Here is a 54817-nt window from a genome sequence, read left to right as displayed (position 1 = left end):
TTCGCCTGGCGGGCGCAGCGTGCCATCGCCGTCGAGCCGGAAGGCCACGGCGTTGAGGTCCGGGCTCTCGAGTTCCAGCACGCTGATGCCGCCCTGCCAGGTTTCGCCCGCCGCGGCATCATAGCTGAAGGTCAGATCGGCGCTCTCGATACGCGTCTCGCCGCCCGCGACCGGCAGGGTGACGGGGGTGCCGTCAGGTGCGGCGATCCGGCCGGAGAGCAGCGCGCTGCGCGGCCAGCCGTCGCTGCCCAGACTGAGCTGCCCGTCCAGCAGGATCGAGCGTGCGTCGAGCGCGAGGTTGTCCAGGTCCAGCGCCCCGTCCGGGTGGCGGCGGGCCAGGGCCTGAAGCTGGATATCGTCGCCGAAGAAGCCGCGCAATTCGGGGGCGAAGAGCGCCGTCAGATCGCCCGACAGGTCGAGCGCGGCCCGCCAGACGCCGGGGTCCGTCGCGCCGGTCTCCGGGCCGCGGAGCGAGACCCCGCCGGCGAGACGCTCCTGCCCGTCGCTGGACAGGCTGATGTCGATGTCGAGCGTGGCCACGGCGCCCGCGCCCTGCGCCTCCAGCTGCAACGGCGGCGCGCCGGGAATGCCAAGCCGGGTCGCCACGATGCCCTCCGGCCCCTCGTCGAAGCGCAGGTCGAAATCGGCCGTCCTTGCCTCGGCGTCATAGTCGGCCGAGAGCGCGAAGACGCCGCGCGCGCCGTCGATCCGCTCGGCCCGCAGCGCGGCGGAGGCCGTCCCGCCCCCACGTTCTAGGCTCGCCTGCCCCTCCAGGGTCAGAACCACCGCCTCGCCCAGCACCGGCGCGCCGAGCGACACCTCCTCGGCCTCGATGGTCCCGATGTTCACCGAGACCGGCAGTTGCGGCAGGCTGAAAGGCCTGGCCTCGGGCTGCGGCAGGGCCGCTTCCTCCTCGGTCTGCGGCAGGCGCGGAAGATCGATCCGCGCGGCCGAGAAGGTGTTGACGCTGAGGCGTCGGCGCAGAAGCGCCGCGCGGTTCCAGTCCAGCACGATGTCCTCGGCGGTGAACCAGACGCCCTCGGCATCCGCGATCGTCATCCGCTCGATCGTGGCGCGGCTCGACAGCGCGCCCTCGAAACCGGTGATCTGCACGTCCCGGCCCGCCCCGGACAGCGAGTCCTGCAGGAGCCGCGTGAGACGGCCGGGATCGTCGTCCTGAGCCGCGGCGCGTTGCGGCAGGGCCAGCGCGAGGGCGATCAGCACGAGGCCGGCGGCTATGCGCAGCGACCGCATCAGAACGCCTGCCCGATGCCGATGTAGAAGAACAGATCCTGGCCGGCGTCGCCGCCCGTCACCGGCGTCGCCACGTCGAGGCGGATCGGCCCCAGCCCCGTGTCGTAGCGAACGCCGAGGCCCGCGCCGGCGTGACTGGGGCTGTCGGCGTCGGGGAAGGCATCGCGCCCGATGTAGCCGCGGTCGTAGAAGCCGACGACGCTGAAGTTCTCCGAGACCCGGGTCCGCAGTTCGGCCGAGAGCCCGACGAAGGAGCGACCGCCGGAGATGTCGCGCAGGCTCGGCACGAAGATGCCGAGCGACTGGTAGTCCTGTCCGCGCACCGTGCCCCCGCCGCCGGAAAAGAACAGGTCGTCGGGCACCGCCTCGCGCAGATCCGGGCCGACGAGCGTGCCCAGCTGGAGCCGCCCGGCCAGCACGACGCGGTCGTTCGGCCCGAAGCCGCGATAGGCGCGCGCATCGGCGGTCAGCCGAAGGCCCGAGGCGCCGCCGTCGAGCGCCGCGAACGGCATCGCGGTGCCCGACAGATAGTAGCCCGAGGCCGGGTTCAGCTCGCTGTCGCGCCGGTCGTATTCCGCCCGCAGCGGCAGGATCAGATGCGTATAGCTTCGCGTGCCGAAGAGCGTTTCGCTCTCCGCGTAACGAAGGCCCGCGCCGCCGAAGACCTCCAGCCGGTCGGTCAGGATGCGGTCGAGGCCCACGACGAACTCGGCGGTGTCGCTGCCGAACTGCGGCTCATCGAGGCTTTCGAGCTCGAAATGGATCAGCAGGTCGCTGTCGGGGCTGAGGGTCGCGGGCCTGCGGAACTCGGTGCGCAGGCGGTAGTCGATGCCCTCCGCGCCGCCGTCGATCCCGGCGACCTCGCCCTCGATGCGGAAGCGCTCCGCGCCGCCAAGCAGGTTGCGGTGCAGCCAGTAGGCCGAGAGCGTCGCGCCCTCGACCGAGCTCAGCTCGGCGCCGAAACCGATGCGCCGCGGCGGCGCCTCGCTGACGGTGGCCTCGATGTCGAGCGTGTCGTCCGGGCGCGCGCTATCGGCCTCGCGCAGCGCGACGGCGGAGAAGGCCTCGGTGCGGCGCAGCCTGCGGGTCGATCGGTCGATCTCTTCGGGGTGAAAGACCTCTCCGGTCGGCAGCCCGGCGATGGCGCGGATGCGCTCGGTGCGCACATCCTCGTTGCCGGAGATGCGAAGCTGCCCGAAGCGGAGCCGCGGTCCGGGATCGACACCGATCGCCACATCCAGACGGTTCGCCGGGTGGCGCGCCGCGATGTCGCTGCGCGCGATGCGCGCCTTCGCGTGGCCCACCTCGCGCCAGTCCGCGATCGCACCGTCGATGGCGGACTGCACGATCGCGGTGCGGGCGCCGTCGCCCGGCGTGAACCCCTCGGGCGGTGTGGTGCCGGGGGCGAGCGGACCGATCTGCGCGCGGCCGAAGGCGAAGCGGCGGTTCTGCCGGATCCGGTAGAGCACCTCGTCCACCCGCGCGGGCGCAGTAAAGGGCGAAAGCTCTGCCGCCTCGCGCCCGTCGACCAGGATCGACACTGTGCCGCCGAAATAGCCTTCGTCATAGAGCACGGTCAGAACGCGCTGATAATCCGCCTGCGCGGCGGCCACGATGTCCTGCGCGGTCGGATCGTCGGTGCGGATGAGTTCTTTCGTCAGCAGCGCGCCCTCGAGCTTCTCGCGGAGCTGCTTGTCAGAGCGCGGAATATCGATGCGCACGTCCTGCGCAAGCGCCGCCGGCGCGGCGAGCGCGGCGAGGGCGAGCGCGACCCTCGTGATGTTTCGGAATATGGGGCGAGGCAGGCGCAAGCTCACTCCGGACGGACGCGACGGGCTGGAGAGGACGATGGGGCATTCCGCGTGGGCGGGCAACAGCGATCGCCCCTGACCCGCAGTCATGCGCCCGGGTTCTCCCCGGCTGTCAGGAAATTCGCATGACGACATAGTGCGCGAGCGCGTCGAGCACATGCCGGAGTTCGTGATCGGGCAGCAGCGCGAGGGATGCGCGCGCCCGATCGGCCCAGCCCATCGCCTCGGCGCGCGTCGCGGCGAGCGCGTCATGACGCTCCAACAGCCTGCGCGCCGTCTCCAGATCGCCGTCGCGCTGGTCGCCGCGCTCGATGGTGCGCACCCAGAAGGCGCGCTCGTCGGCGTCCGCGGCAGCGACCGCCTTGATCAGTGGCATGGTCAGCTTCCGCTCGCGGAAATCGTCGCCGACGTTCTTCCCCGTGGCTCCCGCGTCGCCCTGCCAGTCGAGCAGATCGTCGGCGATCTGGAACGCGATTCCGAGCGCGTCGCCATACTCGGACATGGCACGCTGGGCGGCCGCGTCCGCGCCGGCGATCACCGCCCCCGACTCCGTGGCCGCCGCGAAGAGCGCGGCTGTCTTGCCCCGGACCACCTGCAGGTAGATCTCCTCGGTGGTGGCAAGGTTCTGCGCCGCCTGGAGTTGCAGAACCTCGCCCTCGGCGATGGTGGCGGCGGCGTCCGACAGGATGTCGAGCACGCGCAGCGACTCGGTCTCGACCATGAGCTGGAAGGCGCGCGCGAAGAGATAGTCGCCCACCAGCACGCTGGACTTGTTGTCCCAGAGCAGGTTCGCGGTGGGGCGCCCGCGGCGCTGGCGGCTTTCGTCCACCACGTCGTCATGCAGCAGCGTCGCCGTGTGGATGAACTCCACTGTCGCGGCGAGGCGGATGTGATGGCTGCCTTGGTAGCCGAAGAGCCGCGCGGCGGCCAGCGTGAGCATCGGGCGAAGGCGCTTGCCGCCGGCCTCGACGAGATGGGCGGTGACCTCGGGGATGCGTGGCGCGTGGCGCGAAGCCATGCGTTCGCGGATCAGGTCGTTGACCCGCTCCATCTCTTCGGCGAGCAGCGCCGAGAGGCGGTCCTGCGGCTTGCGCGCGGCGTGGTCCAGGCTCATCACTCCTCCGTGGCAGGACTCGACAGCGCGGGCCCCCTCGGCCTAACTGCCCCCCATGAAAGAGCTGCTGCGGACCAACGACATCGCGCTGATCGCCTATGTGCAGGCGCTCCTCCGGGCCGAGGATATAGAGGTGTTCGAGTTCGACGTAAACATGAGCGTCCTCGAGGGCTCCATCGGCATTTTGCCGCGGCGGCTGATGGTGCGCCAGAGCGACCATTTCCGCGCCGCGGCAATCCTGCGCGAGCACGAGATCCAGTTGCCCGGCGAGGGGTGATGCAGACCACCGAGGATGCGTTTCTCGGGGGCCGTCTCGTCGTTGAGCAACCCGCGCGCGGCTATCGTGCCGGCATCGACCCGGTCCTGATGGCGGCGGCCGTGCCTGCCCGTGCCGGCGACAGCGTGCTGGAGCTGGGCTGCGGCGTTGGCGTGGCCTCGCTGGCGCTGGGGATCAGGGTGCCTGGGCTCGCGCTGGCTGCGCTCGAGCTTCAGCCGGAGCTGGCCGCGCTGGCGCGGGCGAACGCGGCGCGCAACGAGGTCGCGCTCGAGGTCGTCGAGGGCGATGTCGCCCAGATGCCCGCGGCGCTGAAGGCCCGCCGCTTCGCGCATGTGATGCTCAATCCGCCCTGGTTCCCGCGCACGGCCTCGGTTCGGGCTGCCGACCCTGCCCGAGAGGCGGGGCTGGGCGAGACGGCCCCGCTCGAGGTCTGGCTGGCGGCGGCGGCGAAGCGGCTCGTGCCGCGCGGCACGCTGACGCTGGTTCACCGCGCCGAGCGGCTGCCGGAGATCCTCGCGGCGGCGCCGCGCGCGCTGGGCAGCGTGGAGCTGCTGCCGCTTCTGCCGCGCGAGGGCCGTGCGCCGCGGCTGATCCTGCTGCGCGCAAGGGCCGGCGGGCGGGCGCCGTTTCGCCTGCACGCTGGCCTCGTTCTGCACGAGGGCGCGGCGCACCCGGGTGATCGCGAACATTTCAGCGAGCGCGTTCGCGCCGTGCTGCGAGAGGGCGCGCCGCTCGACTTTTCGGCATGAGGTTGCGGACGCTGCCGATGCTGCTGCTGCGGCGTGACAGAGCGGCCGCTTTGTGGTGGACTGAAGGCGAACCGCGAGAGGAGGACGCCATGAGCCTGGACGCCCATGTCGAGGAACTGAAGAAACGGCACAAGGCCCTGTCGGACGAGGTGGAGGCCGCTCAGCGGTCGCCCGGGACGAGCGACCGGAAGATCGCGGATCTGAAGAAACGGAAACTCAGGCTGAAGGAAGAGATTCAGCGCCTCAGCGACCGGATCGGCTGAGGCGCGCAGTACGGCAGAACAGGCGACGCGTCTCGCCCGTCTGCTGGCCGGCCCCTGTGCAGGGCCGGCCAAAACGTCGCGCGTCGCGGGTCAGACGAAATACTGCCCGCCGTTGGCGCTGATCGTCGAGCCGGTGATGAAGCTCGCCTCGTCGGAAGCCAGGAAGGCCACGCAGCGCGCGATCTCTTCGGGCTCGCCGAGCCGGCCGACCGGGATCTGCCCGATGATCGCCTCGCGCACCTTTTCCGGCACCGCCATCACCATCTCGGTCGCGATGTAGCCGGGGCAGACCGCGTTCGCCGTGATGCCATAGCGCGCCCCCTCCTGCGCGAGGCTCTTGACGATACCCAGATCGCCGGCCTTGGTCGCGGCGTAGTTGGTTTGCCCGAACTGTCCCTTCTGCCCGTTGATCGAGGAGATCACGATCACCCGGCCGAACTTGCGCTCGCGCATCCCAGGCCAGACCGGATGGATGGTGTTGAAGACGCCGGTCAGGTTGGTGTCCACGACCTCTTTCCACTGCTCGGGCGTCATCTTGTGGAACGGCGCATCGCGCGTGATGCCGGCGTTGGCCACCACCACGTCGATGGGGCCGAGCTCTTCCTCGACCTTCGCGAGACCGTTCTTGGAGGCGTCGTAGTCCGCAACGTTCCACTTGTAGGTCTTGATGCCGGTCGCATCGGTGAAGGCCTTCGCCTTTTCGTCGTTGCCGGCATAGGTGGCGGCGACCTCGTATCCGTCGGCTTTCAGCCGTTTCGAGATCGCCTCTCCGATCCCGCGGCTGCCTCCGGTGACGAGTGCAACTCTGGCCATGTCGTTCCTCCAGTCTGAAAATGAATGTTGAAAGATTGCGTAGCTGGTGCGGCCCTTGCGCGCAACATTGTTGCGCGGTACTTTCCACCGGGTCGGCGGGTCAAGAAAAAGGGGCGCCGGAGCGCCCCTGCCGTGCTTTGGCCCGTCGTCTCAGCCGCGCTCCACGCACATGGCGACGCCCATGCCGCCGCCGATGCAGAGCGTGGCGAGGCCGCGCTTGGCGCCGCGGCGCTTCAGCTCGTAGAGCAGCGTGTTGAGGATGCGTGCGCCGGAGGCGCCGATCGGGTGGCCGATGGCGATGGCGCCGCCGTTCACGTTCACGATCTCCGGATCCCAGCCCATGTCCTTGTTGACGGCGCAGGCCTGCGCGGCGAAGGCCTCGTTCGCTTCGACGAGATCGAGATCCTCGGGCTTCCAGCCCGCCTTCTCCAGCGCCTTGCGGCTGGCGTTCACCGGCCCCATGCCCATGATCGAGGGGTCGAGCCCCGCCGTCGCGTAGGAGACGATGCGCGCCAGCGGCTCGATGCCGCGGCGCTCGGCCTCCTCGGCGGTCATGAGCAGCACGCCGGCGGCGCCGTCGTTGATCCCGCTCGCGTTCGCCGCCGTCACGCTGCCGTCCTTGGTGAAGGCGGGCCGCAATTTCTGCATGTTCTCTATGGTGGCACCGTGGCGGATGTATTCATCCTGCTCCACGACCGTGTCGCCCTTGCGGCCCTTGACCGTGACCGGCACGATCTCATCCTCGAAGCGGCCGCCCTTCTGTGCGGCTTCGGCCTTGTTCTGGCTCGCCAGCGCGAATTCGTCCTGCTGCTCGCGGCTGATCTGCCATTTCTCGGCGACGTTCTCGGCGGTCTGGCCCATGTGGTAGCCGTTGAAGGCGTCCCAGAGGCCGTCGCGGATCATCGTGTCGATGTAACTCACGTCGCCCATCTTGTGCCCGGTGCGCAGATGCGCGGCGTGCGGCGCGAGGCTCATGTTCTCCTGCCCGCCGGCGCAGACGATGTCGGCGTCGCCGAGCTGGATGTGCTGGGCGCCGAGGGCGACGGCGCGCAGCCCCGAGCCGCAGACCTGATTGATGCCCCAGGCGGCGGATTCGATCGGCAGACCCGCGTTCACATGCGCCTGGCGGGCGGGGTTCATGCCCTGCGCCGCGGTCAGCACCTGGCCCAGGATGGTCTCGCTGACCTCGCCCTTCTCGATGCCGGCGCGCTCCACCAGCGCCTCGAGCACGGTCTTGCCGAGATCGTGCGCGGGCACGCTGGCGAAGGATCCGTTGAAGCTGCCCACCGGGGTCCGGGCGGCAGAGGCGATTACGACGTTGGTCATGCTGTTCCTCCAGGCTGGGAGAGCGGCGGCGCCCGCGCCGGGGCCGCCTGTCGCCTGCGTGCATAAAGCATCTGCCGCGCCGCGGCAACGCGCGCGGGGCGCGCGCGGCGCAGTTGTCTGGCGGTTCCGCGCGTCCGGCGACGGCGGTCGGTTTCAGCCCGCTGCCCTGGTGTCCTCCGCCCAGGGCGGACGCGTCGTGGCGGCCGCGAAGTGATGCCCCTGCAGGCAGTTCACGCCCAGCCCGCGCAGCATCTCGGCCTCGGCCGCGCGCTCCACCTTCTGCGCGACGGTGAGCATGTCGAACTGCCGGGCGATCTCGACGATGGCGCGGGTGAGCACCTGATTGTCGGCATCGGCGTCGATGCCGCGCACGAACTGCGCGTCGATCTTGAGCACGTCGAAGGTGAAGCGCTTGAGGTGGCGCAGCGCGGTGTAGCCGGCGCCGAAGTTGTCAAGCGCGAAGGCGATGCCCCGGCTCTGCAGATCCGCCATGAAGCTCGCCACCACCTCCGGCATCAGCATTGTCGAAGTCTCCGTGATCTCGAGCACCAGGCGCTCGCCCAGCGAGGCGTCGCGCGCCAGCGCGCGATCGAGCGTCGCCCGCCAGCGCCGGTAGCCGATCGAGCGCGCCGACATGTTCACGGCCAGGCGCAGCCCGGGCGTGCGCGCGAGCGCCGCGAGCCCCTTCTCGAGCGCGATGCAGTCGATCAGCCGCCCGGTCTCCGTCTCCTCGACGGCGTGGATGAAATCGCGCGCCGGGATGATTCGCCCGGTTTCGTCCAGCACGCGCGCGAGCCCCTCCCAGAAGGCGGTGCGCGTCGGGTCCGCCGCCAAGACCACGGGCTGAAAGGCCATCAGCACCCGCCGGTGGCGCACCGCCTCCTCGACCATCTGCAGCGTCGCGCTGTCGCGCATGGCCACCGCCTGCGCGAGCGGGCTCGTTGCCTCGTGGGTGTGGTCCTGGAACGGCATCGCAACCTCCGTCGGAGACTCGCCCGAGGCTGTCCCATTCCGCATGAACGGCGGGTTAAGTGCCGCGCGGTTGACAGCCGCGACAGGGGGTGTATACGCGCCGCTTCATTGGTGTTGGCGGCCCCCGCAAGGGGATGCCTGTCGGCCGCGGGTCCGGGCACCGGACGCAAGGCAAAGGACAACGCCCTTCCATGCCGCTCCCGTGTCTGCGCGGTCGCGGCGAATCCGGCGGCCCGACGACCCGCGAGAGCGCGGGGAGGGCGCCGTGCAAAGTGAAGGAGATCAGGGGTGACGAAACGCACCACTGCCAAGTACAAGATCGACCGCCGCATGGGCGAGAACATCTGGGGCCGCCCGAAGAGCCCCGTGAACCGCCGCGAATACGGCCCCGGCCAGCATGGCCAGCGCCGCAAGGGCAAGATGTCCGACTTCGGCCTCCAGCTGCGCGCAAAGCAGAAGCTCAAGGGCTATTACGGCGATATCACCGAAAAGCAGTTCCGCCGCATCTATCGCGAGGCCGAGCGCCAGCGCGGCGACACCGGCGAGCTTCTGATCGGCCTGCTGGAGCGGCGCCTCGACGCCGTCGTCTACCGCGCGAAGTTCGTGCCCACCATCTTCGCGGCCCGGCAGTTCGTGAACCACGGGCATGTGCTGGTGAACGGGCGCCGGGTGAACATCCCGTCCTACACCGTCAAGGAAGGCGACGTTATCGAGGTGCGCGAGAAATCGAAGCAGATGGCCGCGCTGCTCGAGGCCGTGCAGTCGCCCGAGCGCGACGTGCCCGACTACCTCGAGGTGGATCACTCCAAGATGACCGCGCGCTTTGTGCGCACGCCGGGGCTGTCGGACGTGCCCTATCCGGTGATCATGGAGCCGAACCTCGTCATCGAATTCTACGCCCAGAACTGATCGGGTTCCGGGCGGTGCACGCAGGGGGCCGCGCGGCGCGCGGCCCCTTTCTCGTTCTGCCGGGGCCCGAACGTGCCGGCGACGGCACGCCGCCGCAGCCTGGGGGCCATCTTGCGTCTGGCCCCGCGCGCCGCGCGCCGTTATGAGGGGGCGAAGCGCGGAGAGGCAGATGACAGAGATCATCCAACCGAGAGCCGGGATTCTCGACATCGAGCCCTACAAGGGCGGGGCCTCGACCGCCGAGGGCGTGGCGAACCCGGTCAAGCTCAGCTCGAACGAGAACCCCTACGGTCCGCCGGCGGCCGCGGTGGAGGCCGTCCGGCGGGCCGCCGCGCGGCTCCATCGCTATCCGCCCACCGATCACGCCGCCCTGCGCGCGGCGATCGGGGCGGCGCATGGCGTGGATCCGGAGCGCGTGGTCTGCGGCGTGGGCAGCGACGAGATCATCGCGCTGCTCTGTCAGGCCTACGCCGGGCCGGGCGCGGAGGTGATCCACACCGAGCACGGCTTCTCCATGTACCGCATCAGCGCGCTGGCCTCCGGGGCCACCCCGGTGGAAGTGCCCGAGCGCGAGCGCACGACGGACGTGGACGCGATCCTCGGCGCCGTGACGCAGGCCACGCGCCTCGTCTTCATCGCCAACCCGAACAATCCCACGGGCACGATGATCGGCGAGGCGGAGGTGGCGCGGCTCGCCGACGGGCTCCCGCCCCACGTCCTTCTCGTGCTCGACGGGGCCTATGCCGAATACGCCGAGGGTTTCGACGGCGGCGCGGCGCTGGTCGACGCGCGCGAGAACGTCGTGATGACGCGCACCTTCTCCAAGATCTACGGGCTGGGCGGGCTGCGCGTCGGCTGGGGCTACGGGCCGGCGCATGTGGCCGACGTGCTCGGGCGCATTCGCGGTCCCTTCAACCTGTCGCTGCCCGCGCTCGTCGCGGCGGAGGCCGCGCTGGGCGACACCGCCTTCATCGAGCGCTGCCGCTCCGAGAACGCGCGCCTGCGCGCCTTTCTCGCCGAGGCGCTGGCCGCGCATGGCGTGCCGTCCGATCCCAGCCACGCAAATTTCGTCCTCGCCCGCTTTGCCGACGAGGCCGAGGCGCGCGCCTGCGATACCTTCCTCAAGGCCGAAGGGCTGATCGTGCGGCCGGTCGCGGGCTACAAGCTGCCCAATTGCCTGCGCATCACCGTGGGCGACGAGAGCGCCTGCCGCCGCGTCGCGCACACCATAGGCCGCTTCAAGGCGGAGGCTGCATGAGCGGTCCGGTCTACGACCGCGTCGCGCTGATCGGCCTCGGCCTCATCGCCTCGTCGATGTTCTGGGCGATACGAAAGGCCGGCCTCGCCCGCGAGGTGGTGGGCACCGCGCGCTCGGCGGAGACCCGCGAGACTGCCCGCGAGATCGGGCTTTGCGACCGTGTGACCGATACCGTGGCGGAGGCGGTCGAGGGCGCGGATCTGGTGGTTCTCGCGGTGCCCGTCGGCGCGATGGGCGCGGTGGCCGAGGCGATGGCGCCGCGTCTTGCGCCCGGCGCGACCGTGACCGACGTGGGCTCGGTCAAGCGCGCCGTGGTCGAGGCGGTGGGGCCGCACATCCCGGAGGGCGTGCATTTCATCCCCGGCCACCCCCTCGCCGGCACCGAACACTCCGGACCGCGCTCGGGCTTCGCCACGCTTTTCGACAACCGCTGGTGCCTGCTGGTGCCCGAGCCGGGAACCGAACCGGAAGCCGTCGCGCGGCTGCGCGCGCTCTGGGAGGGGATGGGCGCGCATGTCGAGGAGATGGACGCCGATCACCACGACCTCGTGCTCGCCGTGACGAGCCATGCGCCGCATCTGATCGCCTATACGATGGTCGGCGTCGCCGACGACCTGCGCCGCGTCACCGACAGCGAAGTGATCAAGTATTCCGCCGCGGGCTTTCGCGACTTCACCCGCATCGCGGCGTCCGACCCGACCATGTGGCGCGACGTGTTCCTGACGAACAAGGACGCCACGCTCGAGATTCTCGGCCGCTTCACCGAGGAGCTCTTCGCGCTGCAGCGCGCCATCCGCACCGGAGACGGCGAGATGCTGCACGCCTATTTCACCCGCACCCGCGCGATCCGGCGCGGCATCATCGAGGCCGGTCAGGACACCGACGCGCCGGACTTCGGCCGGGTGAAGACCGGGGCATGACCGGCGCGGCGCGGATGCTGGCGTTGCTGGCGGCCCTGGCCGCAGGCGCGCCGCTCGCCGCCGCGCCGGAAAGCTCGCTGCGCCCGCTTGCGCGTGAGGCGAGCTCTGGCCCACCCGGCCTGCGCCCCCTGGCGCGCGCCATGCCGGATCGCTCCGCACCGTCGGAAACGCGAACGGCCGCCATGGCCTCGCCGGGGCGAGACGCAGAGGCGCGCCCGCGGCCAGCGCCCGCCGCCCGCGCAGTGCCGCACCCCGACGGTCGCCCGGTGATCGCGGCGCGCGGCACCGTGCTGGGCGCTGCCATCCTCGCGCCGGAGGTGCCGGGCGTCGCGCGCTCGCTCCGCCCGCTGATCCGCGGACCGGACGTGGTCGAACGGGTCATCGCCCGCCGCCGGGCGCTCGACCGCGGCGCGGTCTGCGGCGACCGCGACCTGCAGGGCGAGCCCGCAGGCCGCGTCACCGGCCATATCTCCGCCTGCGGCATCCGCCAGGCCGTCCGCCTGCGCTCTGTCATGGGGATCGGCCTCACGCAGCCTGCGCTGCTCGACTGCGAGACCGCTCAGGCGCTGAAGAAATGGGTGCGCCAGGGGCTCAAGCCGGCGGTAGGATCCCGGGGCGGCGGGGTCGACCGCATCCGGGTGGCGGCGCATTATTCCTGCCGGACGCGCAACAACCAGCGCGGCGCGCCGCTCTCCGAGCATTCCTTCGGCCGCGCGATCGACATCTCGGGCGTGCGTCTGCGCGACGGCCGCTGGATCACGCTGCTCGACCACTGGGGCGGCGGCGCAGAGGGCCGGGCGCTGCGGCAGATGCACGCCAGCGCCTGCGGGATCTTCGGCACCGTCCTCGGCCCGGCGGCGGACCGCTGGCACCGGGATCACTTCCACTTCGACACGGCGCGGCACCGCGGCGGCGCCTACTGCCGCTGAGACCGCCTCCCGGTTTCGGACGGCGAGGCTCGCGCCAGCAGCATCTCCGCCGCCACGCCGACCGCGATCGCCTGCGGATGCTTTCCGAGCGCAGGGTCGCCGATCGGGCACCGGATCCGCGCGATCGCTGCCTCGCCGTGGCCCATCGCCGCGAGGCGCGACCGGAAACGCGCCCGCTTCGTCGCCGAGCCGATCAGCCCGCAGGCGGCGAAACCACGCCGCAAAAGCGCATCGCAGAGCGCGAGGTCGATGTCGTGGCTGTAGGTCAGGATCAGGTGTTCGGCCTCGGGCGGCGCATGCCCGGCGAGCCGCGGCAGATCCGCGGCGGGCAAGACCTCGACCCCCTCGGGCACCGTCTCGGGAAAGCGCTCCGGCCCCGTGTCCGCCCAGGAGATCGCGAGATCCGGCAGCGGCGTCAGCACCCCCACGAGCGCGCGCCCGACATGGCCCGCCCCCCAGATCCAGAGCTGGCGGCCCGCGGCCCCCACCGCCTCGGCGATCCACCCCTCGCCAAGGCCCGGCGCCTGCGGGCGCGGCCCCGCGCCGCCGCCCGGCAAGGGACGGGCATAGAGCCCGCCGCGTGGCACCTGCGCCAGCCGCTCGGCGTCATAGATCTCCCAAAGAAGGCGCACCGCGCCGCCGCAGCACTGGCCGAGCGCGGGCCCCAGCGGCATCAGCCGCATGTCGTCCCGCCCCCCGGCGAGCAGGCCGCGCGCATGTGCCGCTGCCTCCCATTCCAGCGCGCCGCCGCCGATGGTGCCCGACTGACCCTCGGCCCAGACGAGCATCTCGGCGCCCGGACCCCGCGGCGCCGAGCCCCTGGTCTCGACCACGGCGACGCGGGCGACACGCCCCTCGCGCGCCACCGCGCGGGCGAGGGCCGCACGGTCAAGCCGCACCGCGCACCCGCCGAATCGCGGCAAGCACCCGCTCCGGCGTCGCCGGCGCATCGAGGGCCGGATAGCCCGGCCCGCAGGCCGCCACGGCGTCCGAGAGCGCCATCAGCACCGAGATGCCCAGCATCAGCGGCGGCTCGCCAACCGCCTTGGACCGATGGATCGTCTCCGCCCGGTTCTCGGCCTGCCAGAAGTTCACCTCGAACACCTCGGGCGCGTCAGAGGCCGCCGGGATCTTGTAGGTCGAGGGCGCATGCGTCCGCAGCCGCCCCGCGTCGTCCCAGACGAGCTCCTCGGTGGTCAGCCACCCCGCGCCCTGCACATAGCCGCCCTCGACCTGGCCCCGGTCGATCGCCGGGTTCAGGCTGCTGCCTGCATCATGCAGGATGTCGGCGCGCAGGATGCGGTATTCTCCGGTCAGCGTGTCCACCGCGACCTCGCTCACGACCGCGCCGTAGGCGAAATAGAAGAACGGCCGCCCCTCTCCCCTGATCCGGTCCCACGAGATGTCGGGCGTGCGGTAGTAGCCCGTGGCCGAGAGGCTCACCCGCCCCATCCAGCAGGCCTTCGCCGCCTCGGCGAAGCTGTAGCTTTCCGCGCCCACCTCGACGCGGCTCTCGCGGAACCGCACCTCGGTGGGCTTCGCCTGATGGCGCTCGGCGAGGAACGCGGCCATCCGCCCCGCGATCTCCTCGCAGGCGAGCCGCACCGCCATGCCGTTGAGGTCCGAGCCCGAAGAGGCGGCGGTGGCCGAGGTGTTGGGCACCTTGGCCGTGTCCGTCGCGGTGATCCGCACGGCCGCCATCGGCAGGCCGAAGACCTGGGCCGCCACCTGCGCCACCTTCTGGAACAGGCCTTGTCCCATCTCGGTCCCGCCGTGGTTCAGCGCCACCGAGCCGTCCTGATAGACATGCACCAGCGCGCCCGCCTGGTTGAGATGGGTGAGCGTGAAGGAGATCCCGAACTTCACCGGCGTGAAGGCGAGGCCCCTCTTGATCACTTCGTTCCGCGCATTCCACTCCGCCACCCGCGCCCGCCGCACGTGGTAGCCGCTCGTCTCCAGCAGGCGCTCCGTCATGCCGCCCAGGATGAAGTCTTCCACCACCTGCCCGTAGGGCGTGACCCGTCGCTCCTGCAGATCCTTCTTCTTGGCGGAAATATCCTCGGGGGGTGAGGCGGCGGAGCCGCCGAGGGGGGCAGACAGCGCCCCTTCCTCCGCCTCGGCGTAGTAATTGAGACGGCGCACCTCGGCGGGGTCGCGGCCCACCCGATGCGCGACATGGTCCAGCACGCGCTCGATCCCGACCATCCCCTGTGGCCCGCCGAAGCCGCGGAAGGCGGTATGCGACTGGTGGTTGGTCTTCAGCCGGTGGCTCTCGATCCGCACCGTCGGGATCCAGTAGGCGTTGTCGGCGTGGAGCATCGCCCTGTCCGCGACGGCGAGGCTCAGATCCTGCGACCAGCCGCAGACGGCGAACTGCCGGAAATCGACCGCCAGCAGACGGCCCTCGGCGTCGTGGCCCGCGCGGTAGCGGATGACGAAGGGATGCCGTTTACCGGTGATCGTGAAGTCGTCGTCCCGGTCGTAGCGCATCTTGCAGGGCCGGCCCGTCGCGCGCGCGGCCACCGCGCAGGCCACGGCCAGCGCGTTGCCCTGGCTCTCCTTGCCGCCGAAGCCGCCGCCCATGCGCCGCACCTCGACGCGCACGGCGTGCATCGGCAGGCCGAGCGCATCGGCGACCTTGTGCTGGATCTCGGTCGGGTGCTGGGAGGAGGCGTGCACGATCATGTCGCCGCCCTCCTGCGGCAGGGCGAGCGCCGCCTGCCCCTCGAGGTAGAAATGCTCCTGCCCGCCGATCTCGATCTCGCCCTCGGTGACGAGCGGCGCGGTCGCCAGCGCCGCCTCCACGTCGCCCCGGCCGTAGACGCGCGGGCCCTCCTCGAAGCGGGAATCGGCGGCGAGCGCCTGTTCGACGGTCAGGATCGGCGTTTCCTCCTCGTAGCTTATCTCTGCCCGCCGCGCGGCGCGGCGCGCCTGCAGGTGGCTTTCGGCGACGACGAGAAAGAGCGGCTGGCCTGCGTAGTGCACCGTCCCGTCCGACAGCAGCGGCTCGTCGTGCGCGACAGGGGCCACGTCGTTGTCGAAGGGCAGGTCGTCGGCGGTCAGCACGGCGATTACGCCCTCGGCTGCGCGCACGGGGCCGAGGTCCACCGCGGTCACGCGCCCGCGCGAGATGCGCGCGCAGCCGAAGCACAGGTGCAGCGTGCCCGCGGGAACCGGAATGTCATCGACGTAGCGCGCACTGCCGTCGACATGGCGCGCGGCGGCGTCGTGGGGCAGGGGTTTCGCGACGGTCATGGGCGCACCTCCAGGACGCTGGTCGCGACCCCGGCGTGGTCCAGGGCGTAGCGGGTGAGCAGGTTGCGCGCGACCGTGAGCCGGTACTCCGCCGAGGCGCGCATGTCCGAGATCGGGCGGAAATCCTCCGCCCAGGCGGCGTCGGCGGCGGCGACGCCCTCGGGCGTGAGCGGTTGGCCGATGAGCGCGGCCTCGACCGCGCGGGCGCGCTTCGGCGTGGCGGCCATGCCGCCGAAGGCGATGCGCGCCGCGGCGATGCGCCCGTCCTCCACCGTCAGGGCGAAGGCGCCGCAGACCGCCGAGATGTCCTGATCGAAGCGCTTGGAGACCTTCCAGACGCGCAGCCGGTCCGGCTGTCGCGGGATGGTCACCGCCTCGACGAATTCGCCCGGCGCGCGGTCCTGGCGGCCGTAGTCTAGGAAGAACTCCTCGAGCGGCAGGCTGCGCCGGGTCTCGCCATGACGCAGGTGCAGCGTCGCGCCGAGCGCGATGAGCGGCGGCGGGCTGTCGCCGATGGGCGAGCCGTTGGCGATGTTGCCGCCGAGCGTCGCCGCCGCGCGCACCTGCGCCGAGCCGTAGCGCCGCAGGAGCTCGGCGAAGGACGGATGGTGCTCCGCCATAAGAGCGCGGAGCCGATCGAGCGTGACGGCGGCGCCGATGCGGATCTCGCGCGCGCCCACCTCGATCGCCTGCAGGTCGCGGCAGCAGTGCAGGAAGGCGGTGGGTCCGAGCTCGCGCAACTCCTTCGTCACCCAGAGTCCGACGTCCGTCGCGCCGCCGATCAGCGTGGCGTCGGGGTGCGCGGCGTACCAGTCGGCGAGCTGATCGGAGGTCTCGGGCAGGAGGCAGGCGGGGTCAGGGGGGCTGTCTGCCCCCCTCGGCGGCTGCGCCGCCTCACCCCCCGAGGATATTTCGCCCAAGAAGAAGGACCGGTGGGTGTCGAGCGCGGCGCGGTCGGCGGCGACCCAGGCGGGGCGGGAGGCGGTCTCGATGGCTTTCGCGGCGCGCAGGATCGGCGCGTAGCCGGTGCAGCGGCAGAGGTTGCCGGCGAGCGCGTCGGCGTGATCGGTGCGCCCCTCGGCGTGCGCGGCGGCCATGGCGGCCACGATCCCGGGCGTGCAGAAGCCGCACTGGCTGCCGTGGTGGTCGACCATGGCTTGTTGCGCGGGGTGGGGGGCCTCGGCCTCTCCGAGGCCCTCGACCGTGCGGACCGCGCGACCGTGCAGCTGCGGCAGGAAGAGGATGCAGGCATTGAGGGCGCGGGCGCTGCGCTCGCGGTCGGTGACGACGACGGTGCAGGCGCCGCAGTCGCCCTCGTTGCAGCCCTCCTTGGTGCCGGTGAGGCCGCGGCGCTCGCGCAGCCAGTGGAGGAGGGTTTCGGTCGGATGTGTCCGGGTCTCGACGGGGGTGCCGTTGAGCAGGAAGGCTGTGCGCATGTCAGGTCAGCATCGCCGCGATACCGTCGGCCGGGGCGCTCCCCTTCGAGGCGGCGTAGAAGGGGCCGGCAGGTCGCGCGCCTGTACGAAATCCTGCATTTCCGATGCCGGTTTGGCAAGGGGCGCGATGGCGCTGGCGCCTCAGGTCGGGCTGCGTTCGGCCCAGCCGGCGAAGATCTTCTCCAGCACGATGACGATGTAGTAGAGAAGGATACCCAGGAAGGCGAGCGCGATGAGCACGGCGAACATCAGCGGATAGTCCGAGTTCGTCTTGCCCGAATCGAAGAGCGCGCCCAGCCCGCGGCCGTGGGGCGAGACGATCTCCATCAGGTTGGTGCCGATGAAGGCGAGCGTCACGGCGACCTTCAGCGCGCCGAAGAACTCCGGCAGGGTCTTGGGCAGCGCGATCTTCCAGAAGATCGTCGACTGCGAGGCGCCGAGCGAGCGCAGGATGTCCCGGTATTCCGGCTCGAGCGTCGACAGGCCGATCGAGACCGAGACGGCGATCGGGAAGAAGGAAATCATGAAGGCGATGAGCACCGTGTTGAAGTCATGCGCGCCCACGAACATGAGCGCCACGATGGGCACCACGGTCGCCTTGGGGATGGCGTTGAAGCCCACGAGAAGGGGATAGAGCGCATCGCGCATGGTGCGCGAGAAGCCCATGATCATGCCGAGGCCGACGCCCACCACCACCGCGAGCACGAGGCCCAGCACCGTGCGCCAGAGCGTCTGCCAGCCCATTACGAGGAAGAGCTCCCAGTAGCGCGCATAGGCGGGCACGAGGTCCGAGGGCGAGGCCATCACGTAGTTGGGCCAGCCGTTGATCCAGACCAGCGCCTCCCAGAACGCGATCAGCACGAGGGTGGCGATGATCGGCGCGAGAACCGCGCGGCTGCCCAGCGCGCCGGCGACGCGGCGGCCGAGCGAGGGGCGGGCGATCTCCTCGGGCCGGGTGACGGGGGTGGGGGCGGTGGTCGTCTCGGTCAACCGGGCCTCCTGTCTCAGTGCATGCCGCGGGCGGCGGCGCCCGGCGGCGGGGCGGGCGCCTCGGCGGATGTCTCCGCGGGCGCGCGGCCCTGAGCGATCTCGATCTGATGGCGCAGGAGATTGAGCATCTCCGCCGCCTCGGCCGTGTAGAGGTGGTCGAGGTCGCGCGGGCCGGTATCGGGCACCTCGAGGACGTATTGCGTGCGCGCTGGCCGCCCCGAGAGCACCACCACCCGGTCGGCGAGAAAGATCGCCTCGCGCAGGTCGTGGGTGATCAGCACGCCGGTGAAGGGCTCCTGGCGCTTCACCTCGTGCATGGTCTGCCAGAGATCCTCGCGCGTGAAGGCGTCGAGCGCGCCGAAGGGTTCGTCGAGGATCAGCACCTCGGGCTGGTGGATGAGCGCCCGGCAGAGCGACGCGCGCTGGCGCATCCCCCCCGAGAGCTCCGAGGGACGCTTGTCCTCGAAGCCTTCGAGGCCGACGAGCGACAGCAGGCGGCGGGCGCGCGCCTCCTGCTCCTTTCTCGGAAGTTTCGTGGGTACGATCTCGAGCGGCAGCAGCACGTTCCTGAGGATCGTGCGCCACTCGAGCAGGACGGGGTTCTGGAAGGCCATGCCGACGTTCGACCGCGGCCCGGTGATGCGCTCGCCATGAACGTTCACCTCTCCCTCGTCCGGGATCAGCAGGCCCGCGATCAGCCGCGTCAGCGTGGACTTGCCGCAGCCCGAGGGGCCGACGACGGCGGTGAAGCCGCCCTCGTCCACGGCGACGTCGAGCCCGTCGAGCACGGGCAGCAAGCCGGTGCGCGTGCGGAAGGTGTGGCGCACGCCGCGGATGTCTATGAGCTTTTCCAAGCGTCCTCCGGGGGATGGCCGCGGGCGGTTCTGCCCGCGGCTGGCCGTGTCACTCCAGCGGGAATCCGCCCTCGGGCAGGTAGTCGTCGGTGAAATAGAGCGCTGCCTGCGGCGGGCTCTGGAACTCGTAGGTGAGCTTGATCTGCTCGAGAGCCTCGGCCATGCGCGCCGGGTCGATGACGCCCATGCCGTTCGCACGCGTCCAGTCGGTCACCACGTTGGCGTCGATGGCGAGTTGCAGGCGGCGCTGCTCCAGTTCCGCGTCGGCGGCCGGGTTTCGCTCGATCAGGCTCTCGATCGCGGCCGCCGGGTCGGCGATGGCGTCGGTCCAGCCCTGCGCGACCGCCGACAGGAAGCCCGAGACCAGCTCGGGGTTTTCTTCGGCGAAGTCGGTGTTGACGATGATCGCGTTGCCGTAGAGCTGAACGCCATGGTCGGCCATCAGGATGGTCGAGATATCGTCCTCTGGCACGCCGAGGCGCACGAGGTTCAGGAAGGATGAGAACGAGAAGCCAGTGACGGCGTCCACTTCGCCCTCGGCGAGCATCGGCTCGCGCGTGGGGAAGCCCACCGGCTCCACGGTGATCGCCTCCATGTCGAGGTCGTTCTCGGCGGCGAAGATCGGGAACTGCGCCCAGGCGCCGTCCGGCGGCGGCGCGCCGAGCACGCGGCCCTCGAGATCCTTCGGCGCCTCGACGCCCTGGCTCTTGCGGCCCACGACCGCGAAGGGCGGCTTGTCGTAGACCATCATCACGGCCGTCACCGGCGCGCCCGGGTTCTGGTCGAGGAACTTGATGAGCGAGTTGATGTCGGCGAAGCCCACCGGGAAGGCGCCGGTGGCCACCTTCGGGATCGCGTCGAGCGAGCCCTGCCCGGCGGTGATCTCCACCTCGAGGCCCGCATCGGCGAAGTAGCCTTCGTCTATGGCGACGAAATAGGGCGCGGCCGGTCCCTCGAACTTCCAGTCGAGGGCGAAGGGCATCTCGGTCTGCGCCGCGGCTGCGCCCGCGGCGAGCGTGGCGGCGGCGGTGAGGATCGGACGAATGAACACGGGTGGCACCTCTCCTGCTGTGGGGGTCGGGTCTCTCGCCCGACTCGCGTGCCCGGCGCCGAAAGGCCACCGGGGAATCGCCGGAGCGTCCGCCCCGGGCGGTGCTATCAAACAATCTGCCGAAGTTTTGGGCAACCCGCCGCGAAAGCGGGCGCCGCAAGGGCATTTCATGAAGGATCGGGCGGCGCCGCGCTGGACACGGGCGGGGGGCCTCCCTCTGATCGGCGCCGGGACGCGCAGGGCCGCCTGTCCGGGCGGATACGGCGGGCGGCCCGCCGCGCCCGGAGACACAGGAGGCGGGAGAGATTCTTCAGGTGCCGGAAACAGTTGCCCCGGGGGCAAGGGAGGCGGTGCAGCCACCGCGGGCGCGCGGCGCGGTGCGGTTTTCCGTGCGCGCGGCGCGCGGCGGCAGCGCGCTCGCCACCTTCCGGCACGCCGGCTCGCTGCGCGCGGTCTTCCCGCGCGTGCGCCCCGGCGGCGCGGTGGAGGCGGTGCTCGTCAACACGGCGGGCGGCGTCACCGGCGGGGACCGCTTCTCGGTCGAGGCCGCGGCGGAGGCGGGCGCGGCGCTCACCCTGTCCACGCAGGCCTGCGAGCGCGCCTACCGCGCGCCGCCGGGGCCGCCGGGGCGGCTTTCGGTGCGGCTCTCGGCGGCGGCGGGCGCCCGGCTCGCCTGGCTGCCGCAGGAGACGATCCTCTACGACGGCGCGGCGCTCGAGCGGCGGCTGGAGATCGACCTCGCCCCCGGCGCGCGGTTCCTGATGTGCGAACCGCTGATCTTCGGCCGCGCGGCCATGGGCGAGCGGCTAACCTCCGGTGAGTTCCGCGACCACGTCACGATCACGCGCGCGGGGGGGCCGATCTACCGCGACGGCGTGCATCTTTCGGGCGACATCGCGGCGACGCTGGCGCGCCCGGGCATCGCGCGCGGGGCGGGGGCGATGGCGGCGCTCGTGCTCGTCGCGGACACGGCGGAGGCCGCGCTGCCGCAGGTGCGCGCGCACCTGCCCGAGACCGGCGGCGCGAGCCTGCTCGCGCCGGACGTTCTGGCCCTGCGCCTGCTGGCGCCCGACGGCGAGGGGCTGCGCCGCGCGCTCCTGCCGATCCTCGACCTCTTGACCGACGACAGCCTGCCCCGAGCCTGGAGACTTTGACGCGATGATGCTGACCCCCCGCGAGAAGGACAAGCTGATGGTCGCCATGGCGGCGGAGGTGGCGCGCCGCCGCCTCGCCCGCGGCGTGAAGCTCAACCACCCCGAGGCGATCGCGCTGATCACCGACGCGGTGGTGGAGGGCGCGCGCGACGGCCGCCCCGTCTCGGAGATGATGGAGGCCGGCGCGCAGGTCGTCACCCGCGAGATGTGCATGGAGGGCGTGCCCGAGATGATCCCCGAGGTGCAGGTCGAGGCCACCTTTCCCGACGGCACCAAGCTCGTCACCGTCCACAACCCCATCCGCTGAGAGGAGACTGCCGATGAGACGCCTGATCGCCGCCCTGCCGCTGACGCTGGCCGCCGGCCCCGCATTGGCCCATGTCGCGCCGCTGGAGCACAATTCCTTCCTGGCCGGCGCGACCCATCCGATCTTCGGCGCAGACCACGTGCTGGCGATGGTGGCGGTGGGCCTCTGGGCCGGGATGCTGGGCGGGCGCGCGCTCTGGGCGGTGCCCGCGGCCTTCGTGGGCGTGATGGTGCTTGGCTTCGCACTGGCGCTCGGCGGTCTGGCGCTGCCGCTGGTGGAGCCCGCGATCCTCGCCTCGGTGGTGGTTCTGGGCCTTGTCGTAGCACTTGGCCTGCGGCTGCCGACGGTGGCGGGCGCGGCCCTGGTCGGGGCCTTCGCGCTCTTCCACGGGCACGCCCACGGGGCAGAGATGGGCGCGGCGGGCGCGTTGCCTTATCTGGCGGGCTTCGCGGCGACGACCGCGGCCTTGCATGTCTTGGGCCTGATACTCGGCGTCGCGCTGCTGCGTGCCGGCCGGGCGGCACCGCACGTCGCGGGCGGGCTCGTCGCCGCGGCGGGCGCGGCGCTCGCGGCGGGGGTCTGAGCCATGATCCCCGGAGAGATCCTCACCCCCGACGCCGAGATCGAGCTCAACGCGGGCCGAGAGACCGTCACGCTGCGCGTGGCCAACACCGGCGACCGCCCGGTGCAGGTGGGCAGTCACTACCACTTCGCAGAGTCGAACTCGGCGCTGGAGTTCGACCGGGCGGCGGCGCGCGGCAAGCGTCTCGACATCGCCGCCGGCTCCGCCGTACGCTTCGAGCCGGGCCAGACGCGGGAAGTGACGCTGATCCCCTATGCAGGAGCGCGGCGCGTCTACGGCTTCAACGGGCAGGTGATGGGAGACCTCTGAGCAGCCATTGCAACAGGGAGGGATACCCGATGTGCGACATTTGCGTGGTCAACTCGGTCAAGGAGAAGATGCTCAGCCGGCGCGGCTTTTTCACTGGCGCGGCGGCGGCGACGGCCGCGGCGGCGGGCATGAGCGCGGCACCCCGACCGGTTCTGGCGCAGCCGGCGCGGCAGGTCGTGGACATGACGCATGAGCTTTCGGCCGCGTTTCCGACCTTCGGCGGCTCGCCTGGCATCAGCTACGACAAGCAGTTCGATTTCGACGGCGATGGTTACAACCTCTACGTCCTGTCGATAAACGAGCACACGGGCACCCATATCGACGCGCCGCTGCATTTCAGCGCGGACGGCCAGTCGGTGGCGGAGATCCCCGTGGAAAACCTCGCCTGTCCGCTCTGCGTCGTCGATATCCGCGCCAAGGCTTCCGAGAACCCGGATTCGCAGGTCACGCCGGACGATCTTCGGGCCTGGATCGGACGCAACGGACCGATCCCCGACGGCGCCTGCGTGGCGATGAACTCCGGCTGGGCCGAAAAGGTCGGCACCGACGGCTTCCGCAACGCCGATTCGGCGCGGCCTGGAACGATGCATTTCCCGGGCTTCCACGTCGAGGCGGTGCAGATGCTGCTGGACGAGACGAACGCGGCGGCGATCGCGGTGGACACCCTCTCGCTCGACTACGGGCCTTCGACGGATTTCGCCACGCACTACGCCTGGCTGCCTGCGGGGCGCTACGGGATCGAATGCCTCGCCGGGCTCGACCGGATGCCGGAGACCGGCGCGACGCTCATGGTCGGCGCGCCCAAGGTCAAGGACGGCACCGGCGGCCCCGCGCGGATCATGGGGCTCGTCTGATGGCGACCGTCCGACTCATGGCCGATGACGAGCTCTCGGCGGAGGCCGTCGAGGTCTTCGAGGAGATCCGCGCCGCGCGGGGGACGGAGTACGTCAACAACTTCTGGCGGGCGCTGGCGCACGATCCGGCGCAGCTGCGCGCGACCTGGGACCGGCTGAAGGCCGTGATGGCGCCCGGCGCGCTCGACCCGCTGGTCAAGGAGATGGTCTATCTCGCCGTCTCCACCGCCAATTCCTGCGGCTACTGCATCCACTCCCACACCGCCGCCGCCAAGGCGAAGGGCATGACCGAGGAGATGCACGCCGAGCTTCTGGCGGTGATCGGCATGGCGATGCAGACCAACGGCCTCGTCACGGCGATGCAGGTGGAGGTGGACGATGCGTTTCAGGTCTGAGGCCGCGCTTGCCCTGTTCCTGCTGGCGACGCCTGTCGCGGCGCAGGAGGTGAACTGCGCCGAGGCTGTGACGCAGATCGAGCTGACCTTCTGCGCGGAACAGGCGTGGCTGCGCGCCGATGAGGACCTGAACCTGGCCTGGAGCCTGGCCGTCGAACAGGCGCGGGCGATCCAGTCGGCGCTGCCTGCCGACGCGCCTGTGGACATCGAAGAGGACCTGCGCCGCGCCCAGCGCGTCTGGATCGACTTCCGCGACCTCGCCTGCGCTGCCGAGAGCCACATGGCCTGGGGCGGCAGCATGGCGCCGATGCTGGTCTATGCCTGCCGCGAGCGGCTGACCCGGCAGCGGACGGCGGATCTGCGCCTTTTCGGCGAGGTGAACTGAAACCGCGGCGCCGCACCGCCGGGGCGGCGCGCACCAGAAAAGGAGCGTCCATGCCCGCCCGCATTCCGCGATCCGACTACGCCGCGATGTTCGGCCCCACCACAGGCGACCGCGTGCGGCTTGCCGACACCGAGCTCTTTGTCGAGGTCGAGCGCGACCTGACCACCTACGGCGAGGAGGTGAAGTTCGGCGGCGGCAAGGTGATCCGCGACGGCATGGGACAGGCGCAGGCCACCCGCGCCGAGGGGGCCGTCGACACCGTCATCACCAACGCGCTGATCGTGGACGCCACCGGCATCTACAAGGCCGACGTGGGGCTGAAGGACGGGCGCATCGCGAAGATCGGCAAGGCCGGCAACCCGGACGTGCAGCCCGGCGTCGATATCGTCGTCGGCCCCGGGACCGAGGCGATCGCCGGCGAGGGCAAGATCCTGACCGCCGGCGGCTTCGACAGCCACATCCACTACATCTGCCCGCAACAGATCGAGGACGCGCTGCACTCCGGCATCACCACCATGCTCGGCGGCGGCACCGGGCCGGCGACTGGGACGATGGCCACCACCTGCACGCCGGGGCCGTGGCACATCGGGCGGATGCTGCAGGCCGCCGATGCCTTTCCGATGAACCTCGCCTTCGCGGGGAAGGGCAACGCCTCGCTCCCGCAGGCGCTGGTCGAACAGGTCGAGGCCGGCGCCTGCGCGCTCAAGCTGCACGAGGATTGGGGCACCACGCCCGCCGCCATCGACTGCTGCCTCTCGGTCGCCGACGATCACGACATTCAGGTGATGATCCACACCGACACGCTGAACGAGAGCGGCTTCGTCGAGAACACCGTCGCGGCGATGAAGGGCCGCACGATCCACGCCTTCCATACGGAAGGCGCGGGCGGCGGCCACGCCCCCGACATCATCAAGATCTGCGGCGAGGAATTCGTCCTGCCCTCCTCCACCAACCCCACGCGGCCCTTCACGGTGAACACCATCGAAGAGCATCTCGACATGCTCATGGTCTGCCACCACCTCGACAAGTCGATCCCCGAGGACGTGGCCTTCGCCGAGAGCCGCATCCGGCGCGAGACCATCGCGGCAGAGGACATTCTGCACGACATGGGCGCCTTCAGCATCATCGCCTCGGACAGCCAGGCGATGGGCCGCGTGGGCGAGGTGATCCTGCGCACCTGGCAGACCGCCGACAAGATGAAGAAGCAGCGCGGGCGGCTGGCCGAGGAGACGGGCGAGAACGACAACCTCCGCGCGCGCCGCTACGTCGCCAAATACACCATCAACCCCGCGATCGCGCACGGCATCGCCCACGAGATCGGCTCGATCGAAGAGGGCAAGCGCGCCGATCTGGTGCTCTGGTCGCCGGCCTTCTTCGGGGTAAAGCCCGATCTCGTGCTCCTCGGCGGCACCATCGCCTGTGCGCAGATGGGCGATCCCAACGCCTCGATCCCCACGCCGCAGCCGGTCTACACCCGCCCCATGTGGGGCGCCTACGGCCGCTCGGTGGAGCGCTCCGCCATCACCTTCGTGAGCCAGGCGGCCGAGGCCGCGGGCGTCCGCGCGACCCTCGGCCTCGCCAAGGACACGGCGCCCGTGCGCGGCATCCGCGGCGTCACCAAGCGCGACCTGATCCTGAACGACGCGCTTCCCGCGATGGAGGTGCACCCAGAGACCTACGAGGTCCGCGCTGACGGCGAGCTTCTCACCTGCGCGCCCGTGGACGTGGTACCGATGGCGCAGCGGTACTTCCTGTTCTGAGGTCCCGATGCTGCGCCTGTCCTTCGTTCTCGCCCTTCTGTCCTCGGCCGCCGGGGCCTGCCCGGGCGGCGATGCGCTCGAACACGGCATCCGTTTCGAGATCGCTGGCGGCGAGACCGAGACGTTCCGCCGGCACGGCCCAAATGTCGTTGCCGCGACCTACGCCATCGCGGGCGGCCCCGTGCGCCAGGTTCTGCTGGCGCAGGGGCTCTACATGATCGAGGTGGCCGACATCCAGGACGGCGCCTTGGTGCCGCCCTCGCGGACCACCTACACCTTCGAGGTCGAGCCCGGCAGGATGCCGCGCCCGGTGGCCGGCGCGGTCTGGGAAACGCGCGTGACCGTCTCCGAGGACGGTGACCTGATGGTCGAGCCGCAGCGCTACAGCTACGGGGCGGAGACGCAGGTCAGCTTCGGCCCCTGCACCTACGTCATGATACCGGTGGAAATCCGCTATCCCCAGGCCGCGGACGATACGGTGGAGTTCATCCACTACCTGCCGGAACTGGGGCTGTCCTATCTCGCGCGCACGACCTGGGCCCGCCGCGAGGAACGCTACGACTATCTCGGCATCGAGGCGCTGGAATGACTAATCTTCCGCTCGCACAGACCCTGCATCGCAAGGGGCACTGGCACGGCCCCGCCGACTGGGTGCGGCTCGACTACGAGTCGCGCTTCCTGCGTCGCAAGCGTCTGGAAACGGGGGGCGGGATGTCCTTTCTCGTCGATCTGCCGCAGACCGTGTCGCTCGACCACGGCGATGCGCTGGAGCTGTCGGACGGTCGGCTGATCGAGGTCATCGCCGCGCCCGAGCCGCTCTGCGAGGTCCGCGGCGATCTGCCCCGTCTGGCCTGGCACATCGGCAATCGCCATACGCCCTGCCAGGTGGCGCCCGATCATCTGCTGATTCGCCGCGATCACGTCCTGCAGGAAATGCTCGCGAAACTCGGTGCCGACCTGCGCGAGGTGGAGGCGCCCTTCACGCCCGAAGGCGGCGCTTACGGTCACGGACGCACCCATGCCCACAGCCACTGACGCCCGCCTCACCCTCGCGCAGTGGCTCTCGCCCGCATACCCCACGGGCGGCTTCGCCTGGTCGCACGGGCTCGAGACCGAGGTGGCCGGGGGGCGCGTGGCGGATGCGGAAAGCTTCGAGGCCTGGCTTGCGGACGTGCTAGAGCACGGGCTCGGTCGCACCGACGCGGTGCTCCTCGCCGAAGCCCACCGCGCCGCGCCGGAGGAGCTTCCCGCGCTCGACGCCGAGGCGCGCGCCTTCGCCCCTTCCGCCGAACGCCTCGCCGAGACGGCGGAGCAGGGCGCGGCCTTCGCGCGCACCACCGCCGCCGTCTGGGGCCTCGACCTCCCGCCGCTGACCCACCCGGTCGCGGTGGGCCGCGCCGCGGCGCTCATGGGCCTGCCGCTCCCCGACACGCTGGCGCTCTACCTTCACGCCGTGACGGCGAGCCTCTCCTCCGCCGCGCAGCGCCTGGTCCCGCTGGGCCAGACGGAGGCACAGGCGGCAGTCGCGCATCTCGCGCCGCTCTGCGCCCGCCTCGCCGACGAGGCCGAAAGCCGCGGGCGCGACGAGCTCTCCTCCGCCGCATGGGCGGCCGACATCGCCGCCATGCGCCACGAAACCCTGCAACCGAGGCTTTTTCGCTCATGATGAACGGCCCCCTCCGCATCGGCATCGGCGGCCCCGTCGGCGCCGGCAAGACAACGCTGACCGCCGAGATCGCCCGCGCGCTCGCGCCCGACCACTCCATCGGCGTGATCACCAACGACATCTACACCCGCGAGGATGCCGAGGCGCTCCTGCGCCGGCAGATCCTGCCCGAAAGCCGCGTCATCGGGGTCGAGACCGGCGGCTGCCCGCACACCGCGATCCGCGAGGACGCCTCGATCAACCTCGCCGCGGTGGCGGAACTCGAACGCCGCCACCCGGACCTCGAGGTGGTGCTGATCGAATCCGGCGGAGACAACCTCGCCGCCAGCTTCAGCCCGGAACTGGCGGATCTGACGATCTACATGATCGACGTCGCCATGGGACAGGACATCCCGCGCAAGAAGGGCCCCGCGCTGCGCAAGTCCGACCTGCTGGTGATCAACAAGACCGACCTCGCGCCATACGTCGGAGTCGATCTCGACCTCATGCGCCGCGACGCGGCCGAGTCGCGCGAAGGCCGCCCCACCGTCTTCGCCGCGCTCCGCCAGGGCGAGGGCGCGGCAGAGGCCGTCGCCATCCTGCGCGCGCTCGGCGGGCTCCGCGCGCCCGCCGCCGCCTCCCGCGGCTGACGGTGCCCGGATCCGCCCGCGCCAACCCGTGCATGTCGCGACGTCCCTGAAACGCCGACAGGCCCGAGACGGACAATCCCGGCGCTCCGCCCTGCGACGCGACCCGCGCCGCTGCACGGAAGGCACCGCCGGCCCGCTGCGCGTCCCGCACCTTCTTCTTGGGTCAAATATCCTCGGGGGGTGAATTGGCCGAAGGCCAAGAGGGGGGCAGACAGCCCCCCTTCCGCCCGCGCCACCGCCTCACCCCCCGGTCGCGGCGCGATACCAGTTCACCAGCGCCGCGCGCTCTTCCGCCTCGATCCACGTCAGGTTGCCCGGCGGCATGGCGTGGCTCACCCCCGCCTGCAGATAGATCTCGCGCGCATGCCGGGCGATGTCGGCGGGCGTCTCCAGCACCACGCCGCCCGGCGGCACGCGCAGGCCGGCCCAGACCGGCTCGCGCGCGTGGCACATCGAGCAGCGGCCCAGCACCACGGTCTCCGCCGTCTCGAACCCGGCCGCCTCGACGAAACGCGCTTCTGCGGGCGTCGGCGCCCGCCCTGCGGCCTCGGCCGCGAGGTCGCCGCGCATGGGCTCCGTCGAGAGCCAGACGATCGCGACGAAGATCACCGCCGTCGCCGCCCAGGTCCAGTTCGGGCGGCCCCGCCGCGCATGCATGCTGTTGAAATAATGCCGGATCGTCACCCCCATCAGAAAGACCAGCGCCGCGATGAGCCAGGCCCATTCGGTGCCGAAGGCGAGCGGATAGTGGTTCGACAGCATCAGGAAGATCACCGGCAGCGTGAGATAATTGTTGTGCGTCGAGCGCAGCTTGGCGATCTGCCCGTATTTCGGGTCCGGCGTCCGCCCGGCCTTCAGATCGGCCACCACCACCCGCTGATTCGGCATGATGACCAGAAAGACGTTCGCCGTCATGATCGTCGCCGTGAAGGCGCCCAGGTGCAGCAGCGCCGCGCGCCCGGTGAAGATCTGGTCGAGCGCCCAGGACATGGCGAGGATCAGCGCGAAGAGGATCAGCATGAGCATGGTCGGCCGCTCGCCGAGCCGCGACTTGCACAGCGCGTCGTAGACCACCCAGCCGACGGCGATCGAGCCGGCCGAGAGCGCGATCGCCTGCCAGACGGAGAGCTCCACCTTGGTGGGGTCGATCAGGTAGAGCTCCGCCCCGGCCCAGTAGAGCACCGCGAGAAGCGCCGCGCCCGAGAGCCAGGTCGCGTAGCTTTCCCATTTGAACCAGGTCAGATGCTCGGGCATCCGCTCGGGCGCGACGGCATATTTCTGGATGTGGTAGAAGCCGCCGCCATGCACCTGCCATTCCTCGCCCGTCACGCCCTCGGGCATGCCGCGCGCCTTGGTCAGCCCCAGATCGAGCGCGATAAAGTAGAAGGAGGTTCCGATCCAGGCCATGGCCGTGATCACGTGCAGCCAGCGGATCGCGAAGCCGGCCCAGTCCCAGAGAATGGCGAAATCCTGCATGCGTGCGTCCTCTCTCACCCCTCCGATAGCGGCGCACAGGCCCCGAGGAAAGGGCAGCACGCGCCGCCCGCGACCGGCAAGGGCGCCGCTGGCGCGTTCGCGACCGTGTCGCGGCGCAGCCTGCCGCCCCCGCCAGCCCGGCCGTCGTGTCCCGTCCTGGAGGACGCCGACCCGCGCGGGCGCATCGCAGAGATCGCCTGCGCGCGCCGGCCCTCCTCCTGCCCCGCGTCACCGCCGGTCCTGCGCCCGGCCCGTGCCGCACTGCCCTCGGCGCTCGCTTGCCGGGCGCGGCCGCCCTGCGCCCCGCCGCGCTCAGGCCAGCGCGGCGAGCGCCTCGCGCAGGTCGAGCTTGCCGTCGTAGAGCGCGCGCCCCGAGATCGCGCCGGCGATCACGCCCGTGTCGCGCAGCGCGATCAGATCGGCGAGCGACGACACGCCCCCGCTCGCGATCACGGGGATGCCGACGGCGCGCGCCAGCGCTTCGGTCGCCGGCACGTTGGGGCCGCCCATCGCGCCGTCCCGGTCGATGTCGGTGTAGATGATGGCGGCCACGCCCGCGTCCTCGAAGCGTCGCGCGAGGTCGGTCGCCTCCACTTCCGTTTCCTCCGCCCAGCCGCGGGTCGCCACCCGGCCGTCACGCGCGTCGATGCCCACCGCGATCCGGCCGGGGAAGGCGCGCGCCGCCGCGCGCACCAGCTCCGGATCCTCCACCGCGACCGTGCCCAGGATCACGCGGGCGAGGCCCTTCTCGAGCCATCCCTCGATGGTGGACATGTCGCGGATTCCGCCGCCGAGCTGGGCGGGCGTGCCCGGACAGGCGGCGAGGATCGCCTCGACCGCGTCCGCGTTCACCGGTCGGCCGGCGAATGCGCCGTTGAGATCCACGAGGTGCAGCCACTCGGCCCCTGCTTTCACGAAGACGCGCGCCTGATCGGCAGGATCGTCGTTGAAGACCGTGGCCTGCTCCATCTCGCCGCGCAGGAGCCGCACGGCCTGTCCGTCCTTGAGGTCGATGGCGGGGTAGAGGATCATCGCGTCTGGCTCCGCTGGTGTCGCGCGTATCTGCCCCGCCCGCGCGGCGAATGCAAACCCGCGACGCGGGGCGGCCTGAATCGGCCAGCGGGCGGCGCAAGCTGAGCCCGGAGGCGATGAGGGAGGAGAGCATGCAGTTCCGGCGCGCCCTATTCGGCGCGGCATTCGGCCTCGCAGGGGCGGCCGCGGCCGATCCCGTGCTCGGCACCTGGCAGACCGAGGTCGACGATGGCGGCTGCGCGCATGTCGAGATGCGGCGCTGCGGCGAGGCGGTCTGCGGCGTCGTCACGCGCACCTTCGACGCCGAGGGCGAATACCTCTCCGAGACCCTCGGCGAGATGCTGGTGCGCGGCATGGTTTCGCAGGGCGGCGGGCGCTACGAGGGCCGCGTCTGGCACCCCGCGAACGACCGCGTCTATCCGGGTCGGACGGAGCGCTCGGGCGACCGGCTGCGCCTGAAGGGATGCGTCGCCGGGGGCCTTGTCTGCGCTAGCCAGACCTGGGCACGGGTCCGCCGAGCCGTTTGACCCGAACCCGAGCATCATGAGACAGTCGCGTTTATGACAAGCCCGAGCCCGCTTTCGTCTTTCGCGGCGATGGGCCTCATCGCCGCGCAGGCGGTCCCCGCCGGGGCCGAGCCGGTGCTGGGCACCTGGCGGACCGGCCCCGACAGCAAGGACCAGTACGCCCATGTCGTCGTCGAACGCTGCGCGCAGGACATCTGCGGCACCATCGCACGCGCCTTCGATGCACAGGGCCGCGAGATCCACACGCCCAACGTGGGCGAACGCGTCTTCTGGGGCCTCGAGCCGGCAGGCGGCAACCGCTACGAAGGCCGCGCCTACGTTCCTGCCCATGACCGGACCTATGACGGAGAACTCGTCCTCGAGGGCGACCGGCTGACGGTGCGGGGCTGCCTCGGCCCCGTCTGCAGGAGCCAGAAATGGCGGCGCGTCCGCTAGGGTCGCCAGCTAAGGAAATTCGCGATCAGCCGCAGCCCAACCGCCTGGCTCTTCTCGGGGTGGAACTGCGTGCCCAGGATCGTCCCGCGGCCCACGATCGCGGTGACCGCCCCGCCATAGTCGACATGCGCGAGCAGATGGGCCGGGTCGTCGAGCCGCATGTGGTAGGAATGCACGAAATAGGCGTGGTCGCCCGTCCCGATGCCTTCGAGCAGGGGGTGCGCCCGGTCGATCACCAGATCGTTCCAGCCCATGTGCGGCACCTTGAGACCCGGATCCGAGGGCGCGATGCGCTCCACCGTTCCGGGGATCCAGTCGAAGCCCGCCGTCTCCTCGTATTCCAGGCCGCGGGTGGCCAGCATCTGCATCCCGATGCAGATGCCCAGGAAAGGGCGCCCGCGGGTGATTGCCGCCTCCTCGATCGCCTCGAAGAGCCCCGAGTGCTCGAAAAGCGCGCGGCGGCAGGCGGGGAAGGCACCATCTCCCGGCAGAACCACGCGCTCGGCGCGCGCCACGCTCTCGGGGTCCGCGGTGACCAGAACCGCGCCCGCGCCCGTCTCGGCCGCCATGCGCTGAAACGCCTTCTCGGCCGAATGCAGGTTGCCGCTCTCGTAATCGACGATGACGGTGGTCAAGGCGCAAGCCTCCAGCCTCGCGGGAACGGGCGCTGACTAGACCAGCGCTCGGCAATTGCCAAGCCGCGCGACCAAATCCCCACCGTCCTCCGGCCCCGGTTCTTCCTCTTGCGAAAAAATACCCTCGGGGGTGAGGCGGCGACAGCCGCCGAGGGGGCGGACAGCCCCCCGCGTGACGCGCCGTCTTCAAGCGCGGCGCGTCAAAGCGTGCCCTTGGTCGAAGGCACCTCGCCGCCCGCGCGCGGGTCGGGCTCCACCGCCTGGCGCAGGGCGCGGGCCACGGCCTTGAAGGCGGCCTCGGCGATGTGGTGGCTGTTGATCCCTGCATCGCGCGTGACGTGCAGGGTGATGCCGCCGTGGCTCGCGAGAGCCTGGAAGAACTCGCGTACCAGCTCGGTGTCGAAGGCGCCGATCTTCGCGCCGGGAAACTCCACGTCCCAGACGAGGAAGGGTCGCCCCGAGAGGTCCAGCGCGGCCGCGACGCGCGCCTCGTCCATTACCAGCGTGACAGCGCCGTAGCGGCGGATGCCGCGCTTGTCGCCAAGCGCCTCGCGCAGGGCCTGGCCCAGGGCGATTCCGCAGTCCTCGACGGTGTGGTGATCGTCGATATGCCGGTCGCCCGTCGCCTTCAGCGTGATGTCGATCAGCGAATGCCGCGCGAGCTGCTCGAGCATGTGGTCGAAAAAGCCGACGCCGGTCGCGATCTCCCGCGCGCCGGTGCCGTCGAGTTCGATCTCCAGCGCGATCTCGGTCTCGGCTGTCTTTCGGTCGATGCGGGCGCTGCGCATGGCGGTCTCCTTGCGGACCCGCGCCTTCTAGCGCCGCGGGGGGCTGCCGCCAAGCCCGCGGCGTGCGCCCATTGCGCCGCCGTGGTGCCTGTGCCAGCTTTCGCGCTGTCATCCGGGAGGCGCCCAATGTCCACGCTCGTCTTCGTCCAGCTGCGCTGCAAGCCCGGCACCACCTATCAGGTCGCCGAGGAGATCGTGCTGCGCGAGATCCAGTCGGAGCTTTATTCCACCAGCGGCGAATGGGATCTGCTGATGAAGCTCTACATCCCCGAGGGCGAGGACGTGGGCAAGTTCATCAACGAAAAGGTGCTCGACATCCCCGGCATCGAGCGAAGCCTCACGACGCTGACGTTCAAGGTCTTCTGACCGCCGGGCCTTGACCTTCCAGTTGCTGGAGGCCCCACATCAGGGTCGACTCGGCGAACGGAGGCAGGCCATGAGCGACGGAGACCGCATTTCTTTCGCGCTTGACGGGATGAGCTGTGCAGGCTGCGTGCGCCGTGCCGCTGCGGCCCTGGAGGCGGTCGAGGGCGTCCGTGACGTCCACGTCAATCTGGCCGCGGAGACGGCCAGCGTGACGCTGGAGGCGCCCGAGCGCGGCGCCGAGGTCGCCGCTGCGCTCGACCGGGCGGGTTACCCCGCGCGCACCGAAACCATCGCGCTCGCGATCTCGGGCATGAACTGCGCCTCCTGCGTGGGCCGTGTCGATGCGGCGCTGGAGTCGGTTCCCGGCGTTCTTTCGGCCGAGGTGAACCTGGCCGCCGAAGAGGCGCGCGTCACCGTGCTCGAGGGCGCCGTCGGGTCACGGGCGCTTGCCGACGCGGTGACAGAGGCAGGCTACCCCGCAAAACCCGCCGGCGCCGACGACAGCGCGGACCGCTCCGCGCGCAAGGCCGAAGAGGCGCGGCAGGCCGGGCGGCGCACGCTGATCGCGGCGCTCCTGACCCTGCCGGTCTTCCTGCTCGAGATGGGCGGGCACATGATCCCCGGCTTCCACGGGCTGATCGGGCGCACGATCGGGCACGACGCGAGCTGGCTCATCCAGTTCGCGCTGACCACCGGCGTGCTGGCCGGGCCGGGGCGCGAGTTCTTCCTGCGGGGCGTGCCGGCGCTGCTGAAAGGCGCGCCCGACATGAACAGCCTGGTCGCCGTGGGCACCGCTGCGGCCTGGGGATATTCCACCATTGCGACATTCGCGCCTGGGCTGCTGCCGGCGGACGTGCGCGCGGTCTATTTCGAGGCCGCGGCGGTGATCGTCACGCTGATCCTGCTGGGCCGCACGCTGGAGGCGCGCGCCAAGGGCCGCACGGGCGCCGCGATCGAGCGCCTGATGGGCCTGCGGGCGCGCATGGCGCGTGTCGAGCGGGATGGCGACGCGGTCGAGGTGCCGGTAGACGAGGTGCGGAAGGGCGACATCCTGATGGTGCGCCCGGGCGAACGCCTGCCCACCGACGGCGAGGTCATCGAGGGCGCCGCGCAGGTCGACGAGAGCATGATCACCGGCGAACCGCTGCCTGTGGAAAAGTCGGTGGGCGATTCCGTCACCGGCGGCACGGTGAACGGCGCGGGCAGCTTCCGCTTCCGCGCCACCGCCGTGGGCGCGGACACCGTGCTGGCGCAGATCACTCGCATGGTGGAGGAGGCGCAGGGCGCCCGCCTGCCGATCCAGTCGCTGGTGGATCGGGTCACGCTGTGGTTCGTGCCCGCCGTGATGGCGGTGGCCGCGGTCACGGTGCTGGTCTGGCTGGCGGTCGGCCCGACCGCGACCATGGCGCTGGTGGCGGGTGTCTCCGTCCTCATCATCGCCTGCCCCTGCGCCATGGGCCTTGCCACACCCACCTCGATCATGGTGGGCACCGGCCGTGCCGCCGATCTCGGCGTGCTCTTCCGCAAGGGCGAGGCGCTGCAGGCGCTTGCGGGCGTGGACGTGGTGGCGCTGGACAAGACCGGCACCGTCACGGAAGGGCGTCCCGAGATGGCCGCGCTGATCCCGGCCAAGGGCGTGGACCGGGCCGAGGCGCTTGGCCTTGTCGCCGCGGTCGAGGCGCTCTCGGAGCATCCGATCGCTGCCGCCGTCGTGCGCGCGGCACGGGCCGAGGGCGTTGCGGTGCCCGAGGCCGAGGGCTTCGAGACCGAGACCGGCCGCGGCGTCCGCGCGTGGGTGGACGGTCGCGAGGTGGCCGTGGGCTCGGCGCGGCACATGCGCGAGATGGGCCTCGACCTTTCGGCCTTCGCCGACGAGGACGCGCGCCGCGCGGGACGCGGTGAAAGCGTGCTCTACGCCGCCATCGACCGCGCGCCCGCCGCGCTGATCGCCGTGGCCGATCCGGTGAAGGAGACGAGCCGCGCCGCGATAGCACGACTGCGCGAGATGGGCCTCGAGATCGCGATGATCACCGGCGACCGGGAAGAGACCGCGCAGGCCATCGCGCGCGACGTAGGCATCGACCGGGTGATTGCGGGCGTCCTGCCCGACGGCAAGGTCGCCGCGGTGCGCGAATTGCGCGAGGGCGGGCGCAAGCTGGCCTTCGTGGGCGACGGGATCAACGACGCGCCCGCGCTGGCAGAGGCCGAGGTGGGCGTGGCCATCGGCACCGGCACCGACGTTGCGATGGAATCGGCTGACGTGGTGCTGATGTCGGGGGACCTTGCCGGTGTGGTGAACGCGGTCGAGGTCTCGAAGGCCACGCTGCGCAACATCCGGCAGAACCTGGTCTGGGCCTTCGGCTACAACACCGCGCTCATTCCGGTCGCAGCAGGCGTGCTCTATCCCGCCATGGGCCTGCTGCTCTCGCCCATGCTGGCGGCGGGGGCGATGGCGCTCTCGTCGGTCTTCGTGCTGACCAACGCGCTGCGTCTGCGTCGCCTGAAGCCGGCCATGTCAGAGGCGAAGCCGGCCGGGCGGCCCGCCGCCGCACCGGCTCCCGCGCCGGCAGAGTAGTGCAGCGGCCTTGAACCCGCGTGGCGTATCCGGTTCTGGTGCGGGCCACGCAGCAAAGAGAGAGGCGGCCATGCACCTTGGACTGATCGGCTACGGCACCATCGCGGCGACGCTCGCGGAGCTCCTGGCCGAGCGCGGGCCGCGGGTGGACCGGATCACCGTGCTGGCCCGCACGGGCCGCGAGGATGCGGCGCGCGACGCGGTCGCGGGCCATGCGGTCGAGGTGGTGACCGAGGCGCCCGGATTGATCGCGGCGGGCCCCGACCTGGTGGTGGAATGCGCAGGCCACGCGGCCGTCAGCGCCCATGTCGCCCCCGTTCTGGCCGCGGGGCTGGACGTGGTGCTTGCCTCTGTCGGCGCGCTGGCCGACGCCGGGCTGCACGACGCGCTTCTGGCGGCAGCGCAGGACGGCGGTGCGCGGCTGATCCTGCCGGCGGGCGCCGTGGGCGGCACCGACCTTCTGGCCGCGCTGGCGCCCGCGGGCGGGCTGGAGGTCAGCTACACCGGAACCAAGCCGCCCGCCGCGTGGAAAGGCACGCCGGCGGACACCCTGCTCGATCTCGACGCGCTCACGGAGCCGGCCGTGGTCTTCGAGGGGAACGCACGGAGCGCCGCCGAGCAGTTCCCCAAGAACGCGAACGTCGCGGCGACCCTGGCTCTGGCCGGCGCGGGATTCGAGGCGACGAAGGCGCGGCTGGTGGCGGATCCTGCGGCGCCCGGCAACATCCACGCCTACGAGGTCGTCTCGCCCGTCGCGCGCTATTCCATGCGGATCGAGAACGTGGCCTCGGGCAACGCGCGCACGTCGCTCGCCACCGTCTATTCGCTGCGGCGCGAGATCGCGAACCGGGCGGGGCCGCTCGCCGTCTGAGGGCTGCGCTTGACATCGGGGCCCTCGGGACTTGTTCTAGGGACGCACAACGCGAGGGGCGGGCGCGCGGGGCGCGAACGCTTCCAGAAAACGGGAGGATACCCAATGAAGCATATCATCCTCGCCGCGGCAGCCGCCGTGGCGCTCGGCGGAACTGCGCAAGCGCAGGACCTGTCGATCGCCACGGGCGGCACGGGCGGCACCTACTACCCCTACGGCGGCGGTCTGGCCGAGCTGATCGGCCGCCACGTCGAGGGCGCCTCGGCCACGGCGGAAGTCACCGGCGCCTCGGTCGAGAACATGGCGCTGATCTCGCGCGGGGACAGCGACATCGCCATCGCGCTCGCCGACACCGTCGTGGACGCCTACGAGGGCAACGGCCAGTTCGAGGGCCGCGCGGTGGACGCGCGTGCGCTGGGCTCGATCTATCCCAACGCGATCCAGATCGTGACGCTCGCAGACAGCGGCATCGAGAGCCTGTCGGATCTCGAGGGCAAGCGAGTCTCGGTCGGCGCGCCGGGCTCGGGCACGGAGGTGAACGCCCGCCGCATCCTCGAGGCGAACGGCATCACCTACGACGACATCGACGAGCAGCGCCTGAACTTCAACGAGACGGCCGACGCGCTGCGCGACGGCGACATCGACGCGGGCTTCTGGTCCGTGGGGCCGCCGACCTCGTCGATCATGAACCTTGCCGCGACGCGCGACATCCGCCTGGTGCCGCTGTCGGACGAAGAGGTGCAGGCCGGCATCGCACAGCACGGCACCTTCGCGCCCTACACGCTGCGCGCGGGCATCTACGAAGGCGTCGAAGAGCCGGTGCCGACCATCGCGGTGCCCAACGTCCTCGTCGTCCATGCCGACATGGACGAGGAGCTGGCCTATCAGATCGTCATGAACATGTTCGAGAACGTGGACGAGCTGATCGCGGTGCATCCGGCGGCGAACGACACGACGGTCGAGTTCTCGCTCGGCGCGACGCCGATCCCGATGCACCCGGGCGCGCTGCGCTACTACGAGGAGACGGGGGCCGAGATCCCCGACCGCCTGCGCGAGTGATGTGGAAACGGGCAGGGCGGCCCCTCGCGGCCGCCCTTCTCGTCACGGCGTTTCCCGCCATGGCCGGAACGCTGACGGTCGAGACCGCGGAGGGCCGCGTGCTCTTGACTGAGCGCGCGCCCGAGGGGTCGGAATGGTGCCTGAGCTGGAACCATTCGGTGACGGGTGGTCATGTCGCCGACTGCTTCGTGAACCGTGAGGGCCGGATGATCCTCTCCCGTTCCTACCTGCACGACTTTTCCGCCGGTCTGGGCGAGGTCGAAGGCCGCGGCGGAAGGCTGGTGAACGCGCCGGAGGGCGGCTACTGGCTGGAGGGGATCGACCAACCAATGCCGGACAACGCGCTGCCCGTGCGGATCGGGCGCCCCTCGACCGATCACCGGCTGAGCGTCGGAGGCCGCCAGCATCGCCTCTCTCCGCTCGCGGCGGGCGAGCGGGTCTATCTGCAACTGGAGTGAGCGCATGAGCGAGACGGCCCCGACAGGCGCGCCGCCGGGCGCGATGGGCGGCCCGCTGATCCAGCCGGTCGGCAACCAGCCGCGCGCCGTGGCACTGGCGGTCTTCCTCGTCGGGATCGCGCTGTCGCTCTTCCAACTCTACGGGGCGGGGATCGAGCCGCTGGGCCTCTTCTACCAGCGCACGATCCACCTGAGCTTCATCCTTGTCCTTGCCTTCCTGATTTTTCCCGTCACCGGGGCCGAGCGGCCGCGCGGCCCGCTGGGCTGGGCGGTGGACGCGGTGTTCATCGCCGCCGGCGCGGCGAGCGGCGGCTACATCGCCTGGAACCTCGACGCGATCATCAACCGCGCGGGATTCTGGAGCCATACCGACATCTGGATGGGCATTATCGCCACTGTCACGGTGCTGGAGGGCTGCCGCCGCGCCGTTGGTCTCGGCATGACGGTGATCGGGCTCGTGGCGATCCTCTACGCGCTCGCGGGCTCTCGCGGCGAATTGCCCTGGCTGGGCGACTGGATGCCCGGCATCATGGAGCATCGCGGCAATTCGCTGGAGCGTCTCGTCGGCCAGCTCTACCTGGGGCAGGAGGGCATCTTCGGCCTGCCGCTGGGGGTGGCCGCGACCTATGTCTTCATCTTCGTGCTCTTCGGCGCCTTCCTGGAGGTGACCGGGGCGGGCAAGTTCTTCATCGACCTCGCCTATGCCGCCACGGGCAAGCGGCCGGGCGGGCCGGCGAAGGCGGCGGTGCTCGCCTCGGCCGGAATGGGCTCGATCTCGGGCTCGGCCATCGCCAACGTGGTCACCACCGGCGCCTTCACGATCCCACTGATGAAGCGGCTGGGCTACCGCCCGGCGCAGGCGGGGGGAATCGAGGCCGCGGCCTCCACCGGCGGGCAGATCACGCCGCCGCTGATGGGGGCGGGCGCCTTCCTGATCTCGGAATACACGCGCATCCCCTACATCGACATCGTCGTGCTCTCGATCTTCCCGGCGGTGCTCTACCTGGGCACCGTCTATCTATTCGTGCACATAGTGGCGATGAAACGGGGCATGGAGGGCGTGCCGCAGGACGAGCTGCCGCGCTTCGCCCGGGTCATGGCCGACGGCTGGCAGTTCGTGATCCCGCTCTTCCTGCTGGTCTGGCTGCTGGTCAACAACCTCTCACCCATGCGGGTGGGCTTCTGGGCGATCCTGACGGTGATCGGGGTCGCGGGCCTGCGCGCCTGTCTCGACATCTTCATCTTCGAGCCGCGGGCGGGCAAGCCCGCCTCGGCCGAGCGGCTGCGCGAGGCGGTGGGCAACGGCCTGCGCATGATCCTCAAGGCACTGGCGCTGGGCGCCCGCAACGCCGTGGCGGTCAGCATGGCCTGCGCCGTGGCGGGCATCATCGTGGGGGTCGTGGGGCTGACCGGGCTGGGGCTCAAGTTCTCCTCGATGATGGTGGCGTTTTCGGGCGGCAACATGCTGCTCGCGCTGATCCTCGTGCTGATCGCGAGCCTGATCCTTGGCATGGGGCTGCCGGTGACGGCGGCCTATATCGTGCTGATCGTGCTGGTCGGCCCCGCGCTGACCGAGGAGTTCGGCGTGCCGCTGCTGATCGCACATCTCGTGGTGTTCTGGTATTCGCAGGACAGCAACGTGACCCCGCCCATCGCGCTGGCGGGCTTCGCGGGGGCGGCCATCGCGGGGGCGAAGCCGCTCGACACCTCGGTGCAGGCGTGGAAATTCGCCAAGGGTCTCTACCTGATCCCGCTCTTCATGGTCTACAATCCCGAGATCATCCAGGGCGGGCCGCTGCCAGTCGTGCTGTGGACCGGGCTGACCGCGATCCTCGCGCTGGTGGCCTTCGCCGCGGCGATCGAGGGGTGGCTCTTCACCCGCATGGACTGGGTGTCGCGCGTGGCCACGGTGCCCGCGACCATCGGCATCTTCTACCCCGACATCCGGTTCGAGATCGCAGGCGCGGCGGGGCTCGCGCTGATCCTCGGCTGGAACTGGATCGTGTCCCGCCGCGCGCCGCCCGCGGCCGAGCCTGCCCGGGAGCCTGCCAGAACCTCCTGAATCCGGCCCCGTTCGGTGGCCTCCGCTGGCCCCGCGCATGGTCGTGCGCGGGATCTTGCCGCTCGCCTCTGTGTGCTCACCGTCCGTGACAGTCCCGTGGCATCGTCGGCGTTGACAAGTCAGAGTGAAATACTCAGAAATTGAGTCACAACCGTCGCCAACGGGGAGACCGCGCATGAAGACCGATGGGGAACAGCCGGACCCGCGCCGGACCGCGCCGCGCGAGGCCCGCCTGCCGCCCGACTGGGGGCAGGTGCTGACGCAGGCGCTGGACGGGGTCCTGCCCGACACGCCGGCGCTGGAGTCGATGCTGGACCGCTGGTCCGGGGAGCGCCGCGGATGACGGCCGCCGGTGGCGTGCCGGTCGGCCGGCTGGACGGTCTGCCCCAGGGCGAAGCGCGCGCTGTGCGCGGGCTGCGACGCTGGTGCGACGGCACCAGGTCGTGGACCGCCTACGCCGCGGAACTGGAGCGCGAGATCGGCCGGCGGCGTGCGACGGACGGCACCCGCGCGCTCGACACCTGCTGCCGGCTGCTCCTGACGCAGCCGCGCCGCCCGCTGGTGCGGCATTCGGCGGGCTGCATCTGCGTCGGTGCGGACGAGGCGGTCTTCGCCCGCATCATCGCCTGCGCCGGCGCCGGAGAGCGCGAGGACGCGATGCTGATGGCCTGCCTGCTCGCACGCGCAGACCTCGCCGCGCCGATCTGCGCCGCCGCCGAGGTGGCCGGCATGGCGCTGTCGCATGGGGCCCCTCTGCCGCAGGAGGCGGCGCCGCGGGGATTAAGGCTGAACTAGCTCCACCCGATCCGCTGGAAGGCGTCGCGCAGGGCCTGGCTCCAGGCGGTGCTCAATTCCGCGAAACGCTCGTCCTTGGCCTCGATCCGTTCGCGCTCGGTCACGCGGAGTGCATCCGCCTCGATCACGGCCATGTCGAGCGGCATGCCGACGCTGAGGTTCGAGCGCAGGGTCGAGTCCATCGACAGCAGCACGGCCTTCTTCGCCTCGGCCAGCGTCGTGTCCATCGTCACCACCCGGTCGAGGATCGGCTTGCCGTACTTGTGCTCGCCGATCTGCAGGAAGGGCGTGTCCTCCGTCGCCTCGATGAAGTTGCCCTCCGGGTAGATCAGGAACATCCGCATCGGCCCGCCCTTGCGCTGGCCGGCCAGGATCAGCGAGGCGCTGGCCTGTTGGCTCGACATGCGCTCCATGCGGCCCTGAAGCTCGACGGTCACCTCCGCGAGCGTGTCGCCCACGATGCCCGCCACGTTGAGCAGGGTGGGCGCCTTCAGGATCGAGCGCGTCTCGTCCGCCTCGGGGTGCTGCGCCGCCTCGGTCAGCCGCGCCAGCGTGGTCTGCGTGACGGAGAGATTGCCCGCGGTCATGATCGCCAGAACCCGCTCGCCCGGCACCTCGAAGGTGAAGAGCTTGCGATAGGTGGCGATGTTGTCGAGCCCCGCGTTGGTGCGGGTATCGGCCAGCAGCACCATGCCCGCCTTCAGCAGCAGTCCCACGCAATAGGTCATTCCGCCCGCGCCTCTCGGTCTTGTTTTGCCGCGCAGGCTAGGCCCGCCCGCCGCGCCCCGCAATCGCTATTGCTGCGCGGCCTCCACCGCGACCGTCACCTCGAGCACCTCGTCCGCGCCGCCGCGCGTCACGCCGCGGATGGGGGCCGCGTCCTCGGCATCCAGGCCCGAGCCCACGCGAATGTAGTGCTCGTTCGTGCAGCACTTGTTCGCGGGGTCGAAGCCCACCCAGCCAAGGCCCTCGACATGAAGCTCGGCCCAGGCATGGCTTGCCTCGTGCGGGGTGCCGTCCTCGGTGGCGTTGAGATAGCCGGTGACGTAGCGCGCGGGCAGGCCCGCGACGCTGGCTGCCGCGATCAGCACCTGCGCGTGATCCTGGCAGACGCCCGCACCTTGCGCCAGCGCCTCGGCGGCGGTGGTCGAGGCGTGGGTCTCTCCGGGCGCGTAGGCGATGGCGCGGGCCACGGCAGCGGCGAGCGCGTGTGCCCGGTCGAGATCGGCGGCATCCTCGCGGCCCTCGAGGGCCGCACGGGCGAGCTCGGCGATCGGCTTGTCGGGCCGCGTGAGGCGCGTGGTCCGACGGTAGGCCAGCGGCGGCACCGCCTCGCGATGGCCGCGCAGGACCCCGGCGGTGTCCGTGGTCTCGACCTCGCCGGTGATGGCGACCTCGATCTCCGAGACGGGCCCGCGCAGGACCATGGTGCGCACCTGGTCGCCCGCGCCGTCGCGGAAGGCTGCGCCCCAGAGCGCGCCCTCGACCTCCACCCGCCAGTCGAGGATCGTCTGCCCCTCGCAGTCGGCGGGGATCAGCCGGTGACTTTGAACCGCACCGCGCACCGGCGCCGCGAAGCGGTAGTGCGTGACATGCCGGACCGTGAGCCTCATCGGGCTTCTCCCGTCAGATAGGCGTCGTGCACCGCCTGACCGAGGCCCGCGTTCTCGGCGATGAAGCGGGTCAGGAACTCGTGCAGCCCTTCGTCGAAGACCTCCTCGACCTTGGCCTCGGCGAGCTCGGCCAGCAGATGTCGCGCGGCCTCCTGCGCGGGGGTCGAGCGGCCGTAGCCGCGGGCCAGGTGCTCGAGCGACTCGTTGGCCAGACCCGCGCAGCTCAGCAGCGAGCGGGGAAAGAGCCGGTTGAGGATCAGGAAATGCGCGATGCGCGAGGCGGTGAGCTCCCCGCCATAGGCCCAGTTGTAGGCGCGGTGCGCCGAAAGCGCGCGCAGGAGCGTCGTCCACTGATAGGTGTCGAGGCCCGAGCCCACGTAGCTGATCGAGGGCAGAAGGACGTAGTACTTCACGTCCAGAAGCCGCGCGGTGTTGTCCGCCCGCTCGAGGGCGTAGCCGAGGTTGAGGAAATGGTAGCCGTCGTCGCGCAGTTGCGTGGCCTCGATCGCGCCGCGGACCAGAGCGGTAACCCGCGTCGCCCAGTCGGTGAGGTCGGGCAGGGCGATCTGCGACCGCTCGCGCCGCTGGAGGTTCCGGAACTCCTGCCACGAGCCGTTGATCGCATCCCAGACCTGGGTCGTGAGCGCGGTGCGCACGATGCGCGCGTTCTCGCGCGCGGCGGAAAGGCAGGCGCCCACCGACGATGGGTTGTCGAGATCGAAGACGAGAAAGGTCTCTATGTCGCGCTGCCGCGTCTCGGTGCCGAACTTCTCGGCGAATCTGCCGGCCGCGCCCATCGCCTGGAGGATCGCGGCCCATTCGTTGCGAAACCCGCCCCCCGTGCTGGGCAGAAGCGTGTTGCGGTGACCCACGTCCAGAAGCCGCGCGGTGGTCTCGGCGCGCTCCAGATAGCGCGCGATCCAGTACAGGTTGGCGGCGGTGCGGCTCAGCATGCGCTCATTCCGCGATCACCCATGTGTCCTTGACGCCGCCGCCCTGGCTCGAGTTGACCACCAGCGAGCCCTCGGTCAGCGCGACGCGGGTGAGCCCGCCGGGCACCAGCTCCACCGTCTCGCCCACGAGGCAGAAGGGCCGCAGATCGACGTGCCGCGGCGCCACGCCCTCGTCCACGAAGGTGGGGCAGCTCGAGAGCGCGAGGGTGGGCTGCGCGATATAGTTGGCGGGGCTCTCGCGGAGCCTGGCCGCGAAGGCCTCGCGCGTGGCCGCGTCGGCCTTGGGGCCGATCAGCATGCCGTAGCCGCCAGAGCCATGCACCTCCTTCACCACCAGCTCGTCCAGGTGCGCGAGAACGTAGGCGAGATCGTCGGGTTCCGAGCAGCGCCAGGTCGGCACGTTCGACAGCAGCGGCTCCTCGCCGAGGTAGAAGCGGATCATCTCGGGCACGAAGACATAGACCGCCTTGTCGTCGGCCACGCCCGCGCCCGGCGCCGAACAGATCGACACCCCGCCCGAGCGATAGACGTTCATCAGCCCCGGCACCCCCAGCGCGCTGTCGGGGCGAAAGCAGAGGGGATCGAGGAAGGCGTCGTCGATCCTGCGATAGATCACGTCCACCTTCTGCGGCCCCTCAGTGGTGCGCATCCAGACGAAATCGCCCTCGACGAAGAGATCCTGCCCCTCGACGAGCTCCACGCCCATCAGGTCGGCGAGGAAGCTGTGCTCGTAGTAGGCCGAGTTGTAGGGGCCGGGCGTGAGGACGACGATGCAGGGATCGCCCGCGCATTTCGAGGGTGCCGCCGAGGCCAGCGTGCGCTTGAGAAGCCGCGCGTAGCCGTCCACCGGGGCGATGCGCATTTCCTGGAACAGCTGCGGGAACATCCGCATCATGATCTCGCGGTTCTCCAGCATGTAGGAGACGCCCGAGGGCGTGCGACAGTTGTCCTCGAGCACGTAGAACTCCTCGGGCCCGGTGCGCACGATGTCGATTCCCACGATATGCGAATAGACGCCGAGCGGCGGGCGATGGCCCGCGACGGCGATCTCGTAGGCCTCGTTGCAATAGACGATCCCGGCGGGAATGCGGCCGGCCCGCACGATTTCTCCCCGGTCGTAGATGTCGGCGAGAAAGGCGTTGAGCGCGCGCGCCCGCTGCTTGATGCCGCGCTCGAGCCGCCGCCACTCGGTGGCGGTGAAGACGCGGGGGAACATGTCGAAGGGCATCAGACGGTCGGGATCGCCGCCCTCGCCGTAGACGGCGAAGGTGATGCCGAAGCGGCGGAAAAGCGCCTCCGCCTCCGTCTGCTTGAGCGCGCGCAGCTCGGCAGGCATCGTCCGGCGCCAGGTCTCGAGCGCGCGATAGGGCGCGCGCAGCGCGCCGCCGTCGTACATCTCGTTGAACGCTTCGCTCATCGCCGCCCCCGTCTCGGCCCCCATCAAGCCGTCCGGCGGGACGGAGGGGAATGCCGCCGGGCGACAGCGGCCTCTCCTGCGTCCGTTCGCGCGGCAGTTACCGGGATTATGCACAAAATCCGGGCAGCATGAAAACCATTGCGGGGGCTTGGGCTTGCCGTGCGAAACACTATGCTGACGCGCGATCCGACGTCCGACATGCACATCCGATGACCTCGAACTTCGACGCCCGCCTCAACGATCTGATCGCGGCGATCTACCCGCGCGCCGACGGCGCGGAGTTGTCCCGGCGCATCACCGGGGCCTTCTGGCCCGACGGCCGCCCGCGCCGCCGGCGGGCGCGCGTGCCGTCCAACAATTTCTGGTCCGAGCAGGACGCGCTGGTCATCACCTACGGCAACTCGATCGTGGACGGCGTGCACAAGCCGCTGGATCTTTTGCGCGACTTCCTGCACCGCAACCTGCGGGGCACGGTGGACGGGGTGCACATCCTGCCGTTCTTCCCCTTCACCTCCGACGACGGCTTCGCGGTGACCGACTACACCGCGGTCAATCCCAGTCTCGGGGACTGGTCCGACATCCGCCGCATCGCCGAGGAGTTCAAGCTGATGTCGGACCTCGTGCTCAACCACGTCTCGAGCCAGGGGCCCTGGTTCACGGCCTACCTGCAGGGCCACGCGCCCTACGACCGCTTCTTCATGGAGGCCGAGCCCGAGGACGACCTCAGCCTCGTTGTCCGCCCGCGCACCCATCCGCTGCTGCGGCGGGTGGAGACGGCCGAGGGGCCGGCGCACGTCTGGTGCACCTTCAGCCACGACCAGATCGACCTCGACTTCCGCAATCCGGAGGTGCTGCTGGAGTTCCTGCGGATCATGCGGCTGCACATCGACAACGGGGTGCGGATCCTGCGCCTCGACGCGGTGGCCTTTCTGTGGAAGGTGGTGGGCACCCCCTGCATCCACCTGCCGCAGACGCATGCGATCGTGCGGCTCATGCGGCTTCTGTGCGACTACGCGGTGGAGCCCGTGATCCTCGTGACCGAGACCAACGTGCCCAAGGCCGAGAACCTCAGCTATTTCGGCAACGGCAACGAGGCGCATGTCGTCTACAACTTCTCACTGCCGCCGCTTCTGCTGCATGCGCTGCAGTCGGGGACTGCGCGCTATCTGATCCGCTGGCAGTCCACGATGCCGCCCGCGCAGATGGGTTGCGCCTATCTCAACTTCTCTGCCAGCCACGACGGCATCGGCATGCGCCCGGCCGAGGGTATCCTGCCCGAGGACGAGGCCGCGCGGATGATCGATTGCGTTCGGGGGCAGGGAGGGCTCGTCTCGATGCGCACCGCGCCGGACGGCACCGAACGGCCCTATGAGCTGAACATCACCTGGTATGATGCGCTGGGCGCCACCTGCGACGGCGAGACGGCGCATCACATGGAGCGTTTTCTCTGCTCGCAGACCATCGTCATGGCGCTCGAGGGCATCCCGGCCTTCTACATCCATGCGCTGCTGGCCACGCCGAACGATCACGCCGGGGTCGAGAAGACCGGCATCTCCCGCGCGATCAACCGCCATCGCTGGGACTATCCGGAGTTGCAGGCGCGGCTCGACGAACCCGAGAGCGATCAGGCCCGCGCGCTGAGCGAGATCCGGCGCCGGATGGGCGTGCGCCGGCGGCAGCCGGCCTTCCACCCCAATGCGACGCAGTTCACCCTGCAGCTCGACGACCGCATCTTCGGCCTGTGGCGGCAGAGCCTCGACCGGCGGCAGTCCGTCTTCGCGCTGCACAACGTGAGCGCGGAGACGGTCGAGATCGAGCCCTCCGCCATCAACCTGATCGACGGCGAGGCGTGGTGCGACCTGCTGTCGGGCGAGTGGGTCGCCGCCGTCGGCCAGCCCATCCGCCTCGCCCCCTATCAGTGCCGGTGGATCAGCAACCGGGGCTGACCGCCTATTGCTGGATCGACTCGAGGTAGTAGACGAGCGACAGCAGCCGGCCGCGCGTGATCGCGTCCGCCACCTCGCGGCTCATGCCCGGAAACTGCTCCATCGCCACGGCCTCGGCCGAGCTCATGTAGCGGTCCCCCCAGACCGGCATCTCGCTGCCATGGGCGCGGATGTCGTTGCGACCGTCGATCAGGAGCAGCGTGTTGCGGAAGGGGAAGCTGCCGCTGTAGCGCTTTGAAAGCTCGGTGAGGTCCGGGGTGGAAATGTCGAGAAGGCCGGCCAGAGGCCCGTCGCCCTTGCCCGATTCCCCGTGGCAGCCCGCACAGGCGATCATGTATTCCGCACGCCCGAGCGCGGACTCTTCCGTCGCGCCGTCCTGCGCGAAAGCGGCGCCCGCGGCCAGCAGCGCCGCGAGGGCGAGAGAGGTGGTTCTCTTCATGCATCGTCTCCCATCCATCTGCCGCCAGAGCCGGACGGCAGAGGCAGGATGGCGCACCTGCACGAGGCGACGCATTGACCGCTCGCATCAGGGCATGGGGCTGCAGCCCCAGCCCCCGTGGCGGTTCACTGGGAAAGCTGGCCCGCCGTCTCGAAGTAGGTCTCGGCCAGGCTGCGCACCTCGTCCGGCTCGTGCGCCTCTGAGGCCAGGTGCAGCGCCTCGAGCGTCTCGGGGAGCGCGCCGAGTTCTTCGTTGATCTTCGCGAGCGCCACCTCGATCGTGTAGGTGTATTCGTGGATCTCCTCCATGTCGGCCACGGTGAGATCCTCGCGCGCCAGCACCTCGCGGACCTTGGCGTTGTACTCCGCGAAGTTGGCCAGCGCCTGCTCCAGCGTCTCGGACGGCACGACGGCGTAGTGCTGCACCTCTCCCTCGTCGGCATGGGCGGCGAGGGCCGAAAGTCCAAGGGCCGCGGTGGCGATCAGGGTCTTGAATGGGGTCATCTCTGGTTCCTTCGGTCGAAGCGACTCAGGGCAAGCACCAAAAGCTTAGTGTTTCAGTCGGATAATCGGCCGCGCGTAGGCCTGTCAAGGATACCTGAGTGGCAAGGTCGGAATTACGCGGCGGCACGCCGGTCAGCCCAGCGTCCCGTCCAGCCAGGCCACCTCCCGCCGCGCTGCTGCGAGCGCCGCCGCCTCGCTGTCGAAGACCCGGTGCCCGTGATGCCCGATCACGAACCACCCCCGCCCGTCCTCCGGCTCGCGCCGGTATTCCTCGAAACCGTAGGTCCCGTCCGGCCGGCGGAAGAGGTCCACGCAGACGCGCTCGCCGGGCAGGTTGACGGAGCGGAGGACGGTGTGGGTGTGGGGCATGCGTCAAAAATACAGAGGCGCGCAGCCTCAGCGCACCTCCGCCAGATCCTCCTCCACCGCCGTCAGCATGTCGGTCAGCAGTTCCGGGTCGGCGGCGTTGACGCGGGACCAGGTGGGGATGAAGGGGGTCTCGAAGGGGTTGTCGAGAAACGCCTGCCCCGCGCGCATGATGTTCTCGGCAAAGAGCTCGACGGACTGCTCCTCCTTGTGGCGGTCCATGGTCAGGCCGTTCATCGCCGCGTCGTTGTAGTAGCTCTCCAGCATGTCGAGCGCCGAGCGGTAGTAGACCGCCTTGAGCGTGCGGAAGGTGTTCTGGGTGAACACAGTGCCGTCGGCCGCGAGCTTGCGGAAGATCGCCTTGCAGATGTCGGTGGACATGCGGTTGAGGCCGGTGGCCGCGTCCTCGGGGGAAAGCGCCTGATGCTTGTGGTCGTAGGCGTCCGAGATTTCGACCTGACAGACCGACTTGGGCGCAAGGTTGCGCCAGGCCTCGGAGAGCACGCCGATCTCGAGGCCCCAGTCCGACGGGATGCGCAGATCGGGCAGGATCGCGGTGCGCAGCGCCACCTCGCCCGAGAGCGGGTAGCGGAAGCTGCGCAGGAAATCGACGAAGTCGCTGTCCCCCACGACCTTGCGCAGCGACACCAGCAGCGGCGAGACGAGAAGGCGCGTGACACGCCCGTTCATCTTGCCCTCGCCGAGGCGGGGGTAGAAGCCCTTGGAAACCTGGTAGGAGAAGTTCGGGTTCACCACCGGGTAGATCAGGCGCGTCAGCATGTGGCGCGAGTAGGTGAGGATGTCGCAGTCGTGCACGGCCGCGACCCAGGTGTCGCGGCGCGCCAGCATGTAGCCCATGCAGGTCCAGACGTTCTTGCCCTTTCCGGGCTCCGACGGGTAGAGGCCGTGCGCCTTCAGCCGCTCGCCCAGCGCGCGCTGCCGCGGGCTGTCGTTCCAGATCACGACGTGATCCTGCGGCAAACGGGCGAAGAAGCGGACGGCGTGGGCGTATTGCGCGGCGTCCGCCTGGTCGAGGCCGATCACCACGCGGTGCAGATACGGCAGCTGTGCGATTTCGTCGAGGATCGCCGGCAGCGCGTCGCCCTCGAGTTCCGAGTAGAGCGACGGCAGGATGAGGGTCACCGGTCGATCACGCGCGAAGGTTGCGACCGCGTGGGTCAGCGCGTCGGGCGACACGGTGCGCAGGTCGTGCAGGGTGGCAACCTGTCCGTTCTGGTGAAAATCCGCCAAGGCCGGGCTCCTGAAATTCCGTGGTCAGACATCGACGCCTTCGTCCGATAGTATCCGTTCCACCGCCCACGACCAGCCCGTCGGTCCGGGCAGGTCGGTGCGCAGGATCCTGCCCTCCGCTTCGCCGGCGAGCCGGGGCAGGGGGGCACGGTGCGGATTGGCGACGATCGCCGCGCGGTCCGCGGATTCCAGCATCTCGACGTCGTTGGGCGCGTCGCCCAGCGCGAGGATGCGGTCGCGGCCAAGGCTCTCGGCGATCTCGTGCATCCGCTCGGCCTTGGTATGCCCGAAGCCCAGGGTCAGGAAACGGCCGCCCTCGCGGGCGGCGATACCCTCGGCGGCGAGGGTCGTGACGAAGGCGGCGCGGGCCTCCGCCGTGCCCGTCCACAGGCCGGGCTCGGTGAAGGCGCGCGCCCGGGCCAGGGCGGCTTCCTCCGGGGCGAGGCCGGTCGCCTCGGCCAGTTCCTCGCGCGTCATGTCGGAAAAGCCGCGAAAGCCTGCGCGCAGCTCGCGCGGCAGCCGGTCGAGCGCGGCCCGCAGGCGGGCATGCGCCGTGGCATCGGGCCGCGCCGCCGCCCCCGGCGGCACGATCCCGCCGCCGTTCTCGCAGATCGCGGGAACATGCGCGAAACCCAGCGCGGCCCGCAGCGGCACGATCTCGGCCGCGGTCTTCGAACTCGCGAGCACGACAGGGATGCGAGCGGCGCGGAGCCTGGCGAGGGTCGCGTCCGCCGCTGCGTGCGAATAGGTCGCATGATCCAGCAGAGTACCGTCCAGGTCGGTCACGATCAGCCAGTCCGGCATGTGCTCTATCCATCCTCCCCCGGATCCTCCGCGACGGCAGCAGGATGCCCGCGCACCGAAAGCCGTGCAGAAGTTCTTAGCTGACCGATTGCGTCGGGATTGACTTTCCCGACTGGAGCGATCAGATTTTCTTTCAAGATGCCGAGTCGCGGTCCTCGGGACCGGGACTGCCGGGGAAACGAACGCTGCGCTTTGCGTTAGGTCAATGTGAGGCGGGCAGCGGATCGGATAGTTGCGAAGAAAACCGCGGCGACGCGCAGCGGATGACGACGGGGAAACGCAGATGATCGTCTGTCACTGCATGAACATCTCGGAGGACGAGATCCGCCGCGCGGTGGACTGGATGCGGGCCTCCGACCCCGACACGATCGTCACGCCCGGCAAGGTCTATCGCGCCCTGGGCAAGAAGGCCGACTGCGGCGGATGCCTGCCGCTCTTCATGAACACGTTGGAATCGCACCCCGGAACAGGCGTGCCCGCCGAACTGTGCGACCTGCAGGGGCGCCGCGCAGGTCGCGGCTCGGAGTGACCGGAGCGTCCTGAGGCCGCAGGCCATTCCCGCTTGCACGACGGCATCGAATAGCTCATTCAAGATGTATCGCGTGCAAGGAGAGCAAGATGAAGGGCGACGACAAGGTCATCGAATACCTGAACAAGGCGCTGCGCAGCGAGCTGACGGCGGTCAGCCAGTACTGGTTGCACTACCGGCTTCAGGAGGACTGGGGGTACGGCAAGATCGCGGCCAAATCCCGCGAGGAGAGCATCGAGGAGATGCACCACGCCGACAAGCTGATCGAGCGCATCATCTTCCTCGAGGGGCATCCGAACCTTCAGAAGCTCGACCCGCTGCGCATCGGGCAGACCGTGAAGGAGACGCTCGAATGCGATCTCGCCGCGGAGCACGACGCGCGCACGCTCTACATCGAGGCGCGCAATCACTGCGACAGCGTGGGCGACTACGTCAGCAAGAACATCTTCGAGGAGCTGATCGCTGACGAGGAAGGGCACATCGACTTCCTCGAGACGCAGCTCGACCTGATGGACAAGCTGGGCGAAGAGAAATACGGCCTTCTCAACGCCTCGAGCGCCGACGAGGGCGAGGAGTGATCCGCGCGGTCGCGCCGAGGACTGCGCGGCGCCCGTGGCAGCACAGGCTTTGAATCAGACGACACGACGCGCCGACACCGGTTCCGGGCGCTTGGCCGGAACCTCGCCTCTGTGCCTCGGTCGCTCCGAGTGCTAGCTAGTGCTCGGCGGCGACCGAAGCGGAGCGGTGGAGAGGTCGAATGTCGAGCGACGCGAAGCCCGGCACGGGGCAGGACGGTCCGGAACGATTGCGGTTCGAGGGCGACAGGGGCGCGGGCCGGTCGAAATGGATCGCGCTCGCCGTCGCGCTGGCCCTCGCCGCCTGGATGGGCAGCGGATACGTCTTTCCGGCCGATGATGACGCGCAGGCCGCCGCGACCGGCGAAGGCGGGCCGGCCCCGGTTCAGGTGGCCGTCAGGGAGTCCGCCGCCGAGCCGGTGACCCAGGTCTTCGTCGCCGAAGGCGAGGCCGAACCGGAGCGCGACACCCGCGTTCTGGCCGAGGCGACGGGCAGCGTGACCGAGGTCGCCGTGAGCAAGGGCGCCGTGGTCGAGGCGGGGCAGGTGCTCGGACGCATCTCTTCGGAACGCGCGCGGGCCGAGGTCAACCGCGCGCAGGAGGAATACGACCGCGCCCTGCGCGAGTTCGAGAATGCGCAGACGTTGCTGGACCGCGGCGTGGCGACGGTGGACCGGCTGGCGCAGGCGCGCGCGGCGCTCGCGGCCGCCGAGTCGCAGCTTACCGCCGCCGAGGAGGCGCTCGAGGACACGACGATCCGTGCACCTTTCGCCGGGCGTGTCGAGTCGCTCGAGATCGACGAGGGCGAGTTCGTGACCTCCGGCACGCCGGTCGCTCGGGTCGTCGATCTCACGCCGCTCACCGTCACGGTTCGCGTGCCCCAGCAGGAGCTTCGCGGCATCGAGGAAGGCCAGCGCGCCGAGGTCTCCTTCATCACCGGCGAGACGCGAGCCGGCACCGTGTCCTTCGTCGGTGCCGCCGCCGATCCCGAGACGCGCACCTTCGCGGCGGAGGTCGAGGTCGCCAACGACGACCGCGCCATTCCGGCCGGCATCAGCGCCCAGGTCCGCATCCCGCGCGGCGAGGTGGAGGCGCATTTTCTCTCGCCCGCCATCCTCTCGCTGGATCCGGCGGGGCGGCTGGGGATCAAGACGGTCACCGCCGAAAACACCGTTGAGTTCCACCCGGTGGAGATCGTCCGCGCCGGGACCGAGGGTATCTGGGTCACGGGGCTGCCGGATCAGGCGCGCATCATCACCGTCGGGCAGGGCTTCGTCTCGGCCGGCGAGGCGGTCGCGCCGCGGCCCGAGGCCGAGCTGGATCTGGGGCAGATGCGCGACCGGCTGCTCGAGACGCCGCCGGCGCCGGAGGGCGAGTGATGAGCGCGATCATCGACGCTGCCTTCGCCCGCACCCGCGTGGTGGTGATGGTGCTGGCCTTTCTGCTCTCCTTCGGCACCGTGGCCTACGTCCAGATCCCCAAGGAGGCGGCACCCGAGGTGCCGATCCCGGTGATCTACGTCATCACCACGCTCGAGGGCATCTCGCCCGAGGATGCCGAACGCCTGCTGATCGAGCCGCTCGAGACCGAGCTCGCCTCGATCACCGGGGTCGAGGAGATGAGCGCGACGGCGCGCCAGGGCTCCGCCTCCGTCACGCTCGAGTTCGACGCGGGCTTCGACAGCGACGAGGCACTCGACAGCGTGCGCGAGGCGGTGGACCGCGCGCGCGAGGATCTGCCGGAGGACGCGACCGAGCCCTCTGTGAACGAGGTCAACACGGCGCTCTTCCCGATCCTCACTGCGATCCTCTCGGGGCCGGTGCCCGAGCGCACGCTGAACCAGCTCGCCACCGAGCTTCAGGACCGGCTCGAGGCGCTGCCCGGCGTGCTCGAGGTGGATATCGGCGGCGCGCGCGACGAGCTTCTCGAGGTGCTGATCGACCCGACGGTCTTCGAGACCTACAACATCTCCTTCGAGGAGCTCATCGGCCAGATCCAGCGCAACAACAGGCTCATCGCGGCCGGCGCCATCGAGACCGGCGCAGGGCGGATCGTCCTGAAGGTGCCCGGGCTGATCGAGGACATCGACGATGTCATGGAGCTGCCTGTCAAGGTGCGCGACGGTACCGTGGTCAGTTTCTCCGAGGTCGCCACCATCCGCCGCACCTTCGAGGATCCCAGCGGCTTCGCCCGGATCGACGGGCAGCCCGCGCTCGCGCTCGAGATCAAGAAGCGCGTGGGCGCCAACATCATCGCGACGGTCGAGAACGCCAAGCGCGTGATCGACGAGTCCACCCGGGACTGGCCCGAGTCCGTGCGCGTGGACTACATGCAGGATCAGTCGGAATACGTCCGCGACATCCTCAGCGATCTCGAGGCGAACGTGATCGCCGCCGTGCTCCTCGTCATGATCGTGGTGATCTGGGCGCTGGGCTGGCGCCCCGGTCTGCTGGTGGGGCTCGCCATTCCGGGCGCCTTCCTGACCGGGGTCGGCGCGCTCTGGGCGATGGGCGAGACGATGAACATCGTCGTGCTCTTCTCGCTGATCATGGTCGTGGGGATGCTGGTGGACGGGGCGATCGTCACCGTCGAACTCGCGGACCGCAAGCTGCAGGAGGGGCTCGCGCCACCCGCCGCCTACGCTGCCGCGGCAAAGCGGATGGCCTGGCCGATCATCGCCTCCACCGTCACCACGCTCAGCGTCTTCTTTCCGCTTCTGTTCTGGACCGGCACGGTGGGCGAGTTCATGCGCTTCCTGCCGATCACGGTCATCCTGACGCTCTCGGCCTCGCTGGCGATGGCGCTGGTCTTCATCCCCGTCCTGGGCGGGGTGATCGGGCGCGCGCAGCCGCAGAGCGCGGCGGCCAAACGCCTGCTGCACGAATCCGAAGCGGGCGATCCCCGCCGCGCCGGCGGCTGGACGGGACGCTATGCGCAGGTCGTGCAATGGGCCGTGGTTCGGCCCTGGGCGGTGCTGGGCTTCGCGCTGGCGCTGCTGATCGGCTCCTTCGCGAGCTACGCCGAATACGGCCGCGGCGTGATCTTCTTTCCCGAGGTCGAGCCCGACTTCATGCAGGTGACGGTACGCGCGCGCGACAACTTTTCGATCCACGAGCAGG

Annotated in this window: 59 protein-coding genes (1 of these 59 cut by a window edge); 34 read left to right on the top strand and 25 right to left on the bottom strand. The window is 70.4% G+C overall.

The genetic code is table 11. The annotated features are described in order from the left end of the window. The 3 genes from DRV85_RS05450 to DRV85_RS05440 form a co-directional block, all read right to left on the bottom strand. Positions 1–1254, bottom strand: partial view of a translocation/assembly module TamB domain-containing protein gene (locus DRV85_RS05450; protein WP_113288439.1) — the 5' portion only. 2901 nt of this gene lie to the left of the window's left edge; the window shows 1254 of its 4155 coding nt (coding positions 1–1254); its start codon is at positions 1252–1254; its stop codon lies beyond the left edge, outside the window. Beyond that, entirely contained in the window at positions 1254–3065 is a 1812-nt protein-coding gene (locus DRV85_RS05445) for an autotransporter assembly complex protein TamA (RefSeq protein ID WP_233495409.1), read from the bottom strand. The genes DRV85_RS05450 and DRV85_RS05445 overlap by 1 nt, the downstream gene beginning before the upstream one ends. A gap of 112 nt (positions 3066–3177) precedes the next feature. Next, entirely contained in the window at positions 3178–4179 is a 1002-nt protein-coding gene (locus DRV85_RS05440) for a polyprenyl synthetase family protein (protein WP_113288437.1), read from the bottom strand. A gap of 55 nt (positions 4180–4234) precedes the next feature. Here DRV85_RS05440 and DRV85_RS05435 point away from each other — a divergent pair, with 55 nt between their 5' ends. The 3 genes from DRV85_RS05435 (at position 4235) to DRV85_RS05425 (ending at position 5468) form a co-directional block, all read left to right on the top strand. Next, a complete protein-coding gene (locus tag DRV85_RS05435) occupies positions 4235–4456 on the top strand; it encodes a putative signal transducing protein (RefSeq protein ID WP_113288436.1) in 222 nt (73 codons plus the stop codon). Beyond that, on the top strand, positions 4456–5205 hold the full coding sequence (locus DRV85_RS05430) for a tRNA1(Val) (adenine(37)-N6)-methyltransferase (protein WP_113288435.1): 750 nt from the start codon (positions 4456–4458) through the stop codon (positions 5203–5205). Before DRV85_RS05435 ends, DRV85_RS05430 begins: the two co-directional genes overlap by 1 nt. An 89-nt stretch (positions 5206–5294) precedes the next feature. Continuing rightward, on the top strand, positions 5295–5468 hold the full coding sequence (locus DRV85_RS05425) for a YdcH family protein (protein ID WP_113288434.1): 174 nt from the start codon (positions 5295–5297) through the stop codon (positions 5466–5468). Positions 5469–5558: 90 nt separating this feature from the next. On the opposite strand, the gene phbB is transcribed toward DRV85_RS05425, so the two are convergent. The 3 genes from phbB to DRV85_RS05410 all read right to left on the bottom strand — a co-directional run bounded on the left by phbB (position 5559) and on the right by DRV85_RS05410 (position 8579). Beyond that, complete coding sequence (phbB, locus tag DRV85_RS05420; RefSeq protein WP_113288433.1) at positions 5559–6281, bottom strand: acetoacetyl-CoA reductase; 723 nt, start codon at positions 6279–6281, stop codon at positions 5559–5561. A 150-nt stretch (positions 6282–6431) separates the two neighbouring features. Then, on the bottom strand, positions 6432–7607 hold the full coding sequence (locus tag DRV85_RS05415) for an acetyl-CoA C-acetyltransferase (protein ID WP_113288432.1): 1176 nt from the start codon (positions 7605–7607) through the stop codon (positions 6432–6434). 153 nt (positions 7608–7760) lie between these two features. After that, positions 7761–8579: an EAL domain-containing protein gene (locus DRV85_RS05410; RefSeq protein WP_113288431.1), complete on the bottom strand. Its 819-nt coding sequence runs from the start codon at positions 8577–8579 to the stop codon at positions 7761–7763. A 288-nt stretch (positions 8580–8867) separates the two neighbouring features. Between DRV85_RS05410 and rpsD the strand changes: the two genes are divergently transcribed. From rpsD to DRV85_RS05390, 4 genes are all read left to right on the top strand, one after another. Further along, complete coding sequence (rpsD, locus tag DRV85_RS05405; protein WP_113288430.1) at positions 8868–9488, top strand: 30S ribosomal protein S4; 621 nt, start codon at positions 8868–8870, stop codon at positions 9486–9488. 169 nt (positions 9489–9657) lie between these two features. Beyond that, positions 9658–10746, top strand: a complete 1089-nt coding sequence (gene hisC, locus DRV85_RS05400; RefSeq protein ID WP_113288429.1) for a histidinol-phosphate transaminase — start codon at positions 9658–9660, stop codon at positions 10744–10746. After that, positions 10743–11666, top strand: a complete 924-nt coding sequence (locus DRV85_RS05395) for a prephenate/arogenate dehydrogenase family protein (RefSeq protein WP_113288428.1) — start codon at positions 10743–10745, stop codon at positions 11664–11666. Before hisC ends, DRV85_RS05395 begins: the two co-directional genes overlap by 4 nt. Beyond that, the gene (locus tag DRV85_RS05390; protein ID WP_113288427.1) at positions 11663–12595 is read left to right on the top strand and encodes an extensin-like domain-containing protein; all 933 of its coding nucleotides are present in this window, start codon (positions 11663–11665) and stop codon (positions 12593–12595) included. Before DRV85_RS05395 ends, DRV85_RS05390 begins: the two co-directional genes overlap by 4 nt. Here DRV85_RS05390 and xdhC read toward each other — a convergent pair. From xdhC to DRV85_RS05360, 6 genes are all read right to left on the bottom strand, one after another. Next, complete coding sequence (xdhC, locus tag DRV85_RS05385) at positions 12583–13494, bottom strand: xanthine dehydrogenase accessory protein XdhC (protein WP_233495408.1); 912 nt, start codon at positions 13492–13494, stop codon at positions 12583–12585. The two genes, DRV85_RS05390 and xdhC, sit on opposite strands and share 13 nt — an antisense overlap. Continuing rightward, positions 13484–15850 carry a xanthine dehydrogenase molybdopterin binding subunit gene (xdhB, locus tag DRV85_RS05380; protein ID WP_113288425.1) on the bottom strand — a complete coding sequence of 789 codons (2367 nt, stop codon included), beginning with the start codon at positions 15848–15850 and terminating at the stop codon, positions 13484–13486. The genes xdhC and xdhB overlap by 11 nt, the downstream gene beginning before the upstream one ends. After that, entirely contained in the window at positions 15847–17286 is a 1440-nt protein-coding gene (xdhA, locus tag DRV85_RS05375) for a xanthine dehydrogenase small subunit (RefSeq protein ID WP_113288424.1), read from the bottom strand. The genes xdhB and xdhA overlap by 4 nt, the downstream gene beginning before the upstream one ends. A 141-nt stretch (positions 17287–17427) precedes the next feature. After that, positions 17428–18189 (bottom strand): ABC transporter permease, encoded by a 762-nt coding sequence (locus DRV85_RS05370; protein ID WP_113288652.1) that lies wholly within the window; start codon positions 18187–18189, stop codon positions 17428–17430. A 101-nt stretch (positions 18190–18290) separates the two neighbouring features. Continuing rightward, positions 18291–19130 (bottom strand): ABC transporter ATP-binding protein, encoded by an 840-nt coding sequence (locus DRV85_RS05365; protein WP_113288423.1) that lies wholly within the window; start codon positions 19128–19130, stop codon positions 18291–18293. A 49-nt stretch (positions 19131–19179) separates the two neighbouring features. Further along, the gene (locus DRV85_RS05360; RefSeq protein ID WP_233495407.1) at positions 19180–20181 is read right to left on the bottom strand and encodes an ABC transporter substrate-binding protein; all 1002 of its coding nucleotides are present in this window, start codon (positions 20179–20181) and stop codon (positions 19180–19182) included. Between the two features lie 350 nt (positions 20182–20531). Here DRV85_RS05360 and DRV85_RS05355 point away from each other — a divergent pair, with 350 nt between their 5' ends. The 12 genes from DRV85_RS05355 to ureG are packed head-to-tail and all read left to right on the top strand — an operon-like array spanning position 20532 to position 28223. Next, positions 20532–21335, top strand: a complete 804-nt coding sequence (locus DRV85_RS05355; protein ID WP_113288422.1) for an urease accessory protein UreD — start codon at positions 20532–20534, stop codon at positions 21333–21335. A gap of 4 nt (positions 21336–21339) precedes the next feature. Continuing rightward, complete coding sequence (locus DRV85_RS05350) at positions 21340–21642, top strand: urease subunit gamma (protein ID WP_113288421.1); 303 nt, start codon at positions 21340–21342, stop codon at positions 21640–21642. A 13-nt stretch (positions 21643–21655) separates the two neighbouring features. After that, positions 21656–22225 carry a HupE/UreJ family protein gene (locus DRV85_RS05345; RefSeq protein ID WP_113288420.1) on the top strand — a complete coding sequence of 190 codons (570 nt, stop codon included), beginning with the start codon at positions 21656–21658 and terminating at the stop codon, positions 22223–22225. 3 nt (positions 22226–22228) lie between these two features. Then, on the top strand, positions 22229–22534 hold the full coding sequence (locus tag DRV85_RS05340; RefSeq protein ID WP_113288419.1) for an urease subunit beta: 306 nt from the start codon (positions 22229–22231) through the stop codon (positions 22532–22534). Positions 22535–22563: 29 nt separating this feature from the next. Continuing rightward, on the top strand, positions 22564–23388 hold the full coding sequence (locus DRV85_RS05335; RefSeq protein ID WP_113288418.1) for a cyclase family protein: 825 nt from the start codon (positions 22564–22566) through the stop codon (positions 23386–23388). Beyond that, positions 23388–23783, top strand: a complete 396-nt coding sequence (locus tag DRV85_RS05330) for a carboxymuconolactone decarboxylase family protein (protein WP_113288417.1) — start codon at positions 23388–23390, stop codon at positions 23781–23783. Before DRV85_RS05335 ends, DRV85_RS05330 begins: the two co-directional genes overlap by 1 nt. After that, positions 23767–24168, top strand: a complete 402-nt coding sequence (locus DRV85_RS05325; RefSeq protein WP_113288416.1) for a lysozyme inhibitor LprI family protein — start codon at positions 23767–23769, stop codon at positions 24166–24168. The genes DRV85_RS05330 and DRV85_RS05325 overlap by 17 nt, the downstream gene beginning before the upstream one ends. Positions 24169–24218: 50 nt before the next feature. Further along, a complete protein-coding gene (gene ureC / locus DRV85_RS05320) occupies positions 24219–25928 on the top strand; it encodes an urease subunit alpha (RefSeq protein WP_113288415.1) in 1710 nt (569 codons plus the stop codon). Positions 25929–25935: 7 nt separating this feature from the next. Continuing rightward, the gene (locus tag DRV85_RS05315; RefSeq protein WP_113288414.1) at positions 25936–26517 is read left to right on the top strand and encodes a hypothetical protein; all 582 of its coding nucleotides are present in this window, start codon (positions 25936–25938) and stop codon (positions 26515–26517) included. Continuing rightward, on the top strand, positions 26514–26963 hold the full coding sequence (locus DRV85_RS05310; protein ID WP_113288413.1) for an urease accessory protein UreE: 450 nt from the start codon (positions 26514–26516) through the stop codon (positions 26961–26963). The genes DRV85_RS05315 and DRV85_RS05310 overlap by 4 nt, the downstream gene beginning before the upstream one ends. Further along, positions 26947–27594 carry an urease accessory protein UreF gene (locus DRV85_RS05305; protein WP_113288412.1) on the top strand — a complete coding sequence of 216 codons (648 nt, stop codon included), beginning with the start codon at positions 26947–26949 and terminating at the stop codon, positions 27592–27594. Before DRV85_RS05310 ends, DRV85_RS05305 begins: the two co-directional genes overlap by 17 nt. Continuing rightward, positions 27591–28223: an urease accessory protein UreG gene (ureG, locus tag DRV85_RS05300; protein ID WP_113288411.1), complete on the top strand. Its 633-nt coding sequence runs from the start codon at positions 27591–27593 to the stop codon at positions 28221–28223. Before DRV85_RS05305 ends, ureG begins: the two co-directional genes overlap by 4 nt. A 240-nt stretch (positions 28224–28463) precedes the next feature. Here ureG and DRV85_RS05295 read toward each other — a convergent pair whose 3' ends face one another. Then, positions 28464–29699, bottom strand: a complete 1236-nt coding sequence (locus DRV85_RS05295) for a urate hydroxylase PuuD (protein ID WP_113288410.1) — start codon at positions 29697–29699, stop codon at positions 28464–28466. A gap of 312 nt (positions 29700–30011) precedes the next feature. Then, positions 30012–30731, bottom strand: a complete 720-nt coding sequence (gene hisA, locus DRV85_RS05290; protein WP_113288409.1) for a 1-(5-phosphoribosyl)-5-[(5-phosphoribosylamino)methylideneamino]imidazole-4-carboxamide isomerase — start codon at positions 30729–30731, stop codon at positions 30012–30014. A gap of 131 nt (positions 30732–30862) precedes the next feature. On the opposite strand from hisA, the gene DRV85_RS05285 reads away from it, so the two are divergent. Next, positions 30863–31258 (top strand): DUF2147 domain-containing protein, encoded by a 396-nt coding sequence (locus tag DRV85_RS05285; protein ID WP_113288408.1) that lies wholly within the window; start codon positions 30863–30865, stop codon positions 31256–31258. Between the two features lie 69 nt (positions 31259–31327). Next, on the top strand, positions 31328–31693 hold the full coding sequence (locus DRV85_RS05280) for a DUF2147 domain-containing protein (protein WP_233495406.1): 366 nt from the start codon (positions 31328–31330) through the stop codon (positions 31691–31693). Here DRV85_RS05280 and hisH read toward each other — a convergent pair. Both hisH and hisB read right to left on the bottom strand, forming a co-directional pair. Continuing rightward, positions 31690–32328: an imidazole glycerol phosphate synthase subunit HisH gene (gene hisH / locus DRV85_RS05275; protein WP_113288406.1), complete on the bottom strand. Its 639-nt coding sequence runs from the start codon at positions 32326–32328 to the stop codon at positions 31690–31692. The two genes, DRV85_RS05280 and hisH, sit on opposite strands and share 4 nt — an antisense overlap. Before the next feature lie 200 nt (positions 32329–32528). After that, positions 32529–33116: an imidazoleglycerol-phosphate dehydratase HisB gene (gene hisB, locus DRV85_RS05270; protein WP_113288405.1), complete on the bottom strand. Its 588-nt coding sequence runs from the start codon at positions 33114–33116 to the stop codon at positions 32529–32531. Positions 33117–33242: 126 nt separating this feature from the next. On the opposite strand from hisB, the gene DRV85_RS05265 reads away from it, so the two are divergent. The 8 genes from DRV85_RS05265 (at position 33243) to DRV85_RS05235 (ending at position 41302) form a co-directional block, all read left to right on the top strand. Beyond that, positions 33243–33482, top strand: a complete 240-nt coding sequence (locus DRV85_RS05265) for an Lrp/AsnC ligand binding domain-containing protein (RefSeq protein WP_113288404.1) — start codon at positions 33243–33245, stop codon at positions 33480–33482. Between the two features lie 70 nt (positions 33483–33552). Beyond that, a complete protein-coding gene (locus tag DRV85_RS05260; RefSeq protein WP_113288403.1) occupies positions 33553–36057 on the top strand; it encodes a heavy metal translocating P-type ATPase in 2505 nt (834 codons plus the stop codon). 70 nt (positions 36058–36127) lie between these two features. Further along, positions 36128–36928, top strand: a complete 801-nt coding sequence (locus tag DRV85_RS05255) for an aspartate dehydrogenase (protein ID WP_113288402.1) — start codon at positions 36128–36130, stop codon at positions 36926–36928. A 105-nt stretch (positions 36929–37033) separates the two neighbouring features. Further along, positions 37034–37987, top strand: a complete 954-nt coding sequence (locus tag DRV85_RS05250) for a TAXI family TRAP transporter solute-binding subunit (RefSeq protein WP_113288401.1) — start codon at positions 37034–37036, stop codon at positions 37985–37987. A gap of 59 nt (positions 37988–38046) precedes the next feature. Continuing rightward, positions 38047–38445 carry a DUF1850 domain-containing protein gene (locus DRV85_RS05245; RefSeq protein WP_199525827.1) on the top strand — a complete coding sequence of 133 codons (399 nt, stop codon included), beginning with the start codon at positions 38047–38049 and terminating at the stop codon, positions 38443–38445. A gap of 4 nt (positions 38446–38449) precedes the next feature. After that, positions 38450–40507 carry a TRAP transporter permease gene (locus tag DRV85_RS05240; RefSeq protein WP_113288399.1) on the top strand — a complete coding sequence of 686 codons (2058 nt, stop codon included), beginning with the start codon at positions 38450–38452 and terminating at the stop codon, positions 40505–40507. A 175-nt stretch (positions 40508–40682) separates the two neighbouring features. After that, positions 40683–40850, top strand: a complete 168-nt coding sequence (locus tag DRV85_RS19135) for a hypothetical protein (protein WP_158540105.1) — start codon at positions 40683–40685, stop codon at positions 40848–40850. After that, on the top strand, positions 40847–41302 hold the full coding sequence (locus tag DRV85_RS05235) for a hypothetical protein (protein WP_113288398.1): 456 nt from the start codon (positions 40847–40849) through the stop codon (positions 41300–41302). The genes DRV85_RS19135 and DRV85_RS05235 overlap by 4 nt, the downstream gene beginning before the upstream one ends. Here DRV85_RS05235 and DRV85_RS05230 read toward each other — a convergent pair. The 4 genes from DRV85_RS05230 to DRV85_RS05215 all read right to left on the bottom strand — a co-directional run bounded on the left by DRV85_RS05230 (position 41299) and on the right by DRV85_RS05215 (position 45285). Further along, positions 41299–42030: a proteasome-type protease gene (locus tag DRV85_RS05230; protein ID WP_113288397.1), complete on the bottom strand. Its 732-nt coding sequence runs from the start codon at positions 42028–42030 to the stop codon at positions 41299–41301. The two genes, DRV85_RS05235 and DRV85_RS05230, sit on opposite strands and share 4 nt — an antisense overlap. A 66-nt stretch (positions 42031–42096) precedes the next feature. Then, positions 42097–42915, bottom strand: coding sequence for a transglutaminase family protein (locus DRV85_RS05225; RefSeq protein WP_113288396.1), 819 nt, complete (start codon positions 42913–42915; stop codon positions 42097–42099). Continuing rightward, positions 42912–43868: an alpha-E domain-containing protein gene (locus DRV85_RS05220; protein WP_113288395.1), complete on the bottom strand. Its 957-nt coding sequence runs from the start codon at positions 43866–43868 to the stop codon at positions 42912–42914. The genes DRV85_RS05225 and DRV85_RS05220 overlap by 4 nt, the downstream gene beginning before the upstream one ends. Before the next feature lie 4 nt (positions 43869–43872). Then, positions 43873–45285, bottom strand: coding sequence for a circularly permuted type 2 ATP-grasp protein (locus DRV85_RS05215; RefSeq protein WP_113288650.1), 1413 nt, complete (start codon positions 45283–45285; stop codon positions 43873–43875). A gap of 209 nt (positions 45286–45494) precedes the next feature. Here DRV85_RS05215 and DRV85_RS05210 point away from each other — a divergent pair, with 209 nt between their 5' ends. Then, positions 45495–47231 carry a sugar phosphorylase gene (locus tag DRV85_RS05210; RefSeq protein ID WP_113288394.1) on the top strand — a complete coding sequence of 579 codons (1737 nt, stop codon included), beginning with the start codon at positions 45495–45497 and terminating at the stop codon, positions 47229–47231. Positions 47232–47235: 4 nt separating this feature from the next. Here the strand turns inward: DRV85_RS05210 and DRV85_RS05205 are convergent, their stop codons facing one another. From DRV85_RS05205 to DRV85_RS05185, 5 genes are all read right to left on the bottom strand, one after another. Continuing rightward, positions 47236–47670 carry a c-type cytochrome gene (locus tag DRV85_RS05205; RefSeq protein WP_113288393.1) on the bottom strand — a complete coding sequence of 145 codons (435 nt, stop codon included), beginning with the start codon at positions 47668–47670 and terminating at the stop codon, positions 47236–47238. A gap of 125 nt (positions 47671–47795) precedes the next feature. Next, positions 47796–48173, bottom strand: a complete 378-nt coding sequence (locus tag DRV85_RS05200) for a DUF6746 family protein (protein ID WP_113288392.1) — start codon at positions 48171–48173, stop codon at positions 47796–47798. Positions 48174–48305: 132 nt separating this feature from the next. Beyond that, the gene (locus DRV85_RS05195; RefSeq protein WP_113288391.1) at positions 48306–48542 is read right to left on the bottom strand and encodes a hypothetical protein; all 237 of its coding nucleotides are present in this window, start codon (positions 48540–48542) and stop codon (positions 48306–48308) included. Between the two features lie 27 nt (positions 48543–48569). Next, positions 48570–49790, bottom strand: a complete 1221-nt coding sequence (locus tag DRV85_RS05190) for a glycosyltransferase family protein (protein ID WP_113288390.1) — start codon at positions 49788–49790, stop codon at positions 48570–48572. Between the two features lie 24 nt (positions 49791–49814). Next, positions 49815–50594 carry an HAD-IIB family hydrolase gene (locus DRV85_RS05185; RefSeq protein WP_113288389.1) on the bottom strand — a complete coding sequence of 260 codons (780 nt, stop codon included), beginning with the start codon at positions 50592–50594 and terminating at the stop codon, positions 49815–49817. Between the two features lie 283 nt (positions 50595–50877). Here DRV85_RS05185 and DRV85_RS05180 point away from each other — a divergent pair, with 283 nt between their 5' ends. The 4 genes from DRV85_RS05180 to DRV85_RS05165 form a co-directional block, all read left to right on the top strand. Further along, the gene (locus DRV85_RS05180; RefSeq protein WP_113288388.1) at positions 50878–51123 is read left to right on the top strand and encodes a (2Fe-2S)-binding protein; all 246 of its coding nucleotides are present in this window, start codon (positions 50878–50880) and stop codon (positions 51121–51123) included. 89 nt (positions 51124–51212) lie between these two features. Continuing rightward, positions 51213–51701 (top strand): bacterioferritin, encoded by a 489-nt coding sequence (bfr, locus tag DRV85_RS05175; protein ID WP_113288387.1) that lies wholly within the window; start codon positions 51213–51215, stop codon positions 51699–51701. A gap of 179 nt (positions 51702–51880) precedes the next feature. After that, positions 51881–53077, top strand: coding sequence for an efflux RND transporter periplasmic adaptor subunit (locus DRV85_RS05170; RefSeq protein ID WP_113288386.1), 1197 nt, complete (start codon positions 51881–51883; stop codon positions 53075–53077). Continuing rightward, a partial coding sequence (locus DRV85_RS05165; RefSeq protein WP_147238811.1) for an efflux RND transporter permease subunit occupies positions 53077–54817 on the top strand: 1741 nt, incomplete at its 3' end. The genes DRV85_RS05170 and DRV85_RS05165, both read left to right, overlap by 1 nt.

This window comes from Rhodosalinus halophilus, from assembly GCF_003298775.1.
GTDB classification, from domain to species: domain Bacteria; phylum Pseudomonadota; class Alphaproteobacteria; order Rhodobacterales; family Rhodobacteraceae; genus Rhodosalinus; species Rhodosalinus halophilus.
Note: the sequence above shows the minus strand (reverse complement) of the source record. Positions and strands in the feature narration are given on the sequence as shown.

Excerpts from the sequence above, each read along its gene's own strand:
- DRV85_RS05215 (WP_113288650.1), bottom strand. The coding sequence starts at position 45,285 with ATGAGCGAAGCGTTCAACGAGATGTACGACGGCGGCGCGCTGCGCGCG.
- phbB (WP_113288433.1), bottom strand. The coding sequence starts at position 6,281 with ATGGCCAGAGTTGCACTCGTCACCGGAGGCAGCCGCGGGATCGGAGAG.
- DRV85_RS05305 (WP_113288412.1), top strand. The coding sequence starts at position 26,947 with ATGCCCACAGCCACTGACGCCCGCCTCACCCTCGCGCAGTGGCTCTCG.
- DRV85_RS05285 (WP_113288408.1), top strand. The coding sequence starts at position 30,863 with ATGCAGTTCCGGCGCGCCCTATTCGGCGCGGCATTCGGCCTCGCAGGG.
- DRV85_RS05280 (WP_233495406.1), top strand. The coding sequence starts at position 31,328 with ATGGGCCTCATCGCCGCGCAGGCGGTCCCCGCCGGGGCCGAGCCGGTG.
- DRV85_RS05210 (WP_113288394.1), top strand. The coding sequence starts at position 45,495 with ATGACCTCGAACTTCGACGCCCGCCTCAACGATCTGATCGCGGCGATC.
- DRV85_RS05220 (WP_113288395.1), bottom strand. The coding sequence starts at position 43,868 with ATGCTGAGCCGCACCGCCGCCAACCTGTACTGGATCGCGCGCTATCTG.
- DRV85_RS05245 (WP_199525827.1), top strand. The coding sequence starts at position 38,047 with ATGGCCGGAACGCTGACGGTCGAGACCGCGGAGGGCCGCGTGCTCTTG.
- DRV85_RS05225 (WP_113288396.1), bottom strand. The coding sequence starts at position 42,915 with ATGAGGCTCACGGTCCGGCATGTCACGCACTACCGCTTCGCGGCGCCG.
- DRV85_RS05205 (WP_113288393.1), bottom strand. The coding sequence starts at position 47,670 with ATGAAGAGAACCACCTCTCTCGCCCTCGCGGCGCTGCTGGCCGCGGGC.
- hisB (WP_113288405.1), bottom strand. The coding sequence starts at position 33,116 with ATGCGCAGCGCCCGCATCGACCGAAAGACAGCCGAGACCGAGATCGCG.
- DRV85_RS05335 (WP_113288418.1), top strand. The coding sequence starts at position 22,564 with ATGTGCGACATTTGCGTGGTCAACTCGGTCAAGGAGAAGATGCTCAGC.
- DRV85_RS05310 (WP_113288413.1), top strand. The coding sequence starts at position 26,514 with ATGACTAATCTTCCGCTCGCACAGACCCTGCATCGCAAGGGGCACTGG.
- DRV85_RS05250 (WP_113288401.1), top strand. The coding sequence starts at position 37,034 with ATGAAGCATATCATCCTCGCCGCGGCAGCCGCCGTGGCGCTCGGCGGA.
- DRV85_RS05340 (WP_113288419.1), top strand. The coding sequence starts at position 22,229 with ATGATCCCCGGAGAGATCCTCACCCCCGACGCCGAGATCGAGCTCAAC.
- bfr (WP_113288387.1), top strand. The coding sequence starts at position 51,213 with ATGAAGGGCGACGACAAGGTCATCGAATACCTGAACAAGGCGCTGCGC.
- DRV85_RS05395 (WP_113288428.1), top strand. The coding sequence starts at position 10,743 with ATGAGCGGTCCGGTCTACGACCGCGTCGCGCTGATCGGCCTCGGCCTC.
- DRV85_RS05330 (WP_113288417.1), top strand. The coding sequence starts at position 23,388 with ATGGCGACCGTCCGACTCATGGCCGATGACGAGCTCTCGGCGGAGGCC.
- DRV85_RS05345 (WP_113288420.1), top strand. The coding sequence starts at position 21,656 with ATGAGACGCCTGATCGCCGCCCTGCCGCTGACGCTGGCCGCCGGCCCC.
- ureC (WP_113288415.1), top strand. The coding sequence starts at position 24,219 with ATGCCCGCCCGCATTCCGCGATCCGACTACGCCGCGATGTTCGGCCCC.
- DRV85_RS19135 (WP_158540105.1), top strand. The coding sequence starts at position 40,683 with ATGAAGACCGATGGGGAACAGCCGGACCCGCGCCGGACCGCGCCGCGC.
- DRV85_RS05230 (WP_113288397.1), bottom strand. The coding sequence starts at position 42,030 with ATGACCTATTGCGTGGGACTGCTGCTGAAGGCGGGCATGGTGCTGCTG.
- DRV85_RS05390 (WP_113288427.1), top strand. The coding sequence starts at position 11,663 with ATGACCGGCGCGGCGCGGATGCTGGCGTTGCTGGCGGCCCTGGCCGCA.
- DRV85_RS05195 (WP_113288391.1), bottom strand. The coding sequence starts at position 48,542 with ATGCCCCACACCCACACCGTCCTCCGCTCCGTCAACCTGCCCGGCGAG.
- xdhB (WP_113288425.1), bottom strand. The coding sequence starts at position 15,850 with ATGACCGTCGCGAAACCCCTGCCCCACGACGCCGCCGCGCGCCATGTC.
- hisC (WP_113288429.1), top strand. The coding sequence starts at position 9,658 with ATGACAGAGATCATCCAACCGAGAGCCGGGATTCTCGACATCGAGCCC.
- DRV85_RS05235 (WP_113288398.1), top strand. The coding sequence starts at position 40,847 with ATGACGGCCGCCGGTGGCGTGCCGGTCGGCCGGCTGGACGGTCTGCCC.
- xdhA (WP_113288424.1), bottom strand. The coding sequence starts at position 17,286 with ATGCGCACAGCCTTCCTGCTCAACGGCACCCCCGTCGAGACCCGGACA.
- DRV85_RS05425 (WP_113288434.1), top strand. The coding sequence starts at position 5,295 with ATGAGCCTGGACGCCCATGTCGAGGAACTGAAGAAACGGCACAAGGCC.
- DRV85_RS05435 (WP_113288436.1), top strand. The coding sequence starts at position 4,235 with ATGAAAGAGCTGCTGCGGACCAACGACATCGCGCTGATCGCCTATGTG.
- DRV85_RS05200 (WP_113288392.1), bottom strand. The coding sequence starts at position 48,173 with ATGACCCCATTCAAGACCCTGATCGCCACCGCGGCCCTTGGACTTTCG.
- ureG (WP_113288411.1), top strand. The coding sequence starts at position 27,591 with ATGATGAACGGCCCCCTCCGCATCGGCATCGGCGGCCCCGTCGGCGCC.
- DRV85_RS05430 (WP_113288435.1), top strand. The coding sequence starts at position 4,456 with ATGCAGACCACCGAGGATGCGTTTCTCGGGGGCCGTCTCGTCGTTGAG.
- DRV85_RS05410 (WP_113288431.1), bottom strand. The coding sequence starts at position 8,579 with ATGCCGTTCCAGGACCACACCCACGAGGCAACGAGCCCGCTCGCGCAG.
- DRV85_RS05440 (WP_113288437.1), bottom strand. The coding sequence starts at position 4,179 with ATGAGCCTGGACCACGCCGCGCGCAAGCCGCAGGACCGCCTCTCGGCG.
- DRV85_RS05255 (WP_113288402.1), top strand. The coding sequence starts at position 36,128 with ATGCACCTTGGACTGATCGGCTACGGCACCATCGCGGCGACGCTCGCG.
- hisA (WP_113288409.1), bottom strand. The coding sequence starts at position 30,731 with ATGATCCTCTACCCCGCCATCGACCTCAAGGACGGACAGGCCGTGCGG.
- DRV85_RS05315 (WP_113288414.1), top strand. The coding sequence starts at position 25,936 with ATGCTGCGCCTGTCCTTCGTTCTCGCCCTTCTGTCCTCGGCCGCCGGG.
- DRV85_RS05265 (WP_113288404.1), top strand. The coding sequence starts at position 33,243 with ATGTCCACGCTCGTCTTCGTCCAGCTGCGCTGCAAGCCCGGCACCACC.
- DRV85_RS05240 (WP_113288399.1), top strand. The coding sequence starts at position 38,450 with ATGAGCGAGACGGCCCCGACAGGCGCGCCGCCGGGCGCGATGGGCGGC.
- DRV85_RS05350 (WP_113288421.1), top strand. The coding sequence starts at position 21,340 with ATGATGCTGACCCCCCGCGAGAAGGACAAGCTGATGGTCGCCATGGCG.
- DRV85_RS05325 (WP_113288416.1), top strand. The coding sequence starts at position 23,767 with ATGCGTTTCAGGTCTGAGGCCGCGCTTGCCCTGTTCCTGCTGGCGACG.
- DRV85_RS05260 (WP_113288403.1), top strand. The coding sequence starts at position 33,553 with ATGAGCGACGGAGACCGCATTTCTTTCGCGCTTGACGGGATGAGCTGT.
- DRV85_RS05415 (WP_113288432.1), bottom strand. The coding sequence starts at position 7,607 with ATGACCAACGTCGTAATCGCCTCTGCCGCCCGGACCCCGGTGGGCAGC.
- DRV85_RS05185 (WP_113288389.1), bottom strand. The coding sequence starts at position 50,594 with ATGCCGGACTGGCTGATCGTGACCGACCTGGACGGTACTCTGCTGGAT.
- DRV85_RS05170 (WP_113288386.1), top strand. The coding sequence starts at position 51,881 with ATGTCGAGCGACGCGAAGCCCGGCACGGGGCAGGACGGTCCGGAACGA.
- DRV85_RS05295 (WP_113288410.1), bottom strand. The coding sequence starts at position 29,699 with ATGCAGGATTTCGCCATTCTCTGGGACTGGGCCGGCTTCGCGATCCGC.
- DRV85_RS05180 (WP_113288388.1), top strand. The coding sequence starts at position 50,878 with ATGATCGTCTGTCACTGCATGAACATCTCGGAGGACGAGATCCGCCGC.